This window comes from Rhodospirillum sp. A1_3_36, from assembly GCF_047263945.1.
In the GTDB taxonomy this organism is placed as follows: Bacteria; Pseudomonadota; Alphaproteobacteria; order Rhodospirillales; family Rhodospirillaceae; genus Rhodospirillum.
On sequence record NZ_JBLAVB010000003.1, the window covers coordinates 571,174 to 627,721 of the forward strand.

Sequence of the window (56,548 nt, forward strand, 5' to 3'; positions counted from 1 at the left end):
GAAAATCGCATGCTGACCGTCGCCATCATTGGACGTCCCAACGTGGGCAAGTCCACCCTGTTCAACCGCCTGGTGGGGCGGCGTTTGGCCATCGTCCATGACATGCCCGGGGTGACCCGGGACCGGCGCGAAGGCAAGGGCACAATCGCCGATATGACCTTCCGGGTGGTGGATACCGCCGGACTGGAAGACGCCGGGCCGGAGATGTTGGAAGGCCGGATGCGACAACAGACCAACCGGGCGCTCGGCGAGGCCGACGTGGCCCTGATGCTCATCGACTCCCGGGCCGGGGTGACACCCCTTGATGCCCATTTCGCCGATCTGCTGCGCAAGGCACCCATTCCCGTCATCCTGGTGGCCAATAAATGCGAGGGGGGGGCCGGCAAGCCTGGACTTTACGAAGCCTATGGTCTGGGATTGGGAACACCGGTTCCCCTGTCCGCCGAACATGGGGAGGGGTTGGCCCTGCTCTATGAGGCCCTGTTGCCCCATTACGACGCCCATATGGCTGAAGAAGCCAAGCAGGAGGCCGATGCCGCCCGCGCCCAATTTCTGGCCGAACAGGCCGAGGCGGAGGTCCGCGCCCAAACGAAGGCCTCCGCATTGGCGGATGCCGATATCGACGCGTTGGAGCCCGATGAGGACTTCGATCTCGAGGCCTTTGTTGCCGCAGGTGACGACGACGAAGAGGACTATGCCGTCGAGGCCGTGGATCCCCGGGGCGAGCGGCCCATCCAGTTGGCCATTATCGGACGTCCCAATACCGGCAAGTCGACCCTGATCAACCGCCTTTTGGGTGAGGAACGGGTGATGACCGGACCCGAGGCCGGGGTGACCCGAGATGCCATCGAGGTGGATTGGGAGTGGGGAGGGCGCCGCTTCCGTCTGGTGGATACCGCAGGCATGCGCCGCAAGGCCCGGGTGGAAAACAGCCTGGAAAAGCTGATGGTCGCCGATAGCCTCAATGCCATTCGGTTGGCTGAGGTCTGTGTGTTGATGCTGGATGCCAATATGGTCCTGGACAAGCAGGACCTGACCATCGCCCGCCTCGTGATTGAGGAAGGCCGCGCCCTGGTTATTGCCCTGAACAAATGGGATGTCTGCGAAGATCGGAAGGCGGCCCTTCAGCGCCTGTCCGACCGTTTGCAGACCTCGCTCGCCCAGGTGCGGGGCATTCCCACCGTGACCATTTCCGCCCTGGAAGGGAAGGGGATGGACCGGTTGATGGAAAGCGTTCTGACGGTTCATGGCAAGTGGAACAGACGGGTTGCCACCAGCCGTCTCAATCGCTGGCTCCAGGCCATGGTGGAACGTCATCCGCCCCCCATGGGCAAGCATGGCCGCCGCTTGCGGATTCGCTTTGCCACCCAGGCCAAAATCCGGCCGCCGACATTCGCCCTGTTCATGACTCGGCCCGATGATTTGCCCGAGTCCTATCGGCGTTACCTGATTTCCGGCCTTCGGGAAGACTTTGACATGGATGGGACACCCATTCGCTTGCTGTTCCGCGCGACCAAGAATCCCTACGCCAACCGGTCCTGATCAGACCCGTTCCGATCCTATTCCCCGGAAAAAAAGGGGGGGGTGGGGGCATTTGCCCCCAAATGGGCTTGGGCAATCGCCCAAAAGGACGAGAGACTGTCGTGTATCCGGACGGAAAGCCGGTGCCTACCTGTCCTCATCCCGCTCCAGGGTTATTTTCCCCTGGGTTTGGTCCGGTTGGTGGCGTCGGCGAGGGTCGGATCCTCTGGCCAGGGGTGTTTGGGGTAGCGGCCCCTCATATCCTTGCGGACTTCGGCGTATGAGGTTTTCCAGAAACCCGCCAGGTCTCTGGTCACTTGAAGGGGGCGTCCTGCGGGTGACAGCAGGTGGATGAGCACTGGACGCGTTCCCCGGGCGACCTTGGGCGTTTCGGTCAGGCCGAAGAGCTGTTGCACCCGGGCGGCGAGAACGGGGCCATCCTCAGCCCCATAATCCAGGGGGGCGGATTGACCGCTGGGCACGGGCAGATGAGTGGGAGCGAGGGTGTCGAGTTCCCCCATGCGCTGCCAGCCGATCCGGCTTTTCAGGGCTCCGGTCAAATCGATGCGCGTGAAATGGCTTCGTCTGGTGATGCCCGACAGATAGGGATCCAGCCAATCGGCGAGGGTGTCGAGCAGGGCCCTGTCGGACAGGTCGGGCCAGTCCTCATCGGGCAAGGCATGGTGCAGGAAGGTCACCCGCTCGCGCAGGCGGTCGGTTTCCTTGGACCAGGGCAGGACTTGCAGGCCCAAGCGGCGGATGCCCTCGCGGACGGCGGGAACCGCCCGGGCCGTCCAATCCCCCGGGGGCAGGTCGCGGCTTTCCAGGACCAGGGCGCCCAGACGCCGTTCCAGACGGGCGGTCAGGGTCTCGGTCCGGGGATCCCAGGAAATGGCCTCTTGAGGGGTGAGGCTCCCCTGGAACAGGCTGTCCAGGTCGGCGCGGTCTATGGGTGCGGCCAGCCGGATCCGCCCCTCGGTTCCCGCGCCATCCATTTCGGCGACGACCAGGAAGGGAGAGGAGGCCAGGGGATCGGTGGGGTCGAGTTGGGCGCCCCGGCCATTGGCCAACAAATAGCGGGCATGAGATCCGCTTCGGGCCTGGGCCACCCGGTCCGGATAGGCCCGGGCGAGCAGTCGGCCTGTGTCCCTGGGCGACAGGGAGCCGCCGGAGGGGGCGCGGCGGATGCGGGTGAGTTGATCAATGGCGTCGCGGATCCGGTGGAACCCGCCTGTGTCGATCTCCGGCCCGGGGCGCCGTCCCAGGGCGAAGATCTCCACCCGGGACCGCAGGTCGGCGTCCCGTCGGCCACCCTTCAGGATATCCCGCTCCTCCAGCAAAGCCGCGAGGGTCCGGGCCAAGGCCGCAGCCTCGGTGCCGTCTTCTTCTGCAGCCAGGACCATATGGGCGAGGCGGGGATGCAGGGGCAGGGCAGCCATGGCCCGACCATGGGCGGTAATCCCGCCCTGTCCATCAAGGGCGCCGAGCCCGGTCAGGAGTTCCCGCGCTTGGGCCAGGGGGCCGAGAGGCGGTGGCGAGAGCCAGGAGAGCTCTCCGGCGTCCCGCGTGCCCCAGACGGCCAGATCCAGGGCCAGGGGGGCTAGATCCGCAGCGAGAATCTCCGGCGTTTCATGGGGAGGGAGCGCCCGGTGTTCCGGTTCCGGCCAAAGGCGCAGGCAGAGACCAGGCTCCAACCGTCCGGCGCGGCCCCGCCGTTGTTCGGCCCCGGCCTGGGAGACCCGGATCGTTTCCAGCCGCCCCAGGCCCGTGTTGGGATCGAAGCGGGGCGTGCGACGCAGGCCCGCATCGACCACGACACGCACCCCCTCAATGGTCAGGCTGGTCTCGGCGATATCCGTGGCCAGGACCACCTTGCGCTGCCCGGGGGGGCAGGGGGAGATGGCGGCATCCTGCTCCGCTGGGGGCAGGGCGCCGAACAGGGGGCGAATGATCACATCCTTGGGCAGGCGACCGGATAGGGCCGATTGGGTGGCACGGATCTCCCGCTCGCCGGGAAGGAAGGCGAGCAGGCTGCCGCTTTCCTCTGCCAGGACGGCGCCGATGGTGCGGGCCATGGCCTCGGGGAGCGCGCGTTGTTCGGGCCGAGGGAGGTGGCGAACCGCAACGGGGAAGGCTCGGCCCGGGCTGTCCACCACCGGTGCGTCATCGAGAAGGGCGGAAACCGCCGCAGCGTCCAGGGTGGCGGACATGACCAGAAGGCGCAAGTCCGGGCGGAGGGCGCCTTGGACCTCACGCAACAGGGCCAGGGCCAAATCGGTGTTCAGGCTCCGCTCATGGAATTCATCGAGGATGACACAGCCCACGCCCGCCAACTCCGGATCCCCTTGCAGACGGCGGGTGAGAATGCCCTCGGTTACCACCTCTACCAGAGTGCGGGCGGAGATCTTGCTGTCCTGGCGCACGCGATAGCCGAAGAGATCGCCCACGGCCTCGCCCCGTTCGGCGGCCATGCGCCGCGCGGCGGCCCGGGCGGCCAAGCGCCGGGGTTCAAGCATCAGGATCCGCTGCCCCTTCAGCCAGGGCTCGTCCAGCAGGGCTGGAGGCACCCGCGTGGTCTTGCCCGCCCCGGGTGCGGCCACCAGGACGCAGCAGGACCTGTCTGCCAGGGCTGTCCGCAGATTGGGCAGGGCACGATCGATGGGAAGAGGGGGTAAGTTCGGGAAATCGACCATCATGGCCTTGCCTTCGCGCCGATGGCGGCGCAAAATTCACCTTTGTTGGGTTTTATCGGATTCTTTTTCAAGGGTATGGGCGTTCCATGGGCATAAGATTGGCGAAATATCGGATCGGGCAGGTGGTGCGTCACCGGATTCATCCGTTCCGTGGCGTTATTTTTGACGTCGATCCGGTGTTCGATAACACCGACGAATGGTACGAATCCATTCCCGAGGGCATGCGTCCGACCAAAGACCAACCCTTCTATCATTTATTGGCAGAAAACGAAGAAACCACCTACACGGCCTATGTCTCGGAACAAAATTTGGTGGCCGAAGACGATCCCAAACCCATCAAACATCCGGAGGTCACCTCCCTGTTTGAGGCCCTGAAGGAAGGGTTTTACGTTCCGCGTGATCGCCGGGCCCATTGATTCGGTCTCTCGGGCATTGATTGGGCGTGGATGATTGGGCGGGGATCCATTTGGCGGGTGCCTTAAACATCATGGGCAGCACGGAACCCGAGGAGAACAGGGACCCCAAGCGGCTGTCTCTGGCGACCTACAACATTCATTCCTGCCTGGGAACCGACGGAAAATTTCGGCCAGACCGGATTGTTCGGGTTCTTCAATCCCTTGATGTGGATGTACTGGGCCTGCAGGAGGTGGGGTGGGCCCTACGCGGGCGGGTGGGATTTGACCAATTTGCCTTCCTGGAGCGGGAAACGGGTTTAACAGTTTTGCCCGGTCTGGTCCGCCACCATGCGGATGCCCATTTCGGCAATGCCATCCTGACGCGCCATCCTGTGGAAGCAGCCGAGGGGTTCGATCTGGGATTGCCATACCATTCCCCCCGGGGTGGCGTTGAGGCGAGGCTGCTGGTGGGCGGACGGCTTGCCCGAGTGATTAATGTCCATTTGGGACTGAACCCCGTGGAGCGACGGCTGCAGATCCAGCGGCTTCTGTACCGGTTGGCCGAAGAGCCGGATTTGCCCACTTTGTTGTGTGGCGATATGAACCATTGGCGGCGCACCAGCTATTCCATGGGCCGCCTGCGCGTCTTGCTGCCCGAAGGGGTGGTTGGACGCACCTATCCCTCCGGTCTGCCGACCTTGATGTTCGACCGGATTCTCGGTTCCACCCACCTGTCCTTGGAATCCCACCGGGTGGTCCTGACTGACGGCACGCGGGTGGCCAGCGACCATTTGCCCTTGGAGGCGCATTTCTCCTTTCGCGCCAGTCCCTGAGCTGGTCGCGCCCGTCCCTGAGCTGGGGCTTGGTTTTGCCAGCCTCTTTCGCCGAGAGGGTGGGGACCCCATCTTCTGACCAGTGGACCGACGCCATCACAAGAGTTATCGGTCGGTGCACAAGGTTTTCGTTTATGCATCCGATCACCGAAGGAAAGGAACCGGGCCATGGCCGTTGCCGTTTTCGCTGCAGGCTGCTTTTGGGGCGTGGAAGAAACGTTCCGCCAGTTGGAGGGGGTGACAGATACCGCCGTGGGGTATACCGGAGGGCACCGCGCCGACCCGACCTATAAGGAGGTCTGCCGCGGAGATACAGGTCATTCCGAAGCGGTGCGGATCGAGTTCGACCCGGAGCGGATTTCCTATGACCAATTGCTGGAAGTCTTTTGGGCCTGCCATAACCCCACCCAGTTGAACCGCCAGGGGCCGGATGTCGGGCACCAGTACCGGTCGGCCATCTATCCCCAGGACGACGGTCAGGAGGCCCAGGCCAAGGCCTCTTTGGCCCGGGAGGACGCTTCGGGTCGTCACCCTGCTCCCATTGCCACGGTTCTTGAACCGGCTGCGACATTCTGGATGGCCGAGGACTATCATCAGCACTATGTGGCCAAACAGAAGGCGAAATACGGCTTTGCTCCCGCCTGTCATTGACCTTCTCATATTTTTGGCCGAAAGGCCCTAGACCCCAGGCTGTTATTTTTAAAAGAAAAATGGGGGTTTGGGGGCATCGCCCACACTACACGACAGGGCGCATTTTAGTGTGGCGGTGGATGGTGAGATCGATTCTCCTCTGGGTGGAAAAACTGCCCATAGGAGCATCCGAACCCGGCTGCCCGAGCGGCAAGGGCACCCCGCTCTGGACCTTCACTTTTCCGCCAAGCGGATCAGGGGAAGCGAGGGGATCATCATTATTGCCAGCACCGAACCCGGCCTTGGGCCGCTTAAGCTCTATCGAAAACGATGGGCCATCGAATGTTTGTTCGGCGACACCAAAACGCGCGTTTTGAACCTGGAGGACACCAGACTGACAATCTCCTCAAGGTTGTCCCTGCTGATGGCCCTCGTGACCCTGGCCATCGCCAGGGCCTGTCGCACGGCATCCGATATCATGGTGCGCGCCGCACCGCCCCGAAAAGCACATGGATATTACGCCAAGTCCTGGTTCCGCGTCGGACTCGACGAACTGAGACGATGCATGAGAACCGATCACAACACGGCAACCGCTCCCCTCATCAAAGCCCTCAAATCAAGGAGAGTCGTGTAGTGTGGGCATCGCCCCCAAATGGGCTTGGGCTATCGCCCAAAAAAAGACGAGACACTGTTGTGTACTGTGCCGTTATACCAAGCGGCGCGGGTTGAAACCCAGGCCGCTTTTCTTGCGTTCAAACGCCAGGCGGGCTTTTACGCGCCATAAGGCGCGGCGGCCACTTGGCCGCTTCCAAGGTGCGGTGAGGCAAACTCACCGCACCTTGGTATTAAGCACCAAACCCCAACGATTCTCTTGCGGAATGGTGCCCTAGGCCCCATCTCCGACACCGGGTGGCGTCCTCCTTTTCTGATCCGATGGCCCCAGTATGTCCGCCCCATAAAAAGAGCGGTCTTTTGTTTTTTGGATAGCAAGCTATGAAAATTCTCACCCTTTGCTTTCTTCGCTCCGTGGATATGGTCCAATGACGGGACCCAGACTTGCGGAAGGGGGCGCGGCGCAGATGGGCTGGCTTACCTTCCTTTTGGCCCTGTCCTGTGGGCTTATCGCGGGAAACCTCTATTACACCCAGCCCTTGGTGGGGTCCATTGCCAGGGATCTCGCGCTGACGCCGGAAGCCCAAGGGTTGATCGTCACCCTCGGCCAAGTGGGATATGTCCTGGGCTTGCTGTTGATCGTGCCTCTGACGGATCGAGTGGAAAACCGGCGGTTGGTCGTGAGCCTGCTTGTCCTGGCCGCTGCCGGTCTGGTGGGAGTGGCTCTGGCGCCGAATGGGGGGCTTTTCCTGCTGGCCATGTTCGCGGTTGGATTGGGATCCGTCGCCATCCAGGTTCTGGTGCCTTTCGCGGCCCATCTGGCGCCCGAGGCCATTCGTGGCCGGGTGGTGGGCAATGTCATGAGCGGGCTGATGCTTGGCATCATGGCCTCCCGTCCGCTCTCCAGTTTCATTGCCAATCTGTTGTCCTGGCATGCGGTTTTCTTCTTGTCTGCTGGGGCCATGGCGATCCTGCTTGTGGTTCACAGCGTTCTGCTTCCCCGCCGGGACCCCAATCCCAAGCCCCGTTATGGTGATCTGATGCTCTCCATGGTCGGCTTGGTTCTGACCATGCCCGACTTGCGGCGTCGGGCGATTTCCCACGCGGGGCTCTTCGCGTCCTTCAGCCTGTTCTGGACGACGGCGCCGCTCTACCTGTCCGGACCTGCCTTCAACCTGTCCCTTGCGGGGATCGGTTGGGTCTCCCTGGCCGGGGTGGCGGGTGCTGTGGCGGCGCCCATCGCCGGGCGGATCGCGGATCGGGGCTGGGGCTTCCCGGCCAGTATAACCGCCATGTGCATGGTTGGCCTGTCCTTCCCCATGACGTTCTTGGGCCCCATGACGGGCTTTGGGGAGACGGGGTCCACTTTCGCGCTGGGATTGGTGGTGGCTGCGGCCATTCTGGTCGACTTCGGCGTGACCATGAATCTGGTGGTCAACCAGCGGGTCATCTTCTCCCAGGCGCCGGAGATCCGGGGGCGTTTGAATGGCCTTTATATGGCGATTTTCTTTATGGGCGGTGCCTTGGGGTCTGCTTTGGGTGGTTGGGCCTTTGCCCTCGGGGGCTGGAAAGGCGCGAGCCTTGCCGGTTTCCTCTTTCCCGCCCTGTCCCTGGGGATCTTCCTGTGGGGGGGCATCCGCCTCGCCCGCTCTCACAAGGGGTAGAGACGGGGGCGGGGCGGTTTGTGATTGATCAGGTGACAACGAGGGGGGCTATGCCCCCCTTTTCCATGTCGGCTTTGCGACAAAAGGCGGGAAGGGGTGGGTTTGTCGGAAATCCTCCAGCCCCGACGAGCTGGGAAATTGTTGTAAATCAATAGAGTGTCGCTTGGCATGATCTTTGCTTTTCAATAGGCGCACACCCCTTGTTGCCTGTTCCATGAAGGAGGGTCCCCCCGATGATGAATGTGACTGAATCCGCTGCCGCCGCCGTCCGCAAGGTCGTTTCCGGCTCCGCCGAGAAGGCCGAGGGGCTGCGGATCATGGTGCAATCCGGTGGCTGTGCCGGTGTTGTCTATCGCATGGGCCTGGAGGCTGCCCCCAAGGACGGCGACCATGTGATCAATATTGGCGAGGATGTGAAAGTTTTCGTGGACGCCGATAGCCAGCCCCTGCTGAACGGCACGGTCCTGGATTTCAAGGAAAGCGTTGGGGGGGCCGGTTTCGTGTTCGAGAATCCGAATGCAACGGAAAGCTGCTCCTGCGGTAAGTCCTTTTCCGCCCCGGGGTCTTGCTGAGGCGTCGGCGCTTCTGTCCCCGCGAACCCTATTCGAAGACGAGCAAAGGAAGCCCCCGTCATGTCCCAGGAAGCCTTTGAAGCCAAGGTCCACGAGGTCATCGAGTCCACCATCCGCCCGCGCTTGCAGAAAGACAACGGTGATATCAGCGTCGTTCGGATTGAGGAGAACAAGGTCTTCGTGGACATGACCGGCGCCTGCGTCGGCTGCCAGTTGGCCAGTGTCACCCTGATGGGTGTCCAACAGAAGATCATGGAAGCCGTCGGTAAGCCGGTCCGGATTATTCCGGCTCACGCCGCCGACCATCAGTTGGCGGGCAAGTCAAAGTCCGCCGACCATCAGTTGGCGGGCAAGACGAAGCCAGTCAGGGCCTCTTCCATCGGGGCGTCCGCTGTTCCCGCCTGAGTCCATTCGGCATCGTTGACCCTGTCGGGGTTGGCATCGCCCATTCTTTTGCGCGTCCCTCCCCCAAAGGCGTGACGCGGACCTGGTAAGGAGAAACGGTCATGACCTTCGCGTCCGTGGTCGTTAACGATACCACCTTGCGTGACGGCGAGCAGACCGCCGGCGTCACCTTTACGCTGGCAGAAAAACTCGCCATCGCCGGAGCCCTGGAACATGCCGGGGTGCCCGAGGTGGAAGTGGGGATCCCCGCCATGGGACCCGAAGAGCAGGAGAGCATCCGCGCCGTCGCGGCACTGCTTGACACCACCCGGGCGATTGTTTGGTGCCGCATGCACCTGGATGATATCGAAGCGGCCACCCATTGCGGCGTCGATATGATCAACCTGTCCATTCCCATTTCGGACCAGCAGATCGAGCGGAAGATCGGTCGGGATCGGGATTGGGTGCTCGCCCATATCGAAACCATGGTCAAGACCGCCCTGGAGAAGGGGCTGGAGGTGGCGCTTGGTGGCGAGGATTCCAGCCGTGCCGATCCGGAGTTCCTGCTGCGGGTCCTCGAGCAAGCGGAGAAGGCCGGTGCCCGGCGCTTCCGCTTCGCCGATACCCTGGGCATCATGGATCCCTTCACCACCCAATCCCTCTTCAAGCGCATGCGCACCAACAGCGGTCTGGAGCTGGAAATCCACGCCCATGATGATTTGGGACTGGCCACGGCCAACTCCCTGGGCGCGGTCCTTGGCGGGGCCACCCATGTTTCCACCACCGTCAATGGCCTCGGTGAGCGCGCCGGGAATGCGCCGCTGGAGGAAGTGGTGATGGCTTGCCGCAACATTTACGACCGCCACACGGGGGTCGACCCAAGGGCTCTGACCATGGTGTCCCGCCTTGTCGCCGATGCCTCGGGTCGGCCGGTGCCGGTCAACAAGCCGATTGTCGGCGCGGGGATCTTCACCCATGAATCCGGGATCCATGTGAGTGGTTTGCTCCGTGATCCCAAGAACTACGAGGCCTTGTCCCCGGCTGACTTGGGGCGCAGTCACCAACTGGTTCTGGGTAAGCATTCCGGTGTTGCCGGTGTCTTGCACGCCTGTAACGCGCTGGGTTTGTCCCCTGGCGAGGCCCAGGCCCGGGCCATGCTCGCCCGGGTGCGGCGCCATGTTGGAGAGACCAAGGCGGTTCCCTCGGACGGCGACATCAAGCGCTTTTACGTGGAAACCCTGTCCGTGGCCGAGGCCGTAGAAAATATGGATTTCAGTCGCCCTCACCACCGGGCTGCGAGCTGATCCCACTCCCGACCTGACCCGATCCGACCAGACAAGAGAGGATATCCCCCATGGGCACATTTATGCGTGAGTTGAAGTCCCTGTCCGATGCCGAAGAGTTCTTTGACTTCCTGGATATCGAATACGACGAGCATCTGGTGGATGTGAACCGTCTGCATATCCTCAAGAAGTACCAGACCTACCTGGAACAGACCGAGGTGGATGAGACCAACGACGACGCCCTGCGCTCCGCCCATCGGGCCTGTTTGGCTCGTGCCCACATGGATTTCACCACGACCGATGCCCGGACTGAAAAGCTATTCAAGGTTTTCAAGGAAGAGCAGGGGAAGGCTTTCGTCGGCTTGGATGCGATTGAGCCGTTAGGGGGAGAGCCCGTCGGATCCTCGGCCGAAGCCTGAGGGATTTGCGACAGGGAATTGTCGGGTCTGTTTGTCGGGTAGAGGACATAAACGACAGAAGTGTTGGTCCGAAATCCAGAAAAACCGTCTATTTTTCAAGTTCTTAGTTTTGGCATTGTTTTTGCTAAGTTGGAGCATGGGTCACAGGGGCAAGCCCCGGGTTTCGTCGGTAAGCCGACAGGTCACAAACGACCCATAACGCCGAAACGACCAGGACTTCAGCGGGGCACACCCCGCACCGGAAACAGTCGGGCCTCCGGGGCCCTCGCGATGGAGGAGACGATATATGCATATCGTTGTTTGCATTAAACAGGTTCCAGACAGCGCGCAGATCCGGGTGCATCCGGTGACCAACACCATCATGCGCCAGGGCGTGCCGACGATCATTAACCCCTACGACCTCGTCGTGCTGGAGGAGGCCTTGCGCCTGCGGGACCAGTTTGGCGGCAAGGTCACGGTCCTGACCATGGGGCCGCCCATGGCCGATGAGAGCCTCCGCAAGGCTTTGGCCTGTGGCGCCGACGCTGCGGTCCTGCTGACCGACCGCTTCTTCGCCGGGTCCGATACCTTGGCCACCTCCTTTGCGCTTTCGACGGCGATCAAGAAGATCGACGCCGAGGAGCCGGTGGACATCGTCTTTGCCGGGAAGCAGACCATCGACGGCGACACGGCCCAGGTCGGCCCAGGCATTGCCAAGCGCATGGGGCTGAATCAGTTGACCTATGTGTCGGCGATCCGCTCCCTGGATTTGGGGTCTCGCTCCATCGTTGTGGAGCGCCGGGCCGAGGGGGGCACCCAGGTGCTGACCACCGGGTTGCCCTGCCTGATCACCATGTTGGAAGGCTCCAATGTCCTGCGTCGCGGTTCCATGCCTGACATGTTCCGGGCTGCCCGGGCCGAGATCACCACCTGGAACGCCGAACAGGCCGGGGTGGAGGATATCACCAAATGCGGCCTGCGCGGCTCGCCGACGGTGGTGAAGAAGGTCTTCGCTCCGAAGCCCCGCAATGAGAAAGCCGTCCTGGTGGAAACCGAGGGCAAATCCGACGCCGAGATCGCGCAAGCCGCCATCGACGCCCTGTTCACTGCCAATCCCAAACTCGAGGCCGAAATCCCCGAGTTGGTTCTGGCCTCCTGAGAGAAAGGGAGCGAGAGATGACGGACGCCAAGAAACCCGCCCCCCAGGCCAGCCGGGCCAGTGCCAAGAAGGAACTGCCCGAGCACTTCAAAAGCTACAAACACGTTTGGGTGCTTGTGGAGTTGGAGCGGGGCCAGGTGCATCCCGTGTCCTGGGAACTGCTGGGCGAGGGCCGCAAGCTGGCCGATAAGCTGGAGGTCGATCTCTGCGCCGTGGTCATGGGAGCCCCCGATGGCGGTGTCGAGCGAGCCACCCAGGACTCCTTCGAGTATGGCGCGGACGTGGTCTATACCGTGATTGACCCGCTGTTGGCCGATTACCGCAATGAGTCTTTCACCAAGGCGATGACCGATTTGGTGAACCGCTATCAGCCGGAAGTCCTGTTGATGGGCGCCACCAATCTGGGTCGCGATCTGGCGGGCTCCGTGGCCACCACCCTGAAAACGGGTTTGACGGCGGATTCCACGGAACTGGCCATCGATGATGACCGGTCCTTGGCGGCCACCCGGCCGACCTTTGGCGGCACCCTGCTCTGCACGATTTACACCCTGAACTATCGGCCGCAGATGGCGACAGTGCGCCCCCGGGTGATGGCCATGCCCGACCGGGTTCCCGGTCGAACCGGCAAGGTGGTGGACTTCAAACTTGTGCTGGAAGAGACGGACATCATCACCAAGGTGTTGGAGTTTATTCCCGATGCCGCCTCCGAGGACTCTCATCTGGCCTATGCCGACATTGTTGTCGCCGGTGGCCTGGGGTTGGGCAGCCCCGCCAACTTCCGTTTGGTTCAGGACCTGGCGGCGGTGCTGGGTGCCGAATATGGCGGCTCTCGCCCGCTGGTCCAGAAGGGGTGGATCACCGCTGACCGCCAAATCGGTCAGACCGGCAAGACCATCCGTCCCAAGTTGTATATCGCTGCCGGGATCTCCGGGGCCATTCAGCACCGGGTGGGCGTGGAGGGGGCCGATAGGATCCTCGCCATCAATACCGACCCCAACGCGCCGATCTTCGAATTTGCCCACCACGGGATTGTGGGCGATGCCACCAAAATTCTGCCCGCGCTGACCAAGGCCTTCGCCGAACGTCTGGCCGCCCGGCGCATGGCCAGCTAACAGGGAAAGGCAATGACAATGGCTGAACATTTCGATGTGATCATCGTCGGCGCGGGTATGGCGGGGAACGCTGCCTCCTATACGCTGGCCAAGGCGGGGCTGAACGTTCTGCAGATCGAGCGGGGGGAATATCCCGGCTCCAAGAACGTCCAGGGCGCCATTCTGTACGCCGATGCCGTGGAACGGATCATTCCCGATTTCCGCGAGGAAGCGCCGCTCGAGCGCCATGTGATCGAGCAGCGCATGTGGATGCTCGATGAGCGGTCCTACGTGGGCAGTCACTTCCGCTCGGAGAACTTCAACGAGGACAAGCCCAACCGCTACACCATCATCCGGGCGCAGTTTGACAAGTGGTTCAACCGGCAGGCCCGGGACGCGGGCGCCATGGTCATCTGCGAGACCACGGTGCTGGAGTTGATCCGCAACGACACCGGCAAGGTGATCGGCGTCCGGGTGGATCGGGACGAGGGAGAGGTCTTCGCCGACGTGGTCCTGATGGCCGACGGCGTGAATGCCCTGGTCGGGCAGCGCTCCGGCTTGCGGGAGGAGATCAATCCGGAACACGCCGCCCTGGCGGTGAAGGAAATGCACTTCCTGCCTCGGGATGTGATCAACGAACGCTTCAATATCCAGGACGATGAAGGGGTGGTGATTGAGGCTCTCGGAACCGTGACCTCGGGGATGCTGGGGACGGGCTTCCTCTATACCAATGGGGAAAGCATCGCGTTGGGGATCGGCTGTATCGTCTCCGACTTCGTGGAGAAAAAGGTTTCTCCGGCCCAATTGCTGGACACCTTCAAGGCCCATCCCTCCATCGCCCCCCTGATCAAGGGGTCGGAGGTCAAGGAATACGCCGCCCATTTGATCCCGGAAGGCGGCTACAAGGCGGTTCCCCAGTTATACGGGGATGGCTGGTTGATCGCCGGTGATGCGGCCCATTTCTTGAACGCCGCCCATCGTGAGGGGTCCAATCTGGCGCTGACCTCCGGTCGGTTGGCTGCGGAGACGATCATTACCCTGAAGGCCGAGGGAAAACCCATGACCGAGGCCAACCTGAAGCTCTATCGGAAAAAACTGGAAGAGAGCTTCGTCCTGAAGGACCTGAAAAAGTACAAGGACCTTCCCGATACCCTGTGGCGGAACAAGCAGTTCGTCACGACCTACCCGCGTTTGATGGCCAAGGCTGCGGAGAGTTTCTTCCGGGTCGATGGTGTCGACAAGCTGACCAAGGAAAAAGATATCGTGCGGAGCTTCCGCAAGGCCCGGGGTGTGCTCGGGCTCGTGGGCGACGCCGTCAAGGTAGCGAGGGCATGGCGATGAGCGAGAAAATCGAAGAGAAGCTGTTCCAGAACCGGTATCGGGTGGACGAAGGCACCTCCCACATCCGGGTGAACGCGGACAAGGTTCCCTCCGAGCAGTTGAAGGCGATGGTCAACATCTGCCCGGCGGGCTGCTACCAGGACACCGAGGACGGCAAGGTTGAAGTTGTCGCCGATGGCTGCATGGAATGCGGCACCTGCCGCATCGTCTGCCAGGAAACCGGCGAGGTGACATGGCAGTATCCCCGGGGCGGATACGGCGTTCTGTTCAAGTTTGGCTGATCGCCGCGACCCTTGCGGGTTCCGGTTCGGTTGGCCGGTCGGAACAGGCCGGTTTTGGGGGAAACGACTGTTCCGACATCTTTTTGGGAGTATGTGGCCTGCCCAATCCCAAGCGGAGATATCCGGCGAGGGAACGGGAAGCGTTAAACAGGGGACGTTGGGCAGGGTCTGACAGGCTTGACCTTTCCCGATGGGAGGGAACCGGTTCGGGGGATCCGGTTCCCTCATCTAAACACAGCGTGCCTTTCGAGGCGCGCGCGAGATCCCGCCTTCGGGTGGGGGGTGACGGGGAGGCTCGGTTCGGGGGAGCCGACCTCCCCAGTTCGCCCGGGCCCAGTTCGCCCGGGCCCAGTTCGCCCGGGCCCAGTTCGCCCAAGCTTGAGTTCCCATGCCTTCGGGCATGGCGGGAGGGAGGCGGTTCGGGGGAGCCCCTCCCTCCCACCCAAACAGATAGGGTTCCGCACCGGCTTCCGGTTTCACCGGTCTGGTTGCGCGAAGGGGGATCGGTTCGGGGGAGCCGGTCCCCTTTTCGCATTGGACATCCTAGATTAAACCACCCCGCTGTACACGACAGGGTATGTTTTCCCGTCACGGGGCTTTGCCCCGTCCCCCACTGGGGCCGAAAGGCCCCAGACCCCGGGCTTGAGGTGCTTGTCGATATAGTCCAGCACGCGTCGCATTCGGGCATGGTACCGGTCCGGGTCCGTTTTCGTCATTGCATCCTCCGTGACCCCCGTTTTTTAACCGGTCACTCTGCCGACCGCCTGACCCTTCTTGCTGAGTTGTGGCCTCTTCGGTCTGTATGCATCGCGCTTACCAGAGCCAGACGAGCAGGGAAAAACTGACGACTGCGAAGATCGTCGAAAGCAGCACCCCGGTCGAGGCCCGCGCCACCCGGACCCCATAGCGGCTGGCGAAGATATAGAGGTTCCCCGCAGAGGGAAGGGCGGCAACCAGGATAGCCGATCGGGTCCAAAGGGGGTCCCCACCGTACAGGGGCAGCATGATTGCGGCCATGACCAGCGGATAGGCCAAGAGCTTCATGGCCGCCATGGTTCCGGCCTCGCCCAGTCCCTCGGCCAGAGGGCGGCCATAGAGGGAGGCTCCAATGGAAAAGAGGGCGGTGGGACCCGCTGCCGCTCCCAGAAGCGAGAGGAAATTGTCGATCCCCAAGGGAAGGGGCAGGGACAGCAGGGAGGCCCCGATGCCGAGAAAAATGGCGATGACAATGGGGTTCAGGATGGAGCTCCGCCCCGCTCGCCAGATCCGCCGGATCAGGCCGACCCCGGCCTGATCGGTCCGCCCCAATTCCAAAACCGCCAGGACGAAGGGGACCAGAACCGTCACATCCAGGGTCAGCATCAAGACCATTGGGGTCAAGGAATCCTCCCCCAACAGGCCCGAGATCAGCGGCAGGCCCATGAAGCCCAGATTTCCCATGCTCGCGGCTAGGGCGTGGATCCCCATGCCCTGAAGATCCGCCTTGAAGACCAGACGCGCCACCAGCATGCTCAATCCCGCAGTCCCAAGCATGCCAAGGACATAGAGGCCCATGAAGGACCAATCGGCGATCTCGGCGATGGGACGACTGGCTGTAGAGCGGAACAGCAGGGCGGGCAGGGCGAAGGTGAAGACGAAAATCGTCATTCCCGCCACGGCGGCCTCGGGAAGGAGGGCAAGGCGACGGGAAAGCCAGCCGCAGCCGATGATGGCGAAGAAGGGAAGGGTGACGGACAGCACGGTAGACAAGGTGCGGATAACCTGACTGGAAGGGTGGGGCGGGGAGACAGCCCAGTATATGCCCCCGGTATACGCCTGAGGCCTCCCCGTCACCAAGGTCTATTCCGGTCGTGCTGATCTGGCACCCCTGTTCGAAGAGGCTATTCCGCTGCAGCGGCCGTCTGAAGGGCTTCCTGAGTGGTTTCAATCGGGGGAGGGGCCTCCTCTCTCAGGGGGATGTCGCCCATGTGTTTCTCGAGGCGTCCCAGGCGTTGTTCTCGACGCAGCCAGCGTTCCAGGAGAGCGGCATAGATCAGGACGGCACCGGTGACGGTGAGGATCTTGGTATTCCGTAGAACCCGCTTGATGGCGTAGGGAATCATGGGTTCGATGGGAAAGCCCGGGCGTCGGGACAGACGGTCCTTGATGCGCACGGCGCCCGCGTCCAGGGCATGGACACGCTCAAAATCCGCAGCTCCCCGGGAACAGACGAAGGTGCTGCGCACCTCCAGCATTGGCAAACCATAGTACAAGGCGCGGGCGAGTACGGTTTTCAGGTGTTTTGCACTATAATATTGGGTCCAGGCTTTCCAATATTGCCTTTGCCATTCCTCGCGGCTCATGATCGGGTGGTCAACCACGGGGTGGGTGGTGTCGTACCGGGTTAGGTCCCGGTCCATGGGCACGCCTTGGGCAAGCATGCGTTTGTGGTCTTCGGATCCCGGATGGGGGCTGAGCAGGAAGAATTCCCCATAGTCGATGGGAATGACGTCCTGGAGTTGGCGGATGTCCTCGGCCAGACGCTCGGGGGTGTCATTGGGGAAGCCGATGATATATCCGGCCATGGTGACGATCCCGGCACGCTTCCAGGCCATCACTGAATCCCGCATCTGGTGGATCTTGTTCTGTCCCTTGCCTGCGGCGGCGATATTGTCCGCCCGGACGGATTCCATTCCCAGGAAGACCCGCTGTACGCCTGCGTCGCGGCAGGCCTCGATGAAGCCCTTGATCCGATAGGACAGCAGATCGGCCTGGACAACGGAATTCCACGTGATGTCCAGTTCCACCGCCAGCCGTTTCATGATGGCGGTGACCTCGGGCCAAATGGGATTGCGGGCGAAATTGTCGTCGGTGATGAAGACCCGGACTTCCCGTCCCTCGGTCGCGGTGACGCAGTCGCGCAGATACTGCTCGATCTTGGCCGGGTCGCGGGCGCGCATGGTCCGCCCGTGGACATTGATGATCGAACAAAAACTGCACAGGAAAGGACAGCCCCGGCTGACTTCCATGCCATAGGGCCGTTCCACCGTGCGCTTGGTGATTTCTGGATCAATGGTCTGGGCAGGGGCGAGGGTCAGGTCGGCGGCAGTTTTCAGAAAGTTGTAGACCGGTTTGACCTCATCGGCCCAGATATCGGCGAGCAGAGTGTCGATGCCGCATTCCAGCTCCCCGGCGTAGAGGGTGGCGCCTGACGCTGCCACCTCCGCGAAGGCGGGTTCCCAATCGGGAACCATGGCCATGGTGCCACTGACATGAAACCCGCCAATGATTGAGGGGAAGCCGAGATCAGTGAACTGACGGGCGATGTCCAGGGCGCGGGGGAACTGACTGGTTTGGACATTCGTCAGGAAAACCGCAGCCCGGTCGAATTGGCCAAGCCATTTCGCCAGCTTGGCAGGGCGGATAACCTGGGAGAATTCGTCGATCATCTGGAATTCGATGTCCACGTCCGGACCCAGGGGGCGGCGTCGGGCTGCGTCCTCGACGAGACCCGTGACCACGGTCAGGCCCGTGGCGATGATGAAGGAGCGCCACCACTGGATGACATAGCCGTCATCGTCGTACCGGGAAGGCTTGATGATCAGGATACCCAGGCGTTTAGGAGATGCTGCCTCTGCTTTGAGAGCGTCCATTGGTAGGGCCTTCCCTTCATTCTGTTATGGTCTCAAATCGCCACATATACAGTCTACCTGGGCTCTAAATGAGATGTCGACCCTACATTATTCCTGGTGATTTACCTATTTTCTGTGGGGAATTTCTTGTTTCTGTATTTTTTCTGCTTTAATCCTTTGTCTTCTTTTAATGGCATCTGGTTGTTTTCGGCGGAAAAGTCAGTGAAGATCGGATGGAGGGGCCTGCATATCGCCTTCTCCATCGTCTGGAGTGCCGGTCCATATGGCGACGGATTGGTGTTTTTTTTGGGATGAAGAGAGGATCGCCCCCATGCGCATGTTAGGCAATATTCTGTGGTACATTCCGTTTTTGGGTTTCGTTACGGCGGCCTGGACGTGGCTTCTGGGTCTGTTGCTCACCCTTCTGGTGGTCACCGCGCCCATTGGTTTGGGGTTGATGCAATATGGGAAATTTCTGTTCCTTCCCTTCAGTTGGAGCATGGTTGATGGCAAGGATCTGAAGCGGGAGAGCAACCCGGTCTGGTCAGCCTACTCGACCCTCATCATGATCATTTACCTGCCCATCGGTTTGATATCGGTGGTCGTGGCGCTTTTCCAGATTGTTGCCCTGGCCCTGACCATCGTGGGCATCCCCACGGCCTTGGTTCTGGCCAAGTCCCTGGGGACCTTTTTGAACCCTGTGGGGAAGGTCTGTGTCAATCACTTGGTTAAGGATGACATTGACCGGGCGAGGGCCTTAGGCCGGTAGGGACTAATGGTCCTCGCCTAAAATCCCGCCCGGTGCGTACCGCTCCCGACCCTGGACCGGTTGGTTGGAGGCTACGGCCACCAGTTCAGCGATGTCCAGCAGATGGCCCTCCACCATGGCCCAGGTCAGCAAAACCATGCGGCCATCGGCCAGGATGATCCGCAACTCTCCGGTGGGTCGGGAAATTCTCTTTCCCCAGTTCGTCAGGGCACGGGGATCCTGGCTTTCGAGGAGGTGGATTTCCGTCACCGCCTCCCAGGGGAAGCGGGTGTCCTGGATGGGGGGAAGGAAAACACCCCAAATCTGGGTGGGGGTGTGAACCCGCATACCAACGGGGTTGGAGGCCACCAGGAGGATACTGTGGCCCCAACACATCAGTCCCATCCAGACCGCTGGCGCCAGGAGGACCGGCATCCAGGGCAAGGCGGGAGCTCCGACCACCATGGGCAGGACCAAGCCGATTACGGCGAACCCTGCGGCGATGATCCCATATCCCCAGACCTTCAGGTTGCGGTGCGGGAAATGGATGGGTTCCATCGGTACGCGGCGTCGCTTCTTGGCGTGAGAGGCATCGTGCCGCTTCGGCGCGTGAGAGGCATCGTGCCGCTTCGGCGTGGGGTTTGACGCCGAATTCGGGGAAGACACCATCTTTAGGCGGCACGGTCCTGGGCCAGTTCCGTTTCCGGCGGACCCAGCAGGTGGCGGGACAGGCGTCCCTCCACCAAACGCAACAGGCGGGTGAGGACGAAGACCAGCACCAGATAAATCACACCCGCGCTGATAAAGGCTTCCATGGGTGTGTAATGGCGTGCGTAAAGATTGCGCGCGACGCCGGTGATGTCGAGCAGGGTGATGGTGGAAGTCAGCGCGCTCCCCTTGACCATCAGGATGATCTCATTGCCATAGGCGGGCAGGCCAATCTGGAAGGCCCGGGGCAAGAGGATCCGCCGCACCAGAAGCCAGCCATGCATGCCGTAGGCGCGGGCCGCCTCGACCTCGCCCCGGGGGATGGCCTGGATTGCGCCGCGCAGGATCTCGCCGGAATAGGCGCCTGTGTTGAGCGACAGGGCGATGATCGCGCACCAGAAGGGTTCGCGCAGGATGGGCCAGAGGAAGGCGTTGCCCCGGATCCACTCCAGAGTCGACAACCCGTAATACACCAGGGCGATTTGGATTAGCAGGGGTGTGCCCCGGAAGAAGAAGATATAGGCATAAGGCAGGGCGCGGACGACGGGATTGGGGCTGACCCGCAAAAGGGCGGTGGGCACGGCCAGGAAGAAACCGATGGATACGGAAAGCCCCACCAAGAGGAGGGTGGTGGGAAGACCTTCCGTCAGCATTTTGAACAGAAAACCGGGGATCAGTTCGAAATTCATGGCTTTGTCCTCCCCCTATTGTCCGGCGGCGCCGAGGTGCCCTCGGGAGGCACGGCGTTCCAGAACATGAATGACCGCCATGGATAGCAGGGTCAGGACCAGATAGAGCACCGCTGCGGCCATCAGGAAGGTGAAGTAGTCCCGTGTTGATCGCCCCGCCGTATTGGCCGCGCGCATCAACTCGTCCAGGCCAATGACTGAAACCAGGGCCGTGTCCTTCAAGGTGACAAGGAACAGGTTGCCCAGGCCGGGCAGGGCCACCCGCCAGACTTGGGGAAGAATAATCCGCCGATAGGTCATGAAAGGCGTCATGCCAAAGGCCTTTGCAGCCTCCACATGACCCTTGGGAATGGACAGGACGGCGCCCCGGAAAACTTCCGATGAATAGGCACCGAAGATCATGCCCAGGGCGATCACCCCACCCAGGAAAGGGCTGATCTCCACGTAGCTGTCGATGCCGAGCAGGTCGTTGACGACATGGCGGAGCAGGGTTTCCGCGCCGTAATAGAGGATCAGCACGACCAGCAGCTCCGGCAGACCCCGGAACAGGTCGGTGTAGCCGTTGCCGATGGCCCGGGCGAGCCTGCTGCGCGACAGCTTCAAGGCCGCGCCGATCAGGCCGAGGACCAGCCCCAGCGCCACAGCACCAACGGCCAGACGCAGGGTCATGCCTGCCCCCAGGATCAGAAGATCGCCATAGCCCTGAAAATCCATGCCCGGTCCTTCATGGAGGAAAAAAGAATGGACCCTTTTGGACCCGCGTCATTTCCGTATATTTGGGCCCCCTCCCCGCCGTCAGTCCCGCGAAAGCAGGGCTGACGGTGGGGAGGGGGAGGGTCCCTTAATTCAGCAGGCTGAAGGGGAAGTACTTCTCGTTGATCTTGGCGTAGGTGCCATTGTCGATGATCGCTTTCAAGGCGACGTTGAACTTGTCACGCAGGGCTTCGTCCCCCTTGCGGAAGGCGATGCCGACCACATCGTCGTCAATGACGGAATTGCCCTTCAACTCGTAGTTCTTTCCGGCGTCGCTTTTCAGCCAGTCATAGGTGGGGTAGGTGTCGTTGAGCAGCAAATCCACACGGCCCGCGTCGAGATCGAGATAGGCTTCCTCGGCGGTGTCGTAGAGCTTCAGGGTCACGGTGTCGCCCAGGTTCTCCTCAATCCACTGGTCCGACACGGTGGCCCGTTGGGCACCCAGGGTCAGCCCCTTCAAGCCTTCCTTTGAGATGTCGAAGCTCTTGTCCTTGGGGCCGACGAAGTGGAACTGATTGTTGTAGTACGGATCGGAGAAGAGGACGCTTTCCTCACGCTCCGGCGTGATCGACATCGAGGCGATGATGGCGTCGTACTTCTTGGCCAGAAGGGCGGGAATGATGCCGTCCCAATCCTGGGTGACGATCTCGCATTCTGCCTTCATTTCCTCGCAGAGGGCATTGGCGATGTCCACATCGAAGCCCTGGGGCACGCCATCGGCATCGATGAAATTGAACGGAGGGAAGGCGCCTTCCGTGGCGATCTTGATGCTTTCGGCCTGGGCGGCCTGAGCGCCGAAGGCAATGCCAACGGCGGCGATCAAGGCGGTGGCGGTCTTTTTCATGGTCAGCATGGTTGGCCTCTTTTCCTCTAATGAATGGATGGGATCCGGTGGATTTGGGGAAAGGCCCGCGGCACCTCCCCCCGGGAAAAGGATCAAGACAGGTGGTGGGCCAGGAACTGGCGGACGCGTTCCGTCTTGGGCTGCGAGAATATCTGGGCGGGGGGACCCTGTTCCTCAATGTGTCCCTGGTGCAAAAAAATCACTTCACTGGATACGTCCCGGGCAAAATTCATCTCGTGGGTGACCACCAGCATGGTCCGACCTTCCTCGGCCAGGGCGCGCATGACGGACAGCACCTCGGACACCAGTTCCGGATCCAGCGCACTGGTCGGTTCATCGAACAGGATCACCTCGGGTTCCATGCAGAGCGCCCGGGCGATGGCCGCGCGCTGCTGCTGACCGCCGGACAGGTGGGCGGGGTAAAAATCCCGTTTGGCGGCGATTCCGACCTTGTCGAGCAGGGCCAATGCCCGGTCCCGGACTTCGGCCTTGGGTTGCTTCTTTACCTGGACGGGGGCCTCCATGACGTTCTGGAGGATCGTCAGATGGGGCCAGAGATTGAAGTTCTGGAAGACGAAGCCCATCCGCGCCCGGAAGGCGGCCAGTTGCCTGGCATCGGTCGCGACAAGGCCGATCCCCCGCTCGGGCTTCAGGTGCAATTCTTCTCCCCGCAGGCGAACGGAGCCCTTGTCCGGGTTTTCCAACAGGTTCAGGCAGCGCAGGAAGGTGCTTTTGCCGGAGCCGGAGGAGCCGAGGATGGAGATCACATCCCCGTCCCGAGCGGTGAGGGAAATGCCCTTGAGCACCTCCAGCTGTCCAAAAGTCTTGTGGATTCCCTGGACATCCAGGGCCACCGCTTCATTCCCCATGCGCGACCTACTCCCCAGCGGTTGCATGCATACTGTATCCGGGTTCAAGCCTAGATCAAACTGCGGGAAATCGGAATCGATTTCTTACGGATACTTTTGTTTGGAATCAATAACTTGAGGATAGGGCCAGATCTTCTTTCATCCGTGCCTTAGGCAGGCGCGCCGTCGGGGCCGGAGAATCGGTTGTCCGTCACGCACACTTTTAGATTAAATTTTTCCGTATATAAGCGTAAAAATGTATATTACATCTATAAACATTAAACATATGTGGTATAATGTCAATTGTATAAGTGATGGTAAGCAACCAAATGGAGAGTGAGATGGCGTTTGATGAGAATGCAGCGGGACATATCTTGAAAAGCTATAAGTGCTTGGTTGGAGAGCTCATCCCTAACCAGGCCGTCACTTTCTCAGACCAGCCCAGTACCACCGGTGCACAAGGTAGCCAATGCATCATGGATTACTGGGAAGGGTATGAGGCAATGTCTAAAATTGAGACATTCGGAGCCTCTCTGGACATCGGCATCAAAGGTGTCCTGGGCCTTGATGTCGGGTATCAGGAAACGGTTGCGCAAAAAACCACCAATCACAGCGTTGTTTTGTACATCGACAGCAGGGTGAAACGGTTCGTGACCGAGGGGGGGGCGGTAAAATGGCGTGATGACACCGTTCGCCCGACCCCGGGAGACCTGAACAGTTACATCAGATTCTATACGAAATATGGTGATCGCTTCGTCTCCTCCGTGACCACGGGCGCCCGCTATGCCCTGGCTCTGGTCTACTTCGCGACAACCCATGACGAGGCTCAGGAAGTAAAAGCAAATCTAGGATTGTCAGCCAACATCAAGGGAATTCCCGTCACCACTGAAATAAGAAACGATCTCGCCAAAGGTATGGAAAAAATTAACGTGGCCTGTCAGTTGCGTGTTGTGGCCGACGGCTTGGCTGATTTTAAAGGGGGGGTGCCTTCGGTGGATGATCCTCCTACCCGTCATATCGATTTTGCGATGGGCATCTTGACCCAAGAGCTGCCGAAACCGGCCGTCGTGGATCTGAAATTGACCAGTTACAATGTCGTGCCCGACGACGAACAGGTGTTCTATCAGGTGGATCAGAATATCGATCGTTTCGAGAAGGTGCGTGATGATGCGTTCCAGATCCGCGCGCTCTACAAACACGTAAAATGGATAAGTCTGATTTATCGCTACTTCGGCAATGCGCCCGACCCGAAACTGGATACCGTCGGCAAGGAAGCCGAATTGGATATGAAAGCGCTGAGGGGGGCTCTCCTCTCATATGAGGAGAGCCCGGCGAGAAAGTTGGGTGACCTGCCCGAGCTTAAGTCACTCCGGCATGGGGTGCCTGAATTGAATGTTCAGGATTGGGAGAGCCCGCTCTATGGCACCGATGATGGAAGAAAAAAATACGACCTTATGAGCGGTCCTGATTGGAAGGTGAACCCTTGGCGTATCGCTACGGTCCGCATCTCCCGTTGGGCGGACTACGTCGGTGACATCGAGATCAAGTATGAGCGCCTCTATTTGACCAATGTCGGCTTGATCCAGGGCTACCTTTCCGCATCGGAAATAGGGTGGTTCAGCCTGCGGAACCGAGGGGATGACGACGGTTTTTTCCTGGGTCCCGCAGTCACGCCGAGCAGTGACGCTTACGTCAAATTCATGAAACTCAGATGCGGCGCGGGACTAGACTATATCGCCTTCAAGTTCAGCGACAATATTGAAGCGAGCGGTGGTGGCGATGGCGGTGGGGAGGTTCACCTTGAAGAGCAAAGGACCTGCGTCACCGGTTTCAGGAGCAGTACCGAACCCTATGCGGCCCTGTTCGGTTTGAAGATTTTGGGAAAAACGTTCCTCCCGACCCATTGGGTATAATGACACCGGATTTGGAGTCCGTCGGGAAAATCGGGCATCGGTTTTCCCGATAAGACAAGCACCGTCAAAAGGACCAGACCTCTGCCAGCCTTGTGCCGACGCTGCGGTATGGGATCTTGTCCCGGGGGAACAACGCCTTATCTCTTAGGCGTTGTTCCCCCTTAAGGATATGCGTGTTTCCCATGGTCAATCTCTGTAGCGACAACGTTTCCGGTGCCCTTCCTCAGGTGGTCGAGGCCCTTGCGGCCGCAGCGAGCGGTCCGGCCATGCCCTATGGGGCCGACCCTTGGACCGAAAAGCTGGAAGCCCGGCTGGCGGAGGTGTTCGAGCGAGAGGTGGCGGTGCTGCCCGTCGCCTCGGGCACGGCAGCCAATGTCCTGTCCCTGGCCGGGTTGACACCCCCTTGGGGGGCGGTCTACTGCCACCTGGACGGCCATGTGAACGTCGATGAATGCGGTGCCTTCGAATTCTTCTCCGGCGGCGCCAAGCTGATTGACCTGCCGGGGTCCGAAGGGCGGATCGATCTCTCGGCCTTGGAGCAGGCGGTTGTCCAGGCGGGAGGGCATGACGTTCATGTGGCCCAACCAGCGGCGGTCAGCATCACCAATGTGACCGAGGCGGGGACCCTTTATACCCCGGCCCAGGTTGCTGAGGTGGCGGAAGTCTGCAAGCGCCATCATCTGGCCTTGCATATGGACGGAGCGCGCTTTGCCAACGCCGTCGCCGCCTTGGGCTGCTCCCCGGCGGAGCTCACCTGGAAGGCGGGGGTGGAGGTGCTCTCATTGGGGGGAACGAAGGGGGGATGTCTCGCCGCGGAGGCGGTGGTGCTCTTCGATCCGGCGAAAAAGCGCGAGATGGAATTCCGCCGCAAGAAGGGCGGTCACCTTTTTTCCAAGATGCGATTCCTGTCGGCTCAATTCGTGGGTTGGCTGGAGGGGGATCTCTGGTTGACGGCTGCGGCCCATGGAAATGCCATGGCCGCACGTTTGGGTGCCGGGTTGGATGGAAACGCGGGCGTTCGGTTGCTACGACCGGTGGAGGCCAATATGGCCTTTGTCGAACTGCCCGAAGCCCTGCGCGAGGGATTGCGGGAGCGGGGGCATGCCTTTTATCCGGCTGGGCCGGAGTCAGATACGGTGCGTCTGGTCGCTTCTTTCGAGACGACAGAGGTTGAGGTGGAGGCCTTCCTGAGGGATGCACGAGAGTTGTCGATGGAGACTCTGTGATCTTGCGCAATGGAGAGGCGGGGGAGGGGCGGGGTTTTATCCCCCACCCGGTCCACCGCCATAGCTGGACAGTAGCGAGCCCACAATCAGGTACCAGCCATCGACCAACACGAAAAAGATCAGCTTGAACGGCATGGCCAGCATCATAGGGGGCAGCATCATCATACCCATGGACATCAGGACCGAGGCGATGACCATGTCGATGACCACGAAGGGCAGGAAGATCAGGAAGCCGATTTCGAAGGCCCGCCTTAACTCGCTGATCATGAAGGCCGGGATCAGGGCCTGAATGGACACCTCCGAGGGGTCGCTCACCGTTTCTTTGTTGAAGGACATGAACAGGTCCAAATCTTTGGCCCGCACATGGGCCAGCATGAAGACCCGAAAGGGTTCAACGATAAGGGGAAAGGCTTCCTCTTCGGTAATATCTTCGGCGATGAGAGGGGCCAGTCCATTGTCCCAGGCCTGCTCGAAGGTGGGGGCCATGATGAAGAAGGTAATGAACAGGGCCAAGCTGGTGATGACCATGTTTGGAGGTGCGGTTTGGGTCGCCAGGGCATGGCGCAGGATGGACAGTACCACCACAACCCGCGTGAAACTGGTGACCATGATCAGCAGTCCGGGCGCGAGGCTGAGGACCGTCAGCAAACCCACGAGCTGAATAATGCGCGAGGTGGTGGAGCCATCCCCACCTGCGTCGCCTCCCAGGTTCAGGTTCAGGGATTGGGCCAGCGCGGGGTTAGCACCCCAGATGGCTATGACCAATCCGACACAGATCGCGAGTGCCATGGCCCCCATGAGCCAAAGGGTCTTGCGACCCGGCGCGCCCGGGACGCGACCCTGAAAAGCGGTGGACTTACGCGCGGTGGGCCTGCTCATGGGCGGGGCTCTCCATCCAAGCTGACGTTGGAGTCGGCTGTCGCTCCGGGGGAGTCCGTTCCCGTCCCTGAAGCAGTGCGGTTGCCTTTCAGCATGCGGGCGAAGGCCGTGCCGGGTCCCCGTTCGGCATCGTCCTCCTCCCGGGCGGGGAGGCCGCTTTCAACCAGGAGATCGGTGCTGCCGCCCACCAGAAGCAGGTGTTCCACATTGTCCCTGCGGACCAGGACCAAGCGCCGTTTGGGGTCGACGGCGAGGGTTTCCAACACCTTGATCCGCTTGGCCGAGCGGTTGCGAACCATGCCGGGTGCGGCGAAGCGCTTCAGGACATAGGCGAGAGCGAACAGCAGCCCCAGTACGAAGACGAGGGCCAGCATGAAGCGAAGGTAATTGTCCATGTCCATGGTGCGAGAACCGGTCGGTTTCCAAGGGAGCGCCGACGAGTCAGCGCTTGTGTGTTTCATTATTTGTACGGGCCCTGTCCCCACAAGGGACAGGAGTTGGGTCGTTTTAGCTCAACAAGTTGAGCATCGAGTGGACCGGAAGACCGGTGCGCACTTTTCCGCTCGATGCTCTAGAGTGAAACGGGATCAGCTTGAGTCAAGCTGGCCCCGTTTCACTCTCGTTCTATAAGTTTTAGAGTATCTTCGAGGCCAAGTTTGGTCGCGACGCGACCCAACTTGATCTCGGAATACTCTAGGACCCTTTCCCAGAAGGTGTGGGTGGGGGCTGCCAGACGTCGTCCAGGGCGTCATAGGCCCGGGTGACCTGTGCGGCCTTGGTGGGGGGCGTATGGCCTGGAGCGCCCTCAGGGGGATCGAACAGCAGCGGTCCAAAGCGGTCGTGCAGGGCGGCCTCCAATTCGTCCAGCCCTGTGATAAGCGATTTCAAGCTCGGAATAAAGGGGCGTCCATCCTGCCGGGGCAGGTCCGTTACGGCCTTGCACAGGGCCGAGACTTTGCCCTCCAGGGCCGAGAGGTCGACGGCCCGCTCCTCTCCCACCAATCGTTTGGCGGTGGCGATCAGGCTATTGACCTTCTCCAGTTCAACGGAAATGGCGCCGGTATTTTGGGAGGAGGACGCTGTCGGCGGGGTCATGCAAGGGGCTCCTTATCGGAGAGACCTGTGGGGGAGGGGGCCGGTTCGGACTCGCCCGGGGCGGCGGCTTCGCCGTCCAGGGTCGGCAGCGGCATGGAGATCCGCGCGGCACCATGAAGGAGTGGCGGCGCCGTCGAAGACGCCATTGGAGAGGCGGCCATGGCGGCGGAGAAGGCATCAGCGCTGCTGCCTGAAAGCTCCGATCCCCCGTCCTCCGACGTTCCGGCGATCTGGCCATTGGCGCGGTAGACATAGGCGAGGATCTCTGCCACGGCGGCGAAGGCCTCTACGGGAATTTCGCTGTCGACATCGACGGCGGACAGAATTTGAACGAGATCGGCGTCCTCGCGCACTTTCACCCCATGGGAGAAAGCAAGCTCCAGGATCTGCTCGGCCACTGCGCCCCGTCCCGTAGCCAAAACTCTAGGGGCGGAGCCGGTGGAGGTGGGATCGTAGTCGAGCGCAACGGCGACGGTCTCGCCATCGTCACCGGTTTTGGTCGACCCTTTCGGGGACGACTTGGGATCTTCCAATCCGCTCCGAGTCCGCGTTCCAGGGACAGGGGGGCGGCTTTTTTTTTCGCTCACCCGAATTTCTCCGATTGGATGGCTTCAAACCTAGACTCGCAAGCCCGAGTTAAGAAGGTGTTAATATCTAGACTCATATGGTTAGAGGATTGCGCGAAGCGGAAAACCGGTTGTCCGCTCCGCGTTCCCTGCGGCGGCCCCAGGGTACACGACAAGGGCCGACAGACCGGGCTAACGCCCCGTGCTTTTTGGAGGCGAAGCCTCCAAGCCTCCCCTTTTTCTATTCCTTTTCAAGGAATTGGGGTCCGGGGCCCGCTGGCCCCGGCGGGGGCTGGGGCAGCGCCCCAGGGTGGGAAAAGGCAGACTGTCGTGTACCGTGGCGCTTCCCACTTGTCCGATCTAACTATATGATTTAGATCACGTTTATGAAATCAGGTCGGGCAGACTTGATTTTATCGTGATCTAATGTAACCAAAGGTTTGATGTTTTGACTGCGTCGGCGCACGAGGGGGGCGAAGGCGTGGATTTTGTCGGGCATTCGTTTCCGATGATTCAATGTTTGTTAAGGAAATGGGTGTGATAGTGTGAGACGGTGATAGGGACCGAAGGAGTCTGTCCGTCGCGATGAATTTTACGCGACCCCCTCGACAGGCAGAGGCCCCCTCGGATATGTCCACAGGACCGCGTCCTCTCCGGAACGCAGTTCATCCTGAATGTGGTCCCAGTTGAACGGGGCCCCACCAGAACGCGAAAGTCTGAAACCATGGATCTGAGCAAACTGGCGATCTTTAAAATGGCGAAGGACCGCCTGGATTGGTCTGCCCAGCGCGAGAAGGTTCTGTCCCAGAACATCGCCAACGCCGATACGCCGAACTATAAGGCCAAAGATCTGAAGGAATTGGATTTCAAAAATTTGGCCCTCAGCCAATCCAAGCGGGTCAATATGGTGCGAACGAATGCGGCCCATATGTCTGGTGGTCTGCCCGATAGCGGTCCCTACCAGGAGAAGGTGGAGCGCTATCCCTATGAAAGCTCGCCCGACGGCAACGAAGTGATTCTGGAAGAGCAGATGAGCAAGCTGGGCGAGACGAAGAGCCAATACACGATGTCCGTTCAGTTGCTTAAGAAACATTTGAATATGATCAAGATCGCGACCCGTAGCGGTCGATAGAACGGGGTTGGGGAAGCATAGACATGGATGAGCTGAAACAATCCAGCAAGATCGCCACCTATGGCCTTAAGGCGCAGGCGGAGCGCTTGCGCACCATTTCTCAGAACCTCGCGAACGCCGATTCCGTGGCGGAACGGGCGGGAGAGGATCCCTATCGTCGGAGGATCATGACGTTCCGCGACGAAATGGACCGGGAATTGGGGGCAAAAGTGGTTAGGGTGGGGCGTCGGATGGAGGACATGAGCGCCTTCAACCGCGAATACAATCCCAGTCACCCCGCAGCGGACAATCAGGGTTACGTGTTGACGCCCAATGTCAATCCGTTGGTGGAGATGATGGATATGCGCGAAGCCCAGCGGTCCTACGAAGCCAATTTGAACGTGATCAAAACCGCTCGCGAGATGACCAAGAACACCTTGGAACTTCTGCAGTAACAGAGACCTCATTCCTTAGGACTTCAGTCCCTCAGGGATATGTGTTCAGGAGAACAAACCCATGGCCGTCGATTTCGCCAGTGCCGTTTCCGCCTATAAGTCTGCCTCACGCATGGGGGGGGCCGAAGGTGCAGGGGCGATCACCAATCCCATGGGCGAGAAGTCCGAGGGACCCAAATTCGCCGAAATGGTTCAGGGGGCCGTTCAGGAAACCATTGATGCGGGGCGCAAGGGCGAGGATATGACGAAGCTGGCCATCGAGGGAAAGGCCGACTTGCGGGATGTTGTCATGGCGGTGAACAATGCAGAGACCACCTTGCAGACCGTTATTGCTGTGCGCGATAAAGTGGTGAATGCCTATGAATCTATTTTGCGGATGCCGATCTAATTTTGTTCAATTCTAAATTGTACTATGGGTTGGACCGAACTGGTTTGATCCTGGTGCGCTCAGGCCCTGCCTCTTGCGGGCATTGACCAAAACCGGGCGAACCCTATCATAGGCTTGGCAAGATCATAGGCTGGGCAAGGTGTGTCGCGGTGTCGGAAAGTGAGGATTCCCTGTGGAAGAGGCGATGATCATGGATGTGGCGCGGGATGCCATTTTCACCATGCTGCTCGTCTCCGCGCCGCCCTTGTTGGCTGGTATGGCTATCGGTTTGGTCATTGCCCTCTTCCAGACGCTGACCCAAATTCAGGAAATGACCTTGATCTTTGTTCCCAAGATCATTTTGGTTTTCGCCGTCATTATGCTTCTGTTGCCCTGGATGGTGCGGGAAGTTTCTGAATTTATGGAACGCCTCATGGACATCGCCGTATCCCTATCCTGATCCCTGTCAAAGGGAAGAAAGGGGGACACCCCGATGTTCGACGCCTATCTTGACCTGAATGTCTTCCATTTGCTTCTGATCTTCGTCCGTTTGGGGGCGGCGATGATGGTCTTGCCCGGGTTTGGTACCGCCTATCTTTCCGTCCAAGTTCGCCTTTTATTGGCGGTGACCATTTCTGTGGTCGTGCTGCCCACAGTGGGTGGTGGATTGCCCCCCATCCCGGATAATGCCACGCTGTTGGTCCTCCTGATTCTCGCCGAAGCGATGATCGGCTTTTTTTTGGGACTGTTGGGCCAATTCTTGATGGTTCCCATCAATCTGGCGGGGACGGTGATGGGGTTTTCCACGGGCCTGATGATGGCTCAGGCTTTTGATCCTGCAACCTCTCAGCAGGATAGCCTGATTTCCGGCTTTTTGTCGGAAGTGGCTCTTGTGCTGCTGTTCACCCTTGGCATGCACCATTTGATGTTGCAAGCGATTGTCGGCAGTTACCAAGTCTTTCCGCCTGGAATCCTGCCCGATACCGGCGACATTATTCGGCTTCTTTCCAAATTGCTCACCGATGGTTTTCGTCTCGGCTGGCAATTGGCGTCACCCTTCGTGGTTTATGGCATTATCTTCCAGGCCACCTTGGGCGTGCTTGCCCGGTTGATGCCCCAGTTGAATGTCCTTTTCGTAGCCATGCCCGGCCAGATTATTTTCGGCTTATCTCTGTTGATGACCACTGTGCCGGTGATCCTCATGGCCTTCATGGGGCATTTCGAGGATAATTTCATCGGCTTCCTTCGCTAGATCAAATCCTTATACCAAGCGGCGCGGGTTTAAACCCACGCCGCTTTTCTTGCGTTCAAACGCCAGGCGGGCTTTTACCCGCCATAAGGCGCGGCGGCCACTTGGCCCCTTCCAAGGTGCGGTGAGGCAAACTCACCGCACCTGGGTATGAGCCTATCGCGTGGACCGGAAAACCGGTTCCCACTTTTCCGCGCGATACTCTAGAGTGAAACGGGATCAGCTTGGGTCCACGCGCTTGGTTTTACTCTCGTTCATATCGATAGGAGAGTATCTTCGAGACCAAATGGGTCCAATCTGATTGCGCTGAATGCGAGCGGTGGGGGATCAATAACCCTGGAAGGGCGTCATGGCCGACGAGGACAAGGACTCAAAGACAGAGGACCCGACGGCGAAAAAGCTGGCGAAGACTCGGGAAGAGGGGCAGGTCGCCCAGTCGCAGGAGGTCAAAAGCTTCGCCTTGCTGGCTGGCGCTCTGGTCATCGTGGCCATTCTGTCCCCCTGGATCACCGACCGGATTGCGCTACTGAGTATCACCTTCCTGGATCGTCCCCATATGTTCCATCTGGATGCGGAGGGGTTGCGGGATCTATTGTCGGCGCTCTTGTTGAAAGTGGGCTTCCTGATGATTCTGCCCTTGGGGCTGCTCGTCCTGCTCGCGATACTGTCCTGTGTGGGGCAATTCGGCTTTCTCTGGGCACCCAAGCGGATGGCACCGAAGCTGAACAAAATCAGTCCCATCGGTGGGTTGAAGAAGTTGTTTTCCATCCGCACGGTGATGGAGGGGGCAAAGAGCATCGTCAAGATGGGCCTGGTGTTGGCCGTGGTCTATGTGCTTTTGGCTCCCCGCCTGTCGAACCCCGAGCGGTTCATGGACCAGGATATGGCCGTGACGCTGGTTGAACTGCACGAGCTGTTGATCCTGCTTCTCGTGGCGGTGGTGGTGATCGTGGCGGCCATCGCAGCGGCTGACTTTACCTTCCAGACATACAAGCACAACGAAGACCAGAAAATGACGAAGCAGGAGGTCAAGGACGAGCATAAAAATACCGAGGGCGACCCCCAGATCAAAAGCAAAATCCGCCAATTGCGGATGCAACGGTCCCGGGAGCGGATGATGGCCAAGGTGCCCGAGGCCAGCGTCGTGGTGACAAACCCGACCCACTTCGCCGTCGCTCTGAAATACGATATGGAAACCATGTCTGCCCCGGTCCTGGTGGCCAAGGGGCAGGACTTCATCGCCCTGAAAATCCGTGAAATCGCCGAGGACAACGAAGTGCCCATCGTTGAAAATCCGCCCCTGGCCCGAGGCCTGTATGCCGCAGTCGAAATCGACCATGAAATCCCTGCAGAGCACTATAAGGCTGTTGCCGAGGTCATCGGTTACGTGATGCGCCTGAAAAAGACCACCAAACGATGAATGACAGGAGACGGGCCGCAGGACCCGGCAAAGGACTTGCCACAGGATTTGACAGTGGCGGGATGGACGGTCTCCCCTTATGGGGGAGCGTTCTGGGCACGGGCATTGCGCTGGGGGGGGGCTTTGGGACCCTGCTGGGCGTGGGGCCGCTGGCTGGGGGCTGTGCGGTCCTGGGCAGTCTGCTCGCCTTGGCATCCCTGGGAGGACTGCGCCAAAGAAACCTCCGCCTGATAGAAGATGCGGCGCGGGGCCGTGCGGCTGCGGCCCTGCTTGACGCCGAAGATGGCCCCCGACTATTGGGAGGACCCGAAGAGGGACGGGTTTTGCACGCCAATACCCAGGCGGTGAGTCAATGGGGAGAAGGGGAGCCCCTGGAGCACCTCCGCCGTCGGCTGCATGGCGATATGATGGCTGCGGATGCCCTGGAACGGCTGGAGGAAGCGGCCCGCCAAGGCTTGAAGGAGGAGGTGGATCTTCCCTTGAGGGAGGAGGGACTGGGGGCCTTCAGCGAGCCGGAGTGGGCGCGCGTCATGGTCATGCCGGGCCCCGAGACAGGCACCCGCATGTGGTTCAGCCGGGACGTGACGGCGCGCCGGGCCATTGACGAGGTCCTGCTGCGCGAGCGGGAAGAGCTGGCGGATTTCCTCTATTTTCTACCCGCCGGGCTCTATTCTGTCGATAGCGAGGGGCGGCTGCGCTACGTCAATCAGGTGCTCGCGCAATGGCTGGGGCGGACGGCCGAGACGATGGTTGGCATGGATTTGGGGGAGATGGTCGACGGACAGATTCCTGCCCTCGACGGGGCCTGGGAGGGGCGGCTGCGCTTCCTTCCCCTGGACGATCCCCCCTTTGACGCGGAGGTTCGCCAGGCCACTTTCGACGATGCCGGGCATTTGCGAACCCGGTCGGTGGTTACCCGCTTGCCCGAGGTCATACCCCGGGCCGGGGAAGGGGAGGGCGGTTGGACCCGCCGTCGCCCCTGGCTATTTGACGGTGCCCCCGTAGGCATTGCCCTGCTGGATCCGGAAGGGGCGATTACCGATTGCAACGCCTCTTTCCTGGCTATGGTCGGATCGGATCGGTCCGAGGTGCTCGATAGCCCCTTTTCTGGATTGGTCGCCGTTTCGGACCGGGCCGATCTGGTCCGATTGGTGTCCCGGGTGGGCTCCGGAGCCTTGGACGGTGCACGCGCGGACTTGCGGCTGACCGTTGCCCAGGGGGAGGAAACCCGGGAGGTGGCGGTTGGGGTCTTCCTTTCGCCCATGACCGGTGCCGGTTCCGCGGCCCGGATGGGAGAGCCCCCAGACGGGGTTGTCGCCCATCTGATTGACACCACGGAACAAAAGAACTTGGAACAGCAATTCGCTCAAGCGCAGAAGATGCAGGCCATGGGGCAACTGGCCGGTGGGGTGGCGCACGATTTCAACAATCTTTTGACAGCCATGATTGGCTTTTCGGACTTGCTGCTGCAACGCCACGGCATTGGGGATCCCAGCTTTGCCGATATCATGCAGATCAAGCAGAACGCCAATCGGGCGGCCAATCTGGTGCGGCAGTTGCTGGCCTTTTCCCGGCGCCAGCCCCTGCGTCCGCGCTTGTTGTCGGTGACCGATGGATTGTCGGAACTCTCCCACCTGCTGCGCCGCCTGCTGGGTGAGCGGGTGACCCTCAAGATGCTTCACAGTCAGGAGCCGGGGCATATCAAGGTGGATCCGGGTCAGTTCGATCAGGTGATCATCAACCTGGCTGTCAACGCCCGGGACGCCATGCCGGAGGGGGGAACGGTGACGATTTCCACCCATCGGGAAATTGTCGACGGGACGGGGCGGAAAGGGGTGAACTCTGTCCCATCCGGAGACTATGTGGTTATTGATGTGACCGATACAGGCATGGGGATCAGCCGGGAGAATCTCGCCCGCTTGTTCGAGCCCTTTTTCACCACCAAATCCGAGGGCACCGCAGGGGCCGGCACGGGCCTGGGATTGTCTACCGTATATGGAATCGTCCGCCAGACCGAAGGGTATATTTTTGTGGATTCCGCCCAGGGGGAGGGCGCGACCTTCACCATCTACCTGCCGCGCCACGAACCGCCGCCGGATGGTGTTGCACCGGCGGCAGGCAGTGACGCCCTGGCGACAGGACCGACGAAGGAGGGGGGAGGCAAGGCCGAGGAGGATGTCCGCGACCTGTCGGGCAAGGAGACCATCCTGCTGGTGGAGGACGAGGACGCCGTCCGGATCTTCGGCGCCCGTGCCCTACGCAACAAGGGCTATACGGTGCTGGAGGCTCGCAGTGGTGAAGGTGCCATGGAGGTTTTGGAAACCGGACAGGGGATCGATCTGCTGATCACCGATATGGTCATGCCCGGCATGGACGGGGCTAAACTCTCCGTCAAAGCCAGGGAGAACCGTCCCGGCTTGCGGATTATTTTGATCTCCGGCTACTCGGAGGACGTGATCAAGGGGGATATCGTCGACCAGCCCGACACCCATTTCCTGCCAAAACCTTTCAGCCTCAAGGCCCTGGCTGAAAAGGTGCGGGAGGTTTTGAATTAGAGCCGGATTGCGACCTTGAGTCGTGACACGCTACACGAGAGGGGGTGTTTTCCAGTCACGGGGCTTTGCCCCGTCCCCCACTGGGGCCGAAAGGCCCCAGACTCCAAGCCTAAAAAACACGAGACACTGTCGTGTCCCGTGGATCCATAAATCAGGCGAGATGCTCTAGAATGAGAGTCTCTTCGAGATCCAGTTTGGTCGCGAAGCGACCCAACTGGATCTCGGAGCACTCTAGGCTGCCATACTGGCGCGGACCCTTTGGACCTGGAGGGCCGCTTCCGCCGCCTCCCGGCCCTTGATCACGAAATGCTCCCGATAGATGGCCTTGTGGTGTTCGGTTTCCTGGTAGTGGTGCGGTGTCAGGGAGACGGATAGCACAGGAACGCCGCTGTCCAGGCTGGCTCGCATCAGGCCATCGACAACGGCCTGGGCCACGAAATCGTGGCGGTAGATGCCGCCGTCAACCACGAGCGCCGCAGCCACCACGGCGCCGTACCGGCCCGTTTGGGCGAGGTCCCGGGCGAGCAGGGGCATTTCGAAGGCTCCCGGCACGTCGAAGACTTCAATTTGGTGGTCGGGAATGAGTTGGGTGAACCCCACCAAGGCCTGGTCAACAATGTCGTTGTGCCAATTGGCCTTGATGAACGCATATTGGGTGTGTGTCATGGTGATCTCCTTTCGGGTTGGACACGGCACCCAAGGCGATCACACGCAAATACCTCCGCCCCGCACCATGGTCATGGGCGGGGAGGTTGCGCGTTCTCTTCCATCCGGACTGTAACCGTCGGCTCAGGCCTCTCACCTGATCTGCTTGACCCTTTCCCTTTGGGGATTCCCTTTGAAAAGGCGCTCGCGGGCTCGCGGATTTCGCCGCATACCGCCGGTGGGGACTTTCACCCCGCCCTGAGAACGAAGACACTATTTCCGTTTTCCGCCGCCTTGGCAAGGAGGGGAATACGCATAGGGGTGCCCCCGAACCCGCATTTTTTTAGCCTGGGGTCTGGGGCCCTTCGGCCAATACATGTCCGGGGTCTGGGGCCTTTCGGCCAATACATGTCCGGGGTCTGGGGCCTTTCGGCCCCAGTGGGGGAAGGGGCAAAGCTCCGTGAAGGGAAAACCCCCACTGTTGTGTACAGTGGGAGGGGGCTACCCGCGCCGCGTGGTATTATGCTCCCTCAAACCCATTCAGCACAGCAACGACGTTTTGCCCCAGCTCCGCCGTGGCGTAGCCGCCTTCCTGGATGATCGCGGTGGGCAGGTTGAGGCTTGCCAAGCGGCCACCGATTCGGGGGAAAGCTGTGGCGGGAAGAAGGAAACTTGAGAGGGGATCCCCTTCCCAAGTGTCCACGCCGAGAGAGACCACAATGGCGTCAGCCCCAAACGCCTGGACTCGCTTGAGCAGGTGGTTCAGAGCGGCCATCCAGGTGGTTTCGCCCGTGCCCTCGGGCAGGGGCAGGTTCAAGGTTGTGCCCTCTCCGTCCCCTTGGCCGATCTCGTCGGCGTAGCCCATGAAGTAGGGGAAGCCGAAACTGGGATCGGCGTGTAGGGAGCCGAAAAAGACGTCCGAGCGGTCATAAAACAGCGCCTGGGTGCCGTTGCCATGGTGGTAGTCCACGTCGATGACGGCCACCCGGTCGGCCCCGTGATCCCTGAAGGACTGGGCGGCGATGGCCGCATTGTTCAGGTAACAATATCCCCCCATCAAGGCCGCTGCCGCGTGATGGCCCGGCGGACGACACAGCGCATAGGCCACCTGCTCGCCCCCTTGCACGGCCATGGCTGCGGAGAGCGCCACCATGGCGGACGCTTTCACCGCATCCCAAGTGCCCTGGGCGATGGGCGTGCCGGAATCGAAGTTGTACCAACCCAACAGGGCTTCGATGGATTGGGGCTTGCGGTGTCCCACGCCGGGCACCGGCCAAGCCGTGGGGTAGGCCGGCGCGTCGTCGTTCCCCTTGTTGGAAGCCCAAAGGCCCCAGGCCGTGCGGAGAAAATCCACGTAGTCCGTCGCATGCACCCGGGTCAAAGGGTCAAGGCCGTGATCTGCCGGGCATTCCGGTACTGGGAAACCTGCGGTCTCCAGTGCGGTCAGGATGCTCTCTACCCGGACGAGGCTTTCCCTATGGGGGATTGCTTCGCCTCGACTGAATTCCATGGAGGGAGCGTGGGCGAGCTGGGTGGGGGAGTGGAAAACGCGCATGATCTATCCAAATAACAAATTTGTTGACGCGCCGGGAGATTGTCATGTTCCAGACGGTCGTTCAACGCGCTTTGGATCAAATGTCGCTTTGTGCACAAGACAAACGGCCTGATCGGGGAAGCAATAATCACCTTGGAAGGATTGTCCGTTGGGAAGATACTGCGCTCATGGGGCAAGGAGTGGGTTTGCACGGGGGTGCAGACATGGCATCGGTCACTATCGTCGGGTAAGGAAAAGGTATGAATGGACGTCTAGAGGACCGCGTTGCGCGCGAACGGGCAGCCCATGGTGAAGATGATGTCCTGGCCCGGTCCTATGTCTTGAAGAAGCGATTTTCCCATATCCTTGTGACACCTGGCCTCAAGGAAATGGAGCGGGTCATTGAGAAGCTATCGTCCGGGATGCGAGGGTCTCGGGTGCTAGACTTTGGCTGTGGGAAGGGAGAGATGGTGCTGTCCTATCTCGCAGCAGGGGCACGGCAGGTGGACGGTATCGATATCTCTGCCACCTATGTTGCCGAGGCACAGGCCCGGTGTCAAAGCGCTGGACTTGAGAAGACCCGCTTCACCGTTCAAGTCATGGACGCACATGCCTTGGACTTTCCCGACGAGTCGTTCGACTGGGTCATGGGGCGGGGGATTCTGCACCATTTGGACCAGGAAAAGGCCGTGGCTGAAATCAGACGGGTGCTGAAACCGGGAGGGCAGGCCGTTTTCATGGAGCCGCTCGCGGACAATCCCTTGCTCAAGGTGTTTCGGTTTCTAACGCCCTCGGCCCGGACCGTGGACGAGCGACCGATAGGAAAGCAGGAAATGGCAATCTACACGCGGGCCTTCGAGAGTGAGTCCTATTTCTTCGGCCTCTTCCAGGCACCCGTCGCCATGGTTACCTCCCTGATCATTCCTTCCCGACCGGATAATGTCTTCTTACGCTGGGCCCATGGGGCTGAAGAGATCTTTCGGAAACGCGGCTGGCTGAACACCTGGCACCAGTACGTCCTGCTCGTTCTGCGGAAGCCAGCGTAACGGGGGGTGGAAACGGGGTCGTTGGGTTAGAGTGCCTTCGAGGCCAAGTTCACAGTACACCACAGTGTCTCGTCTTTTTTGGGCGATAGCCCAAGCCCATTTGGGGGCCAATGCCCCCAAACCCCCATTTCTCTTTTGTAAATATGAGCGCGGGGGGTCTGGGGTCTTTCGGCCAATACCTGTTCAGGGTCTGGGGCCTTTCGGCCAATACATGTTCAGAGTCTGGGGCCTTTCGGCCCCAGTGGGGGATGGGGCAAAGCCCCGTGACGCGGTGTCGTGTCCCCTGGCCAAGAAGTGGCCCAATTTGATCTCGGAGCACTCTAGCGCGTCAACTCCCCCATGGCCGAGTCCAGCCCCTTTAAGGTCAGGGGGAACATGCGGCCCTCCATGATCTCGCGGATCATGCCGATGGAATGGGTATAGTCCCAATGGCCTTCCGGAACGGGGTTGAGCCAAGCCGCCGAGGGCCAGGCCTCCAGCATCCGGACGAGCCACTGCTGTCCCGGCTCCGGGTTATAGTGCTCCACCGAGCCACCCGGATAGGCGATCTCGTAGGGGCTCATGGAGGCATCGCCGACAAACACCAACTTGTAATCCCGGGGATAGGTGTGGATGAGGTCCCAGGTGTCGATCCGCTCGGTGTGGCGGCGGCGGTTGTCTTTCCAAAGGCTTTCATAGACGCAATTGTGGAAGTAATAGAACTCCAGGTGCTTGAACTCGGCGCGGGCGGCGCTGAACAGCTCCTCGCAGATGCGCACATGGTCGTCCATGGAGCCGCCGATATCGAGGAACATCAAGACCTTGACGGCATTGTGGCGCTCGGGCCGCATCTTGAGGTCCAGCAGCCCGCCCTGGTGGGCGGTGGAGCGGATGGTGCCATCCAGGTCCAGCTCCGTTTCCGCCCCGGAGCGGGCAAAGCGGCGGAGGCGGCGGAGGGCGACCTTGATGGTTCGGGTGCCGATCTCGACGTCTCCGTCCAGGTCCTTGAAGTCCCGCTTGTCCCAGACTTTCACGGCTCGGCGGTGGCGGCTTTGGTGCTGGCCGATGCGAACGCCCTCGGGGTTGAAGCCATAGGCGCCGAAAGGAGAGGTTCCCGCCGTGCCGATCCATTTGTTGCCCCCCTGGTGGCGGCCCTTCTGTTCCTCCAGCCGCTTGCGCAGGGTTTCCATCAGTTTGTCCCAGCCACCCAGGGACTCGACCAGCTTTTTGTCTTCCTCCGACAGGGTTTTCTCGGCGAGCTTCCGGAGCCACTCTTCGGGAATATCAACTGGGGAAACGCCCCCGTCCTGGGTGCTCTCGGTCGGCTCCAAGCCCTTGAAGACCTGACCGAAGACCCGGTCGAAGCGATCCAGATTCCGCTCGTCCTTGACCAGGGTCGCCCGGGAGAGGTGATAGAAATCCTCCACCGAATAGGCGGCGACATTGGCCTCCATGGCCTCGAGCAGCATCAAATATTCGTTTAAGGTGACCGGGACCTTGGCCGCGCGCAGCTCCAGGAAAAGGGAGAGGAACATGGTCTGATCCGTTCCCTATCGACTGTCCCGCCGGGCGAGAAACGCCAGACGTTCGAGCATGTGGATGTCCTGTTCACTCTTCAGCAGGGCGCCGTGCAGGGGCGGGATCAGGCTTTTCGTGTCCGCCTTGGCGCGAAGATCCTCCGGCGAAATCTCGTCGGCCATGAGGAGTTTCAGCCAATCCAGCAGTTCGGAGGTGGAGGGGCGTTTGCGCAGACCCGGAGCCTCGCGCAGTTGGTAGAAGACCTGGAGGGCCTCGCGCACCAGTCGCTCCTGGATATCCGGGTGGTGGACTTGGATGATGGCCCGCATGGTGTCTTCGTCCGGGAAGCGGATGTAGTGGAAGAAGCAGCGGCGCAGGAAGGCGTCGGGCAGTTCCTTCTCGTTGTTTGACGTGATGATGACGATCGGGCGAACCTCGGCTTTCACCGTCTGCCCCGTTTCGTGGACGTCAAAGGCCATGCGGTCCAGTTCCTGGAGCAGATCATTGGGAAATTCGATATCGGCCTTGTCGATTTCGTCGATCAGCAGGACGGCGCCGCCCGATTCGAAGGCTTCCCACAGCTTGCCGGGTTTGATGTAGTTGGCAATGTCATGGACCCGTTCTTCCCCCAGTTGGGAATCCCGCAGGCGGGAGACAGCATCGTATTCATACAAGCCGTGCTGGGCCTTGGTGGTGGATTTGACGTGCCAGGAGAGCAGGGGCAACGTCAGGGATCTTGCCACTTCCTCGGCCAGGACGGTCTTGCCCGTTCCGGGCTCGCCCTTGATGAGCAGGGGCCGACCCAAGGTGACCGCAGCGTTGACCGCGATCATCAAGTCTTCCGTGGCCACATAGCTGTCCGTGCCGGTGAATTTCATGGCGCCTCGCGTCCTTCGGCTGGGTTGGATTTCGATACGGTACGGTAGCGTATGGCGCTGCGGGAGTCACCCCTTCGTGCAGGTCATCAGGAGCGAGAGGGGGCGCAGGGGAGGAGCGCCGACGGGTTCCCGCAAGTCTTGAAGGCGGAGGTTGGATTGCCGCAGAACGGACATCCAGTCTTCCAGATCCATCCCTCGCGCACAGCCCGGGTCCAGGAGGCTGCGTTGGCCTCCCAAGACGGGTATGGATCGCAGGTGGGGGACCTTTCAGACATGGCCCATCCTTGGCGGTGGTGGGAGTGATGGCAGTCTACAGGACCCCCTCCAAAGGAGAAGGGTCGGTTGCTCGGCCCGTTGCGCCAGACGGCATCTTCGTCATGCAGACTCGGTCGGGTCTTGGCGGTGGATTTGTCGGGCGAGGACAGGGGGCGGTTCAGCAGGGAGCGACCCAACGGAGACTGGCCCCGCGTGGACTGGTCCCGCGTGGACTGGATGAGCGGAGAACGCGCCCAAGAGAAGCAGCAAGGCCAAGACAACCGGAATGAGCCACGTCCAAAATGTCGCGAGAAAGGAGGAGGCCCAAGAGGATGGATGCAAAATGCAACGCAAGCTGCATGTCCAGGGATCCCCTGACGGCGGGGTTGTGGCGGAGGAGATCAGAGGGGAGGCGGGCTTATGGGAAGAAACCGTCTCGTTTTGAACAACCTTTTGCGGGTTCCGTTGGGTCATGGGGGCCGTCCTGTGCGATGGAGTTCCTTTCTACAGAATTGCAAATTTAGTGCCAACCTGAGAGGTGGGCGAAACCCCTCGGGTCGCGCTGCTTCTTTCCTACCAATTGGGTCCCCTACAGGGGGGGGAGCCGCCGTCAGTGCTCGAAGCTGAGGTCCAGGCGGGAGAGGCCGTTCTTGGATTGGCTTGCGGACACTTTTGTGGCCAAGCGTCGGATCATGAGGCTGTTCAGCGCTTGCAGGGCAGCCGCCGGGTCCTCATCGATTTGCTCCAGGGCTTTCGTGGGGTCAAAGGTGGACTGGTCCATCATGACGAGGGGAGGTCCCTCATGGAGGATCGATAGGGACAGGGTGAATTCGTCGAATGCCCCTTCCAGTGCCCTCGGCTTGGCGCCGATGGCCGCCAGGGCTTCCGCACTTTCCAGTGCGGCGTGAGTCGCGCGCTGGGTCACGTCCTTACGGGTTGCCCAATGGCCGCATTGGCGTTCAATGAGATCGGCCAACTCCCTCGGCGTTGGTATTTGGTCGGGCGGGAGGTCAATCCTTATCCGGCTTTTTGCACCAAGGCGGAAGATCAAGTTGAGACCAATCGCCAACAAACCGCCCGAGGCCATGGCATTGCCAGTCAAGAGCTGCAGCCAAGTGGGAAAGGCTGCGTTCAGATTGGGCATCAGAAGGATGCCCAGGCCAAGGACGATGGAGGAGCCGACCATGAAGATGCCCCGGCTGTCGAGTGTGCGGCCACAGATGATTTCCATGCCCGAGGTGATCAAATAGGCCGAGGCATAGACCTGGATCGCGCCCAAAACGGGTTCGGGCAGGCTGGTCAAAAGCGATGAAATCACGGGGAAAAAGGCGATCAAGGCGATGAGCACGCCGGTGGTCAGGGCGACGATCCGGGAACTGGTTCGGCTGGCATGGCAGAGGCCGACATTCGCAGAACTGGGGGCGGATGGAAGGGCGCCAAACAGGGCGCCTGCCAGATTGGCGAGTCCCCCGGCGCGCAGACCGCGGGCGGCCATCTCCATATCGGGTCTGCGCCAGTCGGCGTCGTCCATCTTATCCATCAGGACGACCACACCCATGGTATCGAGGGACCCGAGGGCCGAAATCAGGGCAATGGGGAGCATCAGGCTCCAATGGGGCAGGCTGTCTGGAACCATGATCTCCGGCAAGGCAATCCAATCGGCCTGCTGCAGGATAAGGGTGTCGGGGACCCATCCCATCAGGGCGGAGAGGGCAACCCCCACGGACAGGCCTGCGAACAGGCTGAACAGGCGGATGCTTGTCGTTCCCCAAATGGAACAGGCCATAATGGTTGCCAAGCTGGCCAAGCTGACCATAGAGGCGGTCATGGACCCGGTGGGATGGGCCGGACTGAGGCCCAGAGACGAGGTGATGGCGCTTTCAACGAGGCTGAGGCCGCCCAGAAAGACCACCACGCCCGCCACCGTTGGGGGCAAAAGAACCCTGAGCCGGGCGAAGACCCGGGATGTCAACAATTGGGTCAGGCCATCGGTGGCGGCGATGAAGACCATACCGACGGGGCCCATGGCTTTTAAGACGAAGGCCGATAGGGTCAGCATGAAGGGATCGGTGATGTGGACGATGAACAATCCTGATCCGTACCGCCCTCCGATTGCCTGAAGGATGGTGCCAAAGCCCATGGCCAGAAGTGAGCCGGTGATCAGGAACCGGGCTTCGGATGCCTCAAGCCCCGCCAGTCGAGCGGCGACGACGACATAGAGCACCAGGGTCAAAGCGATGATCGCATGTTGTGTCGCGACGAGGGCCACCACGCCTTTTGGCGGGCGATCATTGAGGGCATATGTCAGGTTGGCGGGACGTCTACGGTTGCGACGGCCAGGAGAGAGAAAACGTTCGAGCATGGATCCCAATCACAGGGCCGAGCGGACAGGAGCAAATCTAGCCCCCCGGGATACGGCTAAGATTATGGATCGTACAATATCCTTTTTAGATTTTCAGGGTGTTTCTCTGACCATATGATTCCAGATCAAACCGCGCTGAAGCGATTCCGATTCAGCGCGGTTTGATCTGGCCCGAGAGGCTGTCGCACCCCGAAAAAGCGGAAAGCCGCGCTGGCTCCATTCGGGGCCAGCGCGGCTTGCGATGTGCAGTCCTGGCGCGCAGCGAGCGAAGCGCAATGCTTCAGTCACCAAGCGTGTTCGCCGGGAAAAAATTAGGCCTTGATACCCACGGAGTCCATGGCCACCTTGGCGCGGGCGCCGACGGGCTCGAAGGCACCCTTGAACAGGGCGGTGGTCATTTCGGACATCTTCTTGGACTCGGCCATGAAGCCTTCGAAGCCTTCCTTGGTCAGCTTCTGCTGCAGGGCAGCGGCTTCGGTCGGGGACTTGCAGGAGGTCAGGGCCTTGGTGGCTTCCATGGCGGTGTCAAAGGACTTGCTGGCATAGCCGAAGTATTCCTTGGACAGGTCCTCGACGCCCTTGGCGAAGGTCGTGCCAGCGGCAACGGCGGCGTCCATGTTGTCCTTGTTGAACTTAACGATGTCTTCGTATGACTTCATCATGGGATTTCTCTCTCTCGGTCAAATTGGGTGCGTGATGGTGTCGGTTCGCGATGGGCGGCGCCTAACCATCTCTTGTGCGCCGCAACATGACCTTAATGTAGTATTCTGAGCCGGAAAGTCAAGGGATTTATTGTGCGGTGCACAACGGAAAAAAATGATTATAAACAACATTTTATGGAGGGGTTGATGGTTCTTTCTCCCTCTGGGGTCAAAAAAAATCGCAGCTGCGAGACGTTTTCAGCTTGGCTTAAAGCGCCGGGTACCAGGGGGATGGACGAGCCATGAGAACAGTGGTCTCATGGGGGGCAAGGGCAGTCTGTATGGGAGAAACATGTTGTGGGCGACGCGAAAAAGCAACGTCTTCTGCCGATACTGACAGCCCGGATCCATCGGTTGGAAGACGTGTTTCAACAGGTCGTCGCCCACCCTTGGGCGACACTCGATGTTCAGCAACTGTTTCCCGGGAAGTACGAAGGGGGGCTGGTCGGTGGGCTGGGCTACGCGGGGCTTTGCCCCGCCCCCAACCGGGGCCTGAGGCCTCGGACCCCCATTCGTTTTTTTACCAATGGGATCAAAGGGTCCGTGACCCTTTGCGGGTCTGGGCGGAGCCCCGCAACTGCGCAGCAGGGTTTCCGGATTTTCAAAGATACAGAGTATAATATAGATTTTAGAGTGAAGCTGGGCCAGGAAGAAGGTCAGTGCCCTCCTCCCTGGCCTGGAAGCCGTCTGTTTTAGTAGTGGGCGATACTCGGGAACGTCAAGAGAAGGCCGACGGCTAGGACTTGCAGGGCGATGAAGGGCGCCAGGGACTTGAAAATGTCTCCCAAGGATATGTCCTTTGGTGCGACGGACTTGAGATAAAAGGCCGCAGGACCAAAGGGGGGAGACAGGAAGGACACCTGCATATTCATGCAAAACAGAACGCCGAACCACACAGGGTCGAGACCCAGGGTCTTCACGATCGGCACGAAGATCGGCATGGTCAGCAAGGCAATGCCGACCCAATCGAGGAAGGCGCCAAGGACGAACAGAATCGCCATCATCACCAGGACGACGATCGTGGGGTTGTCCGAAATCCCCGTCATCAAAGAGGAAACGAAGCGAATTCCGCCCATCAGGTTGTAGACGCCGACAAGGGCCGTGGCACCGATGCCGATCCAGACGATCATCCCCACTGTGGACAAGGTCTGCATCGCGGATTCCCGCAGAAAGCGCCAGGAAAACTCACCGCGAACAATCGTCGACAGAAGAACGCCGCCAACGCCGACCGCAGAAGCCTCCGTCACCGAGGCGATTCCGCCGTAGATCGATCCAAGGACAAAAACCACAACAAGAATGGGAAGGATCAACCCCTTGAGCAATCGGGCCTTTTGGGCCAGGGGCATGGGCTCGACGGTGGGAGGGGGCGCCATTGTCGGGTTCAGATAGACCCGGATCAAAACATAGGCGACGTAGAAGGCCGCGAGCATGAACCCAGGGACGAAGGCCGCAGTGAACAGATCGCCGATTGAGACATTGGCTGTGAGACCGTAGATGATCAACACGATGGAGGGCGGCACCATGGTGCCCAAAGATCCTCCCGCGCAGACCACGCCGATGGCGAGGTTGCGATTGTAGCCAAGGCGCAGCATCTGAGGCAGAGCCAGCAGGCCCAGCAGGATAATCTCGCCACCAATGATCCCGGACATGGCTGCCAGGATCACCGAAACGAAAATCGTCTGCACAGCCACACTTCCCCGGACCCGGCCGCCGATGAGTTTCATGGCGTCGAACAGGTCCCGCGCGATCCCGGACCGGTCCAACATGGCCGCCATGAGGACGAACATGGGAACGGAGACGAAAACGAAATTCTCGACGAAGGTGTAGATCCGACTGGTGATCAGGGGAATTGCCGCGGGGCCATATCCGAGAAGAATGAAGGACAGGGCGACCAGCAAGGTCACGAGCGCCAGGGGCATGCCCACCAGCAACAGGATGACCATCAGGCCGAACATCAGGATCGTGGTGGGGCCAATACCGATGGCCGCAAAATCAACAAGGGCATGCATCACTCATGCTCCCCTTTCAGGAACCGTCGGCCATAGTTGACCGTCAGCACCAGGAACTGCGCTGTCAGAAGAATCAACATGCACAGAAGGAAAATCTTGACCAAGGCCGGGATGGGGGGATCCCAGGCACTCCCGGATGTTTCGAGGCGAACCTCGCCGGAAGGCGCGAAAATCGCCTTTTCGACCATGAAAAAGGCCGCATAACTGAAACAGCCCGCAGCCAGGCAGGACAGAGCGGAGATGACGATGTTGAAGACACCACGCACCCGGGGGGACAGCATGCCGTAGATCAGGACGACCCGGACATGACTGTCCCTTGCCGCGCAAAAGAGGCCGCCGTAGAGGAAGGCCAAGGCGCAGAGAAAGGTGGTGGTTTCGTGCGCCCAAATCGTTGGACTGTTGAAGACGTAGCGCAGAAAGACTTCCGTCAACAGGACAAGGGCGGACAGAATAATGCCGACTGCGAACACATTGCCACCAGCATTGATCAGGCGCCCCAGGAGACCTGCCTCCGGCACGGCGCGGGCCGGCACGGTGGGAGGTGCGGGTGTGTTGGCCGCCGAATCAATGTGGTCCGGGGTTCCGTCCATCATGCTTGGACCCTCCAGTGAAAACGAAGAATGAAACCGGGCGAGACGCTATCGCCCTCGCCCGGTTGTGGGGATTCTTCGCCTTACTTGATCAGACCTTTTTCGGTCAGGTATTTGTTGATGCCGTCGAAGACCTTTTTGGCCATTTTCGATTTTTCAGAGAATTTCGCCCATTCGCCCCGGGCAATGCCACGGAACTTGGCCCGTTCGTCCGCCGACCAGTTATGAATGGTGATCTTGCCGGAGGCCTTGGCCTCTTCAACGGCCTTGAGGTCCCGTTCCTTGAGGGTCTTCAGCTGGGTCTGCTGGAAGACCTTCACGCTATCGATGAGGACTTTCTTCAGGTCGTCGGGCAGGGCATCCCACTTATCCTTGCTCATCGACACCTCGACGAGCGGCAAAGAGTGGAAACCCGGGTAGACGGGATTGGGGGCGATATCGTTCATCCCCGTTTCCTGGTTCACCGAGAAGACACTGTAATCGGCGGCATCAATGACGCCCTTGTCCAGGGCAGTGTAGACCTCGGACGCGGGCAGGTTCACCGGTGCGGCGCCCGCTGCGGCGAACACATTGGCGATCAACCCTTCCGGTGTACGGATCTTGACCCCCTTCAGGTCGGCGACCTTGTCCAGGGGGACCTTGGAGACAAAGGCTTCGAGACCGGGGGTGCTGACGCCGATGAAATGCAGGCCGTAGGGCTCGAGCAATTCGTTCATCAATTCCTTGCCACCCCCATTCTCGACGAAGTCGATCATTTCGGCGGGGTCAGACCAGGCGCCGACGGGATTGGCGATCAGACCGAAAGCGGGGTCCTTGCCCGCGAAATAGGAGGTGTCGGTGATATGGCCGTCAATGAGCCCCGCCTGAATGGCTTCCTGGGTCTCCTTGTAGTCGACGATTGTTCCGACCGGAAGGATTTCCACGGTCATCCGTCCCCCGGACTTTTCCTTGACGGCCTCGGAAAAGCTTTGCTGTAAAATGAAATTAGGATTGCCCGCCGGGTCCGAAGATTGGAAACGGAGTGCATACTCCTGCGCCGAAGCGCCAAAAGCGACGAGACTAAGAGCCAGTGCGCTGGCCGCAATATTCAAAAACTTCATGGTCTTTCCTCCACGTGTTATTTTGATCCCTGATTTTTCACCACGCCTTTAGAGTATTCCGAGATCAAGTTGGGTCACTTCGCGACCAAACTTGGCCTCGAAGATACTCTAAAATTTATCGCATGAGAGGGAAACGGGGCCAGCTTGACTCAAGCTGATCCCGTTTCCCTCTAGGCGAAGCTAATCTGGACCTTCATTGCCTTCCCTTTGTCGGATGCGAGGGTAAAGGCTTTAAGGGCATCTTCCACGGGGAAGACACCCGTCAAAACGGGGCGGACGGTGATCAATCCGCGATCGATCAATTCCGCCGCCAGTGCGAACTCCTCATCGAAGCGGAAACTGCCCTTCAATTGGATTTCCTTGGTGACAACAAGTCCCAGGGGAAGGGGTGGTTCTGCACCCAATCCCACCGTAACCAGGGTCCCCCGGGGACGGATCACTTCGCAAGCCGTCCACAGGGCCGGTGCCGCACCGGAGCATTCAAAAACCGCATCAAAGCGGCCTTTGTTTGCCCGATAGGCGTCCAAATCCCCGGCATGGTCCGAAAGATTGATCACCCGGGTTGCGCCAACCTGGGATGCGATGGCCAGGGGAGCCGATGTGACATCGGTCGCCACGACCTCCATTGCACCGGCATGCGCGGCTGCGGCGATCATCAGACAGCCGATGGGACCGCAACCGGAGACGAGAACCCTGGCCCCCGTCAGGGAATCGGCCTTGCGGACGGCATTGAGGCAGACGGCCAGGGGCTCTGACATGGCCGCGAGGGCCAGGTCGGTCTCCGGGTTCAGGCGCACGGCTCTGTCTGCGGAAACCGTCACGCCCCCGCGAAACAACCCCTGTTCATGGGGGAACCGCATGGCCGAGCCATTGAACCGCATATCGAGACATTGGTTTCGCATCCCGCGAATGCAGTAGTCACATTGCCCGCAGGGGCGGGAGGGGTTGACGGCAACCTTGTCCCCCAAAGAGAGTCCCGTGACGCCCGCGCCCAGTTCGGCAATGGTTCCGGCGACCTCATGGCCAAGGGCCATGGGCTCCTGGATGCGGACGGTTCCGAAGCCACCGTTATGGAAATAGTGGAGATCCGACCCACAGATCCCCCCATGGGAGATCGCCACGCGGACCTCCCCTGGTCCGGGGCTGGTGGCCGGAGTAATCTCGTCAATGCGCAGATCATGGGGAGCGTGGATAACAACGGCCTTCATCACGGCACCTCTTTGGCAACAGAAAGAGAACGGCAGGTCACAGAACGGAAATCATGCCGCCATCGGCGTAGATGACCTGTCCGGATACGTAGTTCGAGGCGTCGGAGGCCAGATAGATGGCCGTTCCCGCCAGTTCCTCTGGCAGTCCCCAGCGGCGCATGGGTGTTCGTCCCTTGACCCAGGCATCGAACTCCGGGTTGGAGATCAAGGCTTCGTTCATGTCGGTGACCATATAGCCGGGGCCGATGGCGTTGGACTGGATGCCTTTTTCGCCCCATTCTGCGGCCATGGCCTTGGTCAGCATCTTGATGCCACCCTTCGCCACCGTGTAGGGGGCAACGGTTGCCCGCGCCAATTCGGAGGTCAAGGACGCAATGTTGATCACTTTGCCCCGGCCCCGGGCAGCCATCCGCTTCGCCGCTTCCCGGCCAATGACGAAGGCCGAGGTCAGGTTCACGTCGATGACCCGTTGCCAATCGGCCGTTTCCAGCTCGAGCATGGGCTTGCGAAACTGGATGCCCGCGTTGTTCATCAGGATGTCGATGGCGATTCCCTCGTCGTCGAAGGCCTTGAAGGCCGCGACGATGGCCTGTTCATCGGTGACATCGAAGGCCGAGGTCAGGACCTGGAAGCCCTTGCCCCGCATCTCCTCTGCGGCGGATTCAAGGCGGTCCCGGTTCACGCCATTCAGGATCACGCGGGCTCCGGCTCCGGCCAATCCCTCAGCAAAGGCCTTGCCCAGGCCCCTGGAGGATCCGGTGATCAGCGCGGTCTTCCCAGTGAGGTCAAACAGGGTCAAACTCATTTTCATCAATCCTTTCAAGCTTCCGAAACGCGACTGGACAGGTCGGCGCGTTCGAAAAACGAAGGCAAAAGTTCAGTGCCGAGGCCGGGTCCCTCCATCGGATAGACATAACCGCCCTCGATTGTGGGGACTTCGGTCACCAGCTCCCGGTACCATCCCTTGTAGAAGGCGCGGACACTCTCCTGGATCAGCGTGTTGGGCTGGCTGAACGACATGTGGATAGCCGCCGCGAAGCCGACGGGCCCGATGCAATCATGGGGGGCGAAGGGTCGGTGGTAGGTTTCCGCCATCGCGGCAATCTTGCGTCCTTCGGTCAAGCCGCCGGTCCAGCAGAGGTCGGCCATGACCACATGGACGGCATCGCGGTCAAGGAACTCCTTGTAGGCGAAGCGGGATCCCAGGGTTTCTGAGGCACAGGTCCACACGTCCGTCGATGCGGCGAATTCCGCGAGGGCTTGCGGTGAATTCATGCGAATGACGTCCTCGAACCATGTCGGTTCGAAGGGCTCGAGCGCCCGGGCGATCTTCTTGGCTGTCGGCAGATTCCAAAGGCTATGGAATTCGACCATGATCTCCATGCGGTCGCCCACGGCCTTGCGGATTTGCTCGAAGGGACGGATCGCCTGTTTCATCTGCTCGGCGGAGATATAAAGTCCCTTGTTTTCCATGGCTGCAGGGTCAAAGGGCCAGATTTTCATGGCGCCGATGCCATTGGACAGAAGATCCTCGGCCAAGCGACCGGCATCGGTCATGAAGCCATCGAGATCTTCGTACTGGCCTTGCGACTGCCCCAGGTTCCAGGTGTCAACGGGCTTGATATTGTTCGTGCGCACATAGCGTGTGCCAGCACAGGTGTTGTAGACGCGGATCCGATCGAAGCACTGCCCCCCCAGCATTTGATGGACGGGTTGGTTGCAGAGCTTGCCAAACAGATCCCAAAGGGCAATGTCGATTGCAGAACAGGCCCGGTATTCGACGCCCGTCGAACTTTGGGCGTTCGGCAAATTGAGCATCTCCTTGTGGAGCGCTTCGATGCACAGGGGATCCTGACCGATCAAGCGATTGGCGAGGGTGTCGTGAATGTGGGCTTCGACCGCACCGGCGCCGTAAAAGGTTTCGCCCAGGCCCGTGAGGCCAGCGTTGGTCTCTACGTGAACCCAGAGAACGTTGGAGAACTCTTCGACGCGAAACGTACGAATAGCGGTTATTCTGAGGTCACTCATCCTGCGTCTGTCCCACCGAGGGTTAAGGTGCACCCGGTCGAGCGTCAGAGAAGGAGAGTTCGGCACAATTGGCCCGGCGGTGCGCCGTGATCGACGCCCCCTCATCCTCCCACTCTCCGGCGTTTTTTTTAGTAAACCGGTTGAGCTTTGTCGTAACATAGCAAGGCTAATTCCATCAACCGAAAATGACATCTAGGTATGATGACATGAACAAACCTATCATACAAAAAGACGGCGGTGATAAGGCGGAAGTCGGCGGTCTCGTGGAGCGGACGGTTGCGGATATTCGGAGATATATTAAGGAAAATCAGCTGCGTGCCGGACATGTGATGCCGACAGAGACGACTCTGGCGGGACAGCTGGGGGTCTCACGGACAGTGATGCGCGAGGCCATGCGTGCGCTGGCAGCCTTGCGTATTCTTGATGTGGGGAATGGACGGCGTGCGCGGGTGGCTGCGCCCGATGCGGAAGCCTTGAGCATGATCATCGATCACACCGTGTACACGGGGCAGCTGTCGGTTCAGCAGACTCTTGATGTTCGCCGCACGCTTGAATCTCGCACCGTGAGTCTGGCGGCGCTTCGGCGCACCGATTCCCAAGCGCGGGAGTTGCTGGATCTCGTCGAGAAGATGTCCGAGGAACTCCATAACCCGATGACGGTGATGGAGTTGGACATCCGTTTTCATGAAGTGATTGCCCAGGCCTCGGGGAATTCGCTCTACACGATTCTTGTGCATGCCTTCCGGGTGATCACCCAGCAAACATGGGACATCGGCTGGCGTGGACGGGGAACGGAGGAAAACCGTCGGGAAAACATCGCCTGCCACGGACGAATCGCTACCGCGATCATGATGCAGGATCCGACACGGGCGGAAGCGGCGATGACGGAACACTTCGATAGTTCCGTGAATGTCCTTCTGAAGGCGGGTATCACCTAGAACATCGAGCGGAAAAGTGGGCGGTTTTCACAGGACAGGATTGTGTCTCGTCGTTTTTGGGCGATTGCCCAAACCCATTTGGGGGCAAATACCCCCAAACCCCCTCTTTTTTTAGCCCGGGGTCTGGGGCCTTTCGGCCAATAAATGCCCGGGGTCTGGGGCCTTTCGGCCAATAAATGCCTGGGGCCTTTCGGCCCCAGTGGGGGACGGGGCAAAGCCCCGTGATTGGTGACCCCTCCTAGCTGTGTTCCGCAGTTTTGCGCAAAATGCGCCAACCGATCCTGTGATCGGGTGGCGTCAGCCTGCCAGTGCGGCTTCGATGGCAGCCATGGCTTCGCCCGCCTTCTCCCCATCGGGTCCACCGGCCTGGGCCATATCCGGACGACCACCGCCGCCCTTGCCGCCAACCACGGCGGAGCCCGCGCGGACCAAGGCCACGGCGTCCACTTTGCCCTTCAGATCCTCGGTCACGCCGACCACCAGAGAGGCTTTGCCTTCGGCAACGGAGATCAAGGCCACGGCGCCCGAGCCCACCTGTTTCTTCATCTCATCCGCCATGCCTTTGAGATCCTTGGCGGGCACGTCTTCCAGCAGGAGACCGATGAACTTCACGCCGCCGATTTCTTTGATCTCGGTCGCCGCGCCTCCGCCACCACCGGTGGCCAGCTTCTTGCGGACATCGGCCAGCTCCCGCTCCAGCTTGCGCCGGTCGTCGAGCAGGGCCTGGATGCGTTCGGGCAGGTCGGCGGGGGCGACCTTCAACAGGGCTGCTGCGTCGCTCACCAGCTTGTCCTGGGTCTCCACATAGTCGAGGGCGGCCTGACCGGTCACCGCCTCGATCCGTCGCACGCCGGAGGCCACGGCTCCCTCGGCGATGATCTTGAAAAAGCCGATGTCGCCGGTGCGGTTCACATGGATACCGCCGCAGAGTTCGACGGAGAAGGGGTGGGGCGCGCCGTCGGATGTGGAGCCCATGCTGACCACCCGGACCTCATCGCCGTATTTTTCGCCGAACAGCGCCATGGCTCCGGCTTCGATGGCAGACTCGGGGTCCATCAGTTTGGTGACCACATCGGCGTTGGCGCGGATCTCCCGATTCACGTCCTCTTCCACCTGACGCAGGTCTTCCGCTGTCAGGGGCTTGGGATGGCTGATGTCGAAGCGCAAACGCTCAGGCGCCACCAGGGAGCCCTTCTGGGTCACATGCTCGCCCAGGCGGCGGCGCAGGGCCTCGTGCAACAGGTGGGTGGCGGAATGGTGACCGCGCAGGGCGTCGCGTCGGCTGGTGTCGGCGGAGAAATGGGCCGCTTCGCCGACGGAAACAACACCACTGTCCACCCTTCCCAGGTGGACATGCAAGGCGCCCAGCTTCTTCTGGGTGTCGGTGATGGTGATTTTGGCGCCACCCTCTGTGGTGATGGTGCCGGTGTCCCCCATCTGTCCGCCGGATTCGCCATAGAAGGGTGTCTGGTTGGCGATCAGAGCCACCACCGCTCCGGCTTCGGCCTTGTCCACAGGCGCGCCGTCGACCACAAGGGCGACGATCTGGCCTTCGGCTTCGGTTCCCGTATAGCCGAGGAATTCCGTCGCGCCGACTTTGTCGCGGATGTCGAACCAGACCGCTTCCGTGGCTGTTTCGCCGGACCCGGCCCAGCTTTTGCGGGCCTCGGCCTTCTGTTTGGCCATGGCGGAGTCGAAGCCATCGATATCGACGGAAATCCCCTTGTTGCGCAGGGCGTCCTGGGTCAGATCCAGGGGGAAACCATAGGTATCATAAAGCTTGAAGGCGACCTGGCCGGGCAGCTCGTCACCCTCGGCCATGGTGCCGGTTTCATCGGCAAGCAAACGCAGGCCCCGGTCCAGCATCTGTTTGAAGCGGGTTTCCTCCAGCTTCAAGGTCTCGGTGATCAGGGCGTTGGCCCGGGTCAGTTCGGGGAACTGGCCGGACATTTCCCGGGCCAGGGAGGGAACGAGCTTGAATAGAAGCGGATCAGAACACCCCATCATATGGGCATGCCGCATGGCGCGGCGCATGATCCGCCGCAGCACATAGCCCCGGCCCTCGTTCGACGGCAGGACGCCGTCGGCGATCAGGAAGCAGGAGGAGCGCAGGTGGTCGGCGATCACCCGGTGAGATGTCTTATGGGGTCCATCCGGATCGGTGCCCGCCGCATGGGCGATGGCTTCGATCAGATTGCGCATCAGGTCGATATCGTAGTTGTCGTGCTTGCCCTGGAGGACGGCGGCGAGGCGCTCCAGCCCCATGCCCGTGTCGACGCAGGGTTTGGGCAGGTTGATCCGTTCGTCCTTGGTGAGTTGCTCGAACTGCATGAACACCAGGTTCCAGATTTCGATGAAGCGGTCGCCATCCTCGTCCGGGCTGCCCGGCGGACCACCGGGGATATCCTCCCCATGATCGTAGAAGATTTCCGAACAGGGGCCGCAGGGGCCGGTGTCGCCCATGGACCAGAAATTGTCGCTGGTGGGGATGCGGATGATCCGGTCATCGGACAGCCCGGCGACCTTGCGCCAGATGCCCGCAGCCTCTTCGTCGGTGGAATGGACGGTTACCAGCAGCTTGTCCTTGGGCAAGCCGTACTCCCGGGTCACCAAGTCCCAGCAGAACTTGATGGCATCGTCCTTGAAGTAGTCGCCGAAGGAGAAGTTCCCCAGCATTTCGAAGAAAGTGTGGTGGCGGGCGGTGTAGCCCACATTGTCCAGGTCATTGTGCTTGCCCCCGGCGCGCACGCATTTCTGCGAAGTGACGGCGCGGTTATAGGGGCGGGTTTCCGCGCCTGTGAAGACATTTTTGAACTGGACCATGCCCGCGTTGGTGAACATCAAGGTCGGATCGTTCATGGGGACCAGGGGGCTGGAGGCCACTTCCTGGTGTCCATTTTTCACGAAATAGTCGAGGAACGTCCGGCGGATTTCCGACGTGGTGCTCATGTTGGGTCCATCCAAATTAAAGTCGCGCTTCATATCCCGGGGCCCTTTCCATGCACAGGGGCACTCGAGTTGCGGGCTCTTCCATGTATATGCGGCCGGGTGCCGCCGACAAGGAAAAAGGGGGCGTCGGTTGATCCGAGCCCCCTTTTCCAGCATCTTCCGATTCGAGATGGCACTTATGTTTCGTCAGCCACCGGGGCGTCGTCGCTGGGGCCGGCGATCATCTCCTCGGCGATCAGCCCGGCGTTGGCGCGCACGGCATTCTCGATCTCTTCGGCCATGGCCGGGTTGGTGCGGAGGAACTGCTTGGCGTTCTCCCGTCCCTGGCCAATGCGGGTGGAGTTGTAGGAGAACCAGGCGCCCGACTTCTCGACGATATTGGCCTTTACCCCCAGGTCGAGCAGTTCGCCCAACTTGGAGACGCCTTCGCCATACATGATGTCGAATTCGACCACCTTGAAGGGTGGGGCGACCTTGTTCTTGACCACCTTCACCCGGGTCTGGTTGCCGACCACCTCTTCCTTGTCCTTGACCGAGCCGATACGGCGGATATCCAGGCGAACCGAGGCGTAGAACTTCAGCGCGTTGCCGCCGGTGGTCGTCTCCGGATTGCCGAACATCACGCCGATTTTCATGCGGATCTGGTTGATGAAAATGATCAGGGTGTTGGAGCGCGACACCGTGCCGGTGAGCTTGCGCAGGGCCTGACTCATCAGTCGGGCTTGCAGACCGACATGGGTATCGCCCATCTCGCCTTCCAGTTCCGCCTTGGGAACCAGGGCAGCCACGGAGTCGACGACCAACACATCAATGGCGCCGGAGCGCACAAGGGTGTCGGCGATTTCAAGGGCCTGTTCACCGGCATCGGGCTGGCTGACCAATAGATCATCCAGGTTCACGCCCAGTTTGCGACC

52 protein-coding genes, 1 pseudogene and 1 riboswitch (1 of these 54 cut by a window edge) are annotated in these 56,548 nt (G+C 60.5%); of the genes and pseudogenes, 26 read left to right on the top strand and 27 right to left on the bottom strand.

The window, feature by feature from the left end:
- Positions 1-9 precede the first annotated feature (9 nt).
- Positions 10-1,542 carry a ribosome biogenesis GTPase Der gene (gene der, locus ACLIRY_RS10170; RefSeq protein WP_413205258.1) on the top strand — a complete coding sequence of 511 codons (1,533 nt, stop codon included), beginning with the start codon at positions 10-12 and terminating at the stop codon, positions 1,540-1,542.
- Positions 1,543-1,694: 152 nt separating this feature from the next.
- Here der and hrpB read toward each other — a convergent pair whose 3' ends face one another.
- Positions 1,695-4,217: an ATP-dependent helicase HrpB gene (gene hrpB, locus ACLIRY_RS10175; protein ID WP_413205259.1), complete on the bottom strand. Its 2,523-nt coding sequence runs from the start codon at positions 4,215-4,217 to the stop codon at positions 1,695-1,697.
- Between the two features lie 83 nt (positions 4,218-4,300).
- Between hrpB and hspQ the strand changes: the two genes are divergently transcribed.
- The 13 genes from hspQ (at position 4,301) to ACLIRY_RS10240 (ending at position 14,857) form a co-directional block, all read left to right on the top strand.
- The gene (hspQ, locus tag ACLIRY_RS10180; protein WP_413205260.1) at positions 4,301-4,630 is read left to right on the top strand and encodes a heat shock protein HspQ; all 330 of its coding nucleotides are present in this window, start codon (positions 4,301-4,303) and stop codon (positions 4,628-4,630) included.
- 71 nt (positions 4,631-4,701) lie between these two features.
- Complete coding sequence (locus ACLIRY_RS10185; RefSeq protein WP_413205261.1) at positions 4,702-5,442, top strand: endonuclease/exonuclease/phosphatase family protein; 741 nt, start codon at positions 4,702-4,704, stop codon at positions 5,440-5,442.
- A 168-nt stretch (positions 5,443-5,610) separates the two neighbouring features.
- Positions 5,611-6,093, top strand: a complete 483-nt coding sequence (gene msrA / locus ACLIRY_RS10190; protein WP_413205262.1) for a peptide-methionine (S)-S-oxide reductase MsrA — start codon at positions 5,611-5,613, stop codon at positions 6,091-6,093.
- Between the two features lie 109 nt (positions 6,094-6,202).
- Complete coding sequence (locus ACLIRY_RS10195; RefSeq protein ID WP_413205263.1) at positions 6,203-6,706, top strand: transposase; 504 nt, start codon at positions 6,203-6,205, stop codon at positions 6,704-6,706.
- 406 nt (positions 6,707-7,112) lie between these two features.
- Positions 7,113-8,348, top strand: a complete 1,236-nt coding sequence (locus ACLIRY_RS10200; protein WP_413205264.1) for an MFS transporter — start codon at positions 7,113-7,115, stop codon at positions 8,346-8,348.
- A 233-nt stretch (positions 8,349-8,581) separates the two neighbouring features.
- The gene (locus ACLIRY_RS10205) at positions 8,582-8,920 is read left to right on the top strand and encodes a HesB/IscA family protein (protein WP_413205265.1); all 339 of its coding nucleotides are present in this window, start codon (positions 8,582-8,584) and stop codon (positions 8,918-8,920) included.
- 60 nt (positions 8,921-8,980) lie between these two features.
- Positions 8,981-9,325 (top strand): NifU family protein, encoded by a 345-nt coding sequence (locus ACLIRY_RS10210; RefSeq protein WP_413205266.1) that lies wholly within the window; start codon positions 8,981-8,983, stop codon positions 9,323-9,325.
- Positions 9,326-9,426: 101 nt separating this feature from the next.
- Positions 9,427-10,608: a homocitrate synthase gene (nifV, locus tag ACLIRY_RS10215; protein WP_413205267.1), complete on the top strand. Its 1,182-nt coding sequence runs from the start codon at positions 9,427-9,429 to the stop codon at positions 10,606-10,608.
- Positions 10,609-10,658: 50 nt separating this feature from the next.
- Positions 10,659-11,006, top strand: coding sequence for a nitrogenase-stabilizing/protective protein NifW (gene nifW, locus ACLIRY_RS10220; RefSeq protein ID WP_413205268.1), 348 nt, complete (start codon positions 10,659-10,661; stop codon positions 11,004-11,006).
- A 286-nt stretch (positions 11,007-11,292) separates the two neighbouring features.
- A complete protein-coding gene (locus tag ACLIRY_RS10225) occupies positions 11,293-12,144 on the top strand; it encodes an electron transfer flavoprotein subunit beta/FixA family protein (RefSeq protein ID WP_413205269.1) in 852 nt (283 codons plus the stop codon).
- A 17-nt stretch (positions 12,145-12,161) separates the two neighbouring features.
- A complete protein-coding gene (locus tag ACLIRY_RS10230) occupies positions 12,162-13,256 on the top strand; it encodes an electron transfer flavoprotein subunit alpha/FixB family protein (RefSeq protein ID WP_413205270.1) in 1,095 nt (364 codons plus the stop codon).
- Between the two features lie 12 nt (positions 13,257-13,268).
- Positions 13,269-14,576 carry an FAD-dependent oxidoreductase gene (locus ACLIRY_RS10235; protein ID WP_413205271.1) on the top strand — a complete coding sequence of 436 codons (1,308 nt, stop codon included), beginning with the start codon at positions 13,269-13,271 and terminating at the stop codon, positions 14,574-14,576.
- Positions 14,573-14,857 carry a ferredoxin family protein gene (locus ACLIRY_RS10240; RefSeq protein ID WP_413205272.1) on the top strand — a complete coding sequence of 95 codons (285 nt, stop codon included), beginning with the start codon at positions 14,573-14,575 and terminating at the stop codon, positions 14,855-14,857. The genes ACLIRY_RS10235 and ACLIRY_RS10240 overlap by 4 nt, the downstream gene beginning before the upstream one ends.
- Before the next feature lie 813 nt (positions 14,858-15,670).
- Here the strand turns inward: ACLIRY_RS10240 and ACLIRY_RS10245 are convergent.
- Positions 15,671-16,597, bottom strand: coding sequence for an AEC family transporter (locus ACLIRY_RS10245; RefSeq protein WP_413205349.1), 927 nt, complete (start codon positions 16,595-16,597; stop codon positions 15,671-15,673).
- Positions 16,598-16,737: 140 nt separating this feature from the next.
- The gene (locus ACLIRY_RS10250; protein WP_413205273.1) at positions 16,738-18,489 is read right to left on the bottom strand and encodes a B12-binding domain-containing radical SAM protein; all 1,752 of its coding nucleotides are present in this window, start codon (positions 18,487-18,489) and stop codon (positions 16,738-16,740) included.
- Positions 18,490-18,799: 310 nt separating this feature from the next.
- On the opposite strand from ACLIRY_RS10250, the gene ACLIRY_RS10255 reads away from it, so the two are divergent.
- On the top strand, positions 18,800-19,237 hold the full coding sequence (locus ACLIRY_RS10255) for a hypothetical protein (protein ID WP_413205274.1): 438 nt from the start codon (positions 18,800-18,802) through the stop codon (positions 19,235-19,237).
- Positions 19,238-19,240: 3 nt separating this feature from the next.
- On the opposite strand, the gene ACLIRY_RS10260 is transcribed toward ACLIRY_RS10255, so the two are convergent.
- The 5 genes from ACLIRY_RS10260 to ACLIRY_RS10280 all read right to left on the bottom strand — a co-directional run bounded on the left by ACLIRY_RS10260 (position 19,241) and on the right by ACLIRY_RS10280 (position 23,079).
- Entirely contained in the window at positions 19,241-19,885 is a 645-nt protein-coding gene (locus ACLIRY_RS10260) for a hypothetical protein (protein WP_413205275.1), read from the bottom strand.
- A gap of 2 nt (positions 19,886-19,887) precedes the next feature.
- Complete coding sequence (locus tag ACLIRY_RS10265) at positions 19,888-20,613, bottom strand: ABC transporter permease (protein WP_413205276.1); 726 nt, start codon at positions 20,611-20,613, stop codon at positions 19,888-19,890.
- A gap of 15 nt (positions 20,614-20,628) precedes the next feature.
- Positions 20,629-21,327 (bottom strand): ABC transporter permease, encoded by a 699-nt coding sequence (locus ACLIRY_RS10270; RefSeq protein WP_413205277.1) that lies wholly within the window; start codon positions 21,325-21,327, stop codon positions 20,629-20,631.
- Between the two features lie 127 nt (positions 21,328-21,454).
- On the bottom strand, positions 21,455-22,219 hold the full coding sequence (locus ACLIRY_RS10275; protein WP_413205278.1) for an ABC transporter substrate-binding protein: 765 nt from the start codon (positions 22,217-22,219) through the stop codon (positions 21,455-21,457).
- An 83-nt stretch (positions 22,220-22,302) separates the two neighbouring features.
- Positions 22,303-23,079, bottom strand: a complete 777-nt coding sequence (locus ACLIRY_RS10280; protein WP_413205279.1) for an ABC transporter ATP-binding protein — start codon at positions 23,077-23,079, stop codon at positions 22,303-22,305.
- A 320-nt stretch (positions 23,080-23,399) separates the two neighbouring features.
- Here ACLIRY_RS10280 and ACLIRY_RS10285 point away from each other — a divergent pair, with 320 nt between their 5' ends.
- Positions 23,400-24,971 carry a hypothetical protein gene (locus ACLIRY_RS10285; protein WP_413205280.1) on the top strand — a complete coding sequence of 524 codons (1,572 nt, stop codon included), beginning with the start codon at positions 23,400-23,402 and terminating at the stop codon, positions 24,969-24,971.
- A gap of 182 nt (positions 24,972-25,153) precedes the next feature.
- Positions 25,154-26,197 carry a threonine aldolase family protein gene (locus tag ACLIRY_RS10290; protein WP_413205281.1) on the top strand — a complete coding sequence of 348 codons (1,044 nt, stop codon included), beginning with the start codon at positions 25,154-25,156 and terminating at the stop codon, positions 26,195-26,197.
- Positions 26,198-26,233: 36 nt separating this feature from the next.
- Here ACLIRY_RS10290 and fliP read toward each other — a convergent pair whose 3' ends face one another.
- The 4 genes and pseudogenes from fliP to ACLIRY_RS10310 all read right to left on the bottom strand — a co-directional run.
- The gene (fliP, locus tag ACLIRY_RS10295; protein WP_413205350.1) at positions 26,234-26,986 is read right to left on the bottom strand and encodes a flagellar type III secretion system pore protein FliP; all 753 of its coding nucleotides are present in this window, start codon (positions 26,984-26,986) and stop codon (positions 26,234-26,236) included.
- Positions 26,987-27,072: 86 nt separating this feature from the next.
- Positions 27,073-27,471 (bottom strand): FliO/MopB family protein, encoded by a 399-nt coding sequence (locus tag ACLIRY_RS10300; protein ID WP_413205282.1) that lies wholly within the window; start codon positions 27,469-27,471, stop codon positions 27,073-27,075.
- Between the two features lie 298 nt (positions 27,472-27,769).
- Positions 27,770-28,171: a hypothetical protein gene (locus ACLIRY_RS10305; protein ID WP_413205283.1), complete on the bottom strand. Its 402-nt coding sequence runs from the start codon at positions 28,169-28,171 to the stop codon at positions 27,770-27,772.
- 224 nt (positions 28,172-28,395) lie between these two features.
- Positions 28,396-28,704 (bottom strand): annotated as a pseudogene (locus ACLIRY_RS10310) (EscU/YscU/HrcU family type III secretion system export apparatus switch protein); the annotation flags it as partial.
- Positions 28,705-29,461: 757 nt separating this feature from the next.
- Here ACLIRY_RS10310 and flgB point away from each other — a divergent pair.
- From flgB to ACLIRY_RS10345, 7 genes are all read left to right on the top strand, one after another.
- Complete coding sequence (gene flgB / locus ACLIRY_RS10315; protein WP_413205284.1) at positions 29,462-29,869, top strand: flagellar basal body rod protein FlgB; 408 nt, start codon at positions 29,462-29,464, stop codon at positions 29,867-29,869.
- Positions 29,870-29,892: 23 nt separating this feature from the next.
- Positions 29,893-30,303 carry a flagellar basal body rod protein FlgC gene (gene flgC / locus ACLIRY_RS10320; RefSeq protein WP_413205285.1) on the top strand — a complete coding sequence of 137 codons (411 nt, stop codon included), beginning with the start codon at positions 29,893-29,895 and terminating at the stop codon, positions 30,301-30,303.
- Positions 30,304-30,364: 61 nt separating this feature from the next.
- Entirely contained in the window at positions 30,365-30,691 is a 327-nt protein-coding gene (locus tag ACLIRY_RS10325; protein ID WP_413205286.1) for a flagellar hook-basal body complex protein FliE, read from the top strand.
- A gap of 184 nt (positions 30,692-30,875) precedes the next feature.
- A complete protein-coding gene (gene fliQ / locus ACLIRY_RS10330; protein WP_413205287.1) occupies positions 30,876-31,130 on the top strand; it encodes a flagellar biosynthesis protein FliQ in 255 nt (84 codons plus the stop codon).
- Positions 31,131-31,163: 33 nt separating this feature from the next.
- A complete protein-coding gene (gene fliR / locus ACLIRY_RS10335; RefSeq protein WP_413205288.1) occupies positions 31,164-31,922 on the top strand; it encodes a flagellar biosynthetic protein FliR in 759 nt (252 codons plus the stop codon).
- 346 nt (positions 31,923-32,268) lie between these two features.
- The gene (flhB, locus tag ACLIRY_RS10340; protein ID WP_413205289.1) at positions 32,269-33,339 is read left to right on the top strand and encodes a flagellar biosynthesis protein FlhB; all 1,071 of its coding nucleotides are present in this window, start codon (positions 32,269-32,271) and stop codon (positions 33,337-33,339) included.
- A complete protein-coding gene (locus tag ACLIRY_RS10345; RefSeq protein ID WP_413205290.1) occupies positions 33,336-35,894 on the top strand; it encodes an ATP-binding protein in 2,559 nt (852 codons plus the stop codon). Before flhB ends, ACLIRY_RS10345 begins: the two co-directional genes overlap by 4 nt.
- A gap of 231 nt (positions 35,895-36,125) precedes the next feature.
- Here the strand turns inward: ACLIRY_RS10345 and ACLIRY_RS10350 are convergent, their stop codons facing one another.
- The gene (locus ACLIRY_RS10350; protein ID WP_413205291.1) at positions 36,126-36,560 is read right to left on the bottom strand and encodes a 6,7-dimethyl-8-ribityllumazine synthase; all 435 of its coding nucleotides are present in this window, start codon (positions 36,558-36,560) and stop codon (positions 36,126-36,128) included.
- A gap of 88 nt (positions 36,561-36,648) precedes the next feature.
- Positions 36,649-36,809, bottom strand: a riboswitch (FMN riboswitch).
- A gap of 250 nt (positions 36,810-37,059) precedes the next feature.
- On the bottom strand, positions 37,060-38,094 hold the full coding sequence (locus tag ACLIRY_RS10355; protein ID WP_413205292.1) for a histone deacetylase family protein: 1,035 nt from the start codon (positions 38,092-38,094) through the stop codon (positions 37,060-37,062).
- Positions 38,095-38,333: 239 nt separating this feature from the next.
- Between ACLIRY_RS10355 and ACLIRY_RS10360 the strand changes: the two genes are divergently transcribed.
- Positions 38,334-39,119, top strand: a complete 786-nt coding sequence (locus tag ACLIRY_RS10360; RefSeq protein WP_413205293.1) for a methyltransferase domain-containing protein — start codon at positions 38,334-38,336, stop codon at positions 39,117-39,119.
- Between the two features lie 320 nt (positions 39,120-39,439).
- Here the strand turns inward: ACLIRY_RS10360 and ACLIRY_RS10365 are convergent, their stop codons facing one another.
- The 11 genes from ACLIRY_RS10365 to ACLIRY_RS10415 form a co-directional block, all read right to left on the bottom strand.
- Positions 39,440-40,633 carry a vWA domain-containing protein gene (locus tag ACLIRY_RS10365; protein WP_413205294.1) on the bottom strand — a complete coding sequence of 398 codons (1,194 nt, stop codon included), beginning with the start codon at positions 40,631-40,633 and terminating at the stop codon, positions 39,440-39,442.
- Positions 40,634-40,648: 15 nt separating this feature from the next.
- Positions 40,649-41,494, bottom strand: a complete 846-nt coding sequence (locus ACLIRY_RS10370) for an AAA family ATPase (RefSeq protein WP_413205295.1) — start codon at positions 41,492-41,494, stop codon at positions 40,649-40,651.
- 66 nt (positions 41,495-41,560) lie between these two features.
- Positions 41,561-41,686: a hypothetical protein gene (locus tag ACLIRY_RS10375; RefSeq protein WP_413205296.1), complete on the bottom strand. Its 126-nt coding sequence runs from the start codon at positions 41,684-41,686 to the stop codon at positions 41,561-41,563.
- Positions 41,687-42,359: 673 nt separating this feature from the next.
- Complete coding sequence (locus ACLIRY_RS10380) at positions 42,360-44,111, bottom strand: uracil-xanthine permease family protein (protein WP_413205297.1); 1,752 nt, start codon at positions 44,109-44,111, stop codon at positions 42,360-42,362.
- Positions 44,112-44,422: 311 nt separating this feature from the next.
- Entirely contained in the window at positions 44,423-44,773 is a 351-nt protein-coding gene (locus tag ACLIRY_RS10385; protein ID WP_413205298.1) for a phasin family protein, read from the bottom strand.
- Between the two features lie 731 nt (positions 44,774-45,504).
- On the bottom strand, positions 45,505-46,821 hold the full coding sequence (locus ACLIRY_RS10390; protein WP_413205299.1) for a TRAP transporter large permease: 1,317 nt from the start codon (positions 46,819-46,821) through the stop codon (positions 45,505-45,507).
- Positions 46,821-47,414 (bottom strand): TRAP transporter small permease subunit, encoded by a 594-nt coding sequence (locus ACLIRY_RS10395; RefSeq protein ID WP_413205300.1) that lies wholly within the window; start codon positions 47,412-47,414, stop codon positions 46,821-46,823. Before ACLIRY_RS10395 ends, ACLIRY_RS10390 begins: the two co-directional genes overlap by 1 nt.
- Positions 47,415-47,494: 80 nt before the next feature.
- Entirely contained in the window at positions 47,495-48,511 is a 1,017-nt protein-coding gene (locus ACLIRY_RS10400; protein WP_413205301.1) for a TRAP transporter substrate-binding protein, read from the bottom strand.
- Between the two features lie 170 nt (positions 48,512-48,681).
- Positions 48,682-49,719, bottom strand: coding sequence for an L-idonate 5-dehydrogenase (locus ACLIRY_RS10405; protein WP_413205302.1), 1,038 nt, complete (start codon positions 49,717-49,719; stop codon positions 48,682-48,684).
- 37 nt (positions 49,720-49,756) lie between these two features.
- Positions 49,757-50,524, bottom strand: a complete 768-nt coding sequence (locus ACLIRY_RS10410) for an SDR family oxidoreductase (RefSeq protein WP_413205303.1) — start codon at positions 50,522-50,524, stop codon at positions 49,757-49,759.
- 14 nt (positions 50,525-50,538) lie between these two features.
- Positions 50,539-51,747, bottom strand: coding sequence for a mandelate racemase/muconate lactonizing enzyme family protein (locus ACLIRY_RS10415; RefSeq protein WP_413205304.1), 1,209 nt, complete (start codon positions 51,745-51,747; stop codon positions 50,539-50,541).
- 206 nt (positions 51,748-51,953) lie between these two features.
- Between ACLIRY_RS10415 and ACLIRY_RS10420 the strand changes: the two genes are divergently transcribed.
- Positions 51,954-52,685, top strand: a complete 732-nt coding sequence (locus ACLIRY_RS10420) for a FadR/GntR family transcriptional regulator (RefSeq protein WP_413205305.1) — start codon at positions 51,954-51,956, stop codon at positions 52,683-52,685.
- 297 nt (positions 52,686-52,982) lie between these two features.
- Here ACLIRY_RS10420 and alaS read toward each other — a convergent pair whose 3' ends face one another.
- Together alaS and recA are read right to left on the bottom strand one after the other, a co-directional pair.
- Positions 52,983-55,634 (bottom strand): alanine--tRNA ligase, encoded by a 2,652-nt coding sequence (gene alaS, locus ACLIRY_RS10425; RefSeq protein ID WP_413205306.1) that lies wholly within the window; start codon positions 55,632-55,634, stop codon positions 52,983-52,985.
- Positions 55,635-55,810: 176 nt separating this feature from the next.
- Positions 55,811-56,548, bottom strand: partial view of a recombinase RecA gene (gene recA, locus ACLIRY_RS10430; protein ID WP_413205307.1) — the 3' portion only. Its footprint extends 342 nt past the window's final position; the window shows 738 of its 1,080 coding nt (coding positions 343-1,080); its start codon lies off the right edge, out of view; it ends in the stop codon at positions 55,811-55,813.

Coding starts and splice junctions, on each gene's coding strand:
- ACLIRY_RS10185 (WP_413205261.1), top strand. CDS start 4,702: ATGGGCAGCACGGAACCCGAGGAGAACAGGGACCCCAAGCGGCTGTCT.
- flgC (WP_413205285.1), top strand. CDS start 29,893: ATGGATGAGCTGAAACAATCCAGCAAGATCGCCACCTATGGCCTTAAG.
- ACLIRY_RS10235 (WP_413205271.1), top strand. CDS start 13,269: ATGACAATGGCTGAACATTTCGATGTGATCATCGTCGGCGCGGGTATG.
- ACLIRY_RS10325 (WP_413205286.1), top strand. CDS start 30,365: ATGGCCGTCGATTTCGCCAGTGCCGTTTCCGCCTATAAGTCTGCCTCA.
- ACLIRY_RS10375 (WP_413205296.1), bottom strand. CDS start 41,686: ATGGATCTGGAAGACTGGATGTCCGTTCTGCGGCAATCCAACCTCCGC.
- ACLIRY_RS10275 (WP_413205278.1), bottom strand. CDS start 22,219: ATGCTGACCATGAAAAAGACCGCCACCGCCTTGATCGCCGCCGTTGGC.
- ACLIRY_RS10380 (WP_413205297.1), bottom strand. CDS start 44,111: ATGCTCGAACGTTTTCTCTCTCCTGGCCGTCGCAACCGTAGACGTCCC.
- ACLIRY_RS10355 (WP_413205292.1), bottom strand. CDS start 38,094: ATGCGCGTTTTCCACTCCCCCACCCAGCTCGCCCACGCTCCCTCCATG.
- ACLIRY_RS10305 (WP_413205283.1), bottom strand. CDS start 28,171: ATGACCCCGCCGACAGCGTCCTCCTCCCAAAATACCGGCGCCATTTCC.
- fliQ (WP_413205287.1), top strand. CDS start 30,876: ATGATCATGGATGTGGCGCGGGATGCCATTTTCACCATGCTGCTCGTC.
- ACLIRY_RS10420 (WP_413205305.1), top strand. CDS start 51,954: ATGAACAAACCTATCATACAAAAAGACGGCGGTGATAAGGCGGAAGTC.
- ACLIRY_RS10225 (WP_413205269.1), top strand. CDS start 11,293: ATGCATATCGTTGTTTGCATTAAACAGGTTCCAGACAGCGCGCAGATC.
- der (WP_413205258.1), top strand. CDS start 10: ATGCTGACCGTCGCCATCATTGGACGTCCCAACGTGGGCAAGTCCACC.
- ACLIRY_RS10395 (WP_413205300.1), bottom strand. CDS start 47,414: ATGATGGACGGAACCCCGGACCACATTGATTCGGCGGCCAACACACCC.
- alaS (WP_413205306.1), bottom strand. CDS start 55,634: ATGAGCACCACGTCGGAAATCCGCCGGACGTTCCTCGACTATTTCGTG.
- ACLIRY_RS10400 (WP_413205301.1), bottom strand. CDS start 48,511: ATGAAGTTTTTGAATATTGCGGCCAGCGCACTGGCTCTTAGTCTCGTC.
- ACLIRY_RS10350 (WP_413205291.1), bottom strand. CDS start 36,560: ATGACACACACCCAATATGCGTTCATCAAGGCCAATTGGCACAACGAC.
- nifW (WP_413205268.1), top strand. CDS start 10,659: ATGGGCACATTTATGCGTGAGTTGAAGTCCCTGTCCGATGCCGAAGAG.
- ACLIRY_RS10390 (WP_413205299.1), bottom strand. CDS start 46,821: ATGCATGCCCTTGTTGATTTTGCGGCCATCGGTATTGGCCCCACCACG.
- ACLIRY_RS10280 (WP_413205279.1), bottom strand. CDS start 23,079: ATGGGGAATGAAGCGGTGGCCCTGGATGTCCAGGGAATCCACAAGACT.
- ACLIRY_RS10300 (WP_413205282.1), bottom strand. CDS start 27,471: ATGGACAATTACCTTCGCTTCATGCTGGCCCTCGTCTTCGTACTGGGG.
- ACLIRY_RS10230 (WP_413205270.1), top strand. CDS start 12,162: ATGACGGACGCCAAGAAACCCGCCCCCCAGGCCAGCCGGGCCAGTGCC.
- msrA (WP_413205262.1), top strand. CDS start 5,611: ATGGCCGTTGCCGTTTTCGCTGCAGGCTGCTTTTGGGGCGTGGAAGAA.
- ACLIRY_RS10260 (WP_413205275.1), bottom strand. CDS start 19,885: ATGGTGTCTTCCCCGAATTCGGCGTCAAACCCCACGCCGAAGCGGCAC.
- flgB (WP_413205284.1), top strand. CDS start 29,462: ATGGATCTGAGCAAACTGGCGATCTTTAAAATGGCGAAGGACCGCCTG.
- hspQ (WP_413205260.1), top strand. CDS start 4,301: ATGGGCATAAGATTGGCGAAATATCGGATCGGGCAGGTGGTGCGTCAC.
- ACLIRY_RS10205 (WP_413205265.1), top strand. CDS start 8,582: ATGATGAATGTGACTGAATCCGCTGCCGCCGCCGTCCGCAAGGTCGTT.
- flhB (WP_413205289.1), top strand. CDS start 32,269: ATGGCCGACGAGGACAAGGACTCAAAGACAGAGGACCCGACGGCGAAA.
- ACLIRY_RS10255 (WP_413205274.1), top strand. CDS start 18,800: ATGCGCATGTTAGGCAATATTCTGTGGTACATTCCGTTTTTGGGTTTC.
- ACLIRY_RS10285 (WP_413205280.1), top strand. CDS start 23,400: ATGGCGTTTGATGAGAATGCAGCGGGACATATCTTGAAAAGCTATAAG.
- ACLIRY_RS10250 (WP_413205273.1), bottom strand. CDS start 18,489: ATGGACGCTCTCAAAGCAGAGGCAGCATCTCCTAAACGCCTGGGTATC.
- nifV (WP_413205267.1), top strand. CDS start 9,427: ATGACCTTCGCGTCCGTGGTCGTTAACGATACCACCTTGCGTGACGGC.
- ACLIRY_RS10370 (WP_413205295.1), bottom strand. CDS start 41,494: ATGAAATTCACCGGCACGGACAGCTATGTGGCCACGGAAGACTTGATG.
- ACLIRY_RS10290 (WP_413205281.1), top strand. CDS start 25,154: ATGGTCAATCTCTGTAGCGACAACGTTTCCGGTGCCCTTCCTCAGGTG.
- ACLIRY_RS10345 (WP_413205290.1), top strand. CDS start 33,336: ATGAATGACAGGAGACGGGCCGCAGGACCCGGCAAAGGACTTGCCACA.
- ACLIRY_RS10200 (WP_413205264.1), top strand. CDS start 7,113: ATGACGGGACCCAGACTTGCGGAAGGGGGCGCGGCGCAGATGGGCTGG.
- ACLIRY_RS10385 (WP_413205298.1), bottom strand. CDS start 44,773: ATGATGAAGTCATACGAAGACATCGTTAAGTTCAACAAGGACAACATG.
- ACLIRY_RS10360 (WP_413205293.1), top strand. CDS start 38,334: ATGAATGGACGTCTAGAGGACCGCGTTGCGCGCGAACGGGCAGCCCAT.
- fliP (WP_413205350.1), bottom strand. CDS start 26,986: ATGGCACTCGCGATCTGTGTCGGATTGGTCATAGCCATCTGGGGTGCT.
- ACLIRY_RS10410 (WP_413205303.1), bottom strand. CDS start 50,524: ATGAGTTTGACCCTGTTTGACCTCACTGGGAAGACCGCGCTGATCACC.
- ACLIRY_RS10405 (WP_413205302.1), bottom strand. CDS start 49,719: ATGAAGGCCGTTGTTATCCACGCTCCCCATGATCTGCGCATTGACGAG.
- ACLIRY_RS10365 (WP_413205294.1), bottom strand. CDS start 40,633: ATGTTCCTCTCCCTTTTCCTGGAGCTGCGCGCGGCCAAGGTCCCGGTC.
- ACLIRY_RS10265 (WP_413205276.1), bottom strand. CDS start 20,613: ATGAATTTCGAACTGATCCCCGGTTTTCTGTTCAAAATGCTGACGGAA.
- fliR (WP_413205288.1), top strand. CDS start 31,164: ATGTTCGACGCCTATCTTGACCTGAATGTCTTCCATTTGCTTCTGATC.
- ACLIRY_RS10210 (WP_413205266.1), top strand. CDS start 8,981: ATGTCCCAGGAAGCCTTTGAAGCCAAGGTCCACGAGGTCATCGAGTCC.
- hrpB (WP_413205259.1), bottom strand. CDS start 4,217: ATGATGGTCGATTTCCCGAACTTACCCCCTCTTCCCATCGATCGTGCC.
- ACLIRY_RS10270 (WP_413205277.1), bottom strand. CDS start 21,327: ATGGATTTTCAGGGCTATGGCGATCTTCTGATCCTGGGGGCAGGCATG.
- ACLIRY_RS10240 (WP_413205272.1), top strand. CDS start 14,573: ATGAGCGAGAAAATCGAAGAGAAGCTGTTCCAGAACCGGTATCGGGTG.
- ACLIRY_RS10415 (WP_413205304.1), bottom strand. CDS start 51,747: ATGAGTGACCTCAGAATAACCGCTATTCGTACGTTTCGCGTCGAAGAG.